The organism is Pseudomonas sp. QTF5, from assembly GCF_000512695.2.
Taxonomy (GTDB): domain Bacteria; phylum Pseudomonadota; class Gammaproteobacteria; order Pseudomonadales; family Pseudomonadaceae; genus Aquipseudomonas.
In genome coordinates, this window is the sequence record NZ_AZRW02000016.1 from 57,672 (window position 1) to 115,342 (window position 57,671).

48 protein-coding genes and 1 tRNA gene (2 of these 49 cut by a window edge) are annotated in these 57,671 nt (G+C 59.3%); 29 read left to right on the forward strand and 20 right to left on the reverse strand.

Annotated elements, in window-relative coordinates; all coding sequences use genetic code 11:
- From rpoD to IC37_RS14835, 3 genes are all read left to right on the forward strand, one after another.
- Positions 1–1,343: the 3' portion of an RNA polymerase sigma factor RpoD gene (rpoD, locus tag IC37_RS14825; protein WP_030129992.1), read on the forward strand. Its footprint begins 505 nt before the window's first position; 1,343 of the gene's 1,848 nt are visible here — the last part of the coding sequence; the start codon falls outside the window, past its left edge; its stop codon occupies positions 1,341–1,343.
- 122 nt (positions 1,344–1,465) lie between these two features.
- Positions 1,466–5,212: a bifunctional diguanylate cyclase/phosphodiesterase gene (locus tag IC37_RS14830; RefSeq protein WP_030129991.1), complete on the forward strand. Its 3,747-nt coding sequence runs from the start codon at positions 1,466–1,468 to the stop codon at positions 5,210–5,212.
- 15 nt (positions 5,213–5,227) lie between these two features.
- A tRNA-Ile gene (locus IC37_RS14835) sits at positions 5,228–5,304 on the forward strand.
- A gap of 75 nt (positions 5,305–5,379) precedes the next feature.
- Here the strand turns inward: IC37_RS14835 and IC37_RS14840 are convergent.
- Positions 5,380–6,024, reverse strand: coding sequence for a peptidase M41 (locus IC37_RS14840; protein ID WP_030129990.1), 645 nt, complete (start codon positions 6,022–6,024; stop codon positions 5,380–5,382).
- A 137-nt stretch (positions 6,025–6,161) separates the two neighbouring features.
- Here IC37_RS14840 and IC37_RS14845 point away from each other — a divergent pair, with 137 nt between their 5' ends.
- From IC37_RS14845 to IC37_RS14890, 10 genes are all read left to right on the forward strand, one after another.
- Complete coding sequence (locus IC37_RS14845) at positions 6,162–6,623, forward strand: Lrp/AsnC family transcriptional regulator (protein ID WP_007980298.1); 462 nt, start codon at positions 6,162–6,164, stop codon at positions 6,621–6,623.
- Between the two features lie 216 nt (positions 6,624–6,839).
- Positions 6,840–8,522, forward strand: coding sequence for an NAD(P)/FAD-dependent oxidoreductase (locus tag IC37_RS14850; RefSeq protein ID WP_030129989.1), 1,683 nt, complete (start codon positions 6,840–6,842; stop codon positions 8,520–8,522).
- 12 nt (positions 8,523–8,534) lie between these two features.
- Positions 8,535–9,329, forward strand: a complete 795-nt coding sequence (locus IC37_RS14855; RefSeq protein WP_030129988.1) for a carbon-nitrogen hydrolase family protein — start codon at positions 8,535–8,537, stop codon at positions 9,327–9,329.
- Between the two features lie 38 nt (positions 9,330–9,367).
- Positions 9,368–11,797, forward strand: a complete 2,430-nt coding sequence (gene pqqF / locus IC37_RS14860) for a pyrroloquinoline quinone biosynthesis protein PqqF (RefSeq protein ID WP_030129987.1) — start codon at positions 9,368–9,370, stop codon at positions 11,795–11,797.
- A gap of 156 nt (positions 11,798–11,953) precedes the next feature.
- Complete coding sequence (pqqA, locus tag IC37_RS14865) at positions 11,954–12,028, forward strand: pyrroloquinoline quinone precursor peptide PqqA (protein WP_009045898.1); 75 nt, start codon at positions 11,954–11,956, stop codon at positions 12,026–12,028.
- An 84-nt stretch (positions 12,029–12,112) separates the two neighbouring features.
- Positions 12,113–13,024, forward strand: coding sequence for a pyrroloquinoline quinone biosynthesis protein PqqB (gene pqqB / locus IC37_RS14870; RefSeq protein WP_030129986.1), 912 nt, complete (start codon positions 12,113–12,115; stop codon positions 13,022–13,024).
- A gap of 137 nt (positions 13,025–13,161) precedes the next feature.
- Entirely contained in the window at positions 13,162–13,914 is a 753-nt protein-coding gene (gene pqqC, locus IC37_RS14875; protein ID WP_030129985.1) for a pyrroloquinoline-quinone synthase PqqC, read from the forward strand.
- Positions 13,911–14,186 carry a pyrroloquinoline quinone biosynthesis peptide chaperone PqqD gene (gene pqqD / locus IC37_RS14880; protein WP_030129984.1) on the forward strand — a complete coding sequence of 92 codons (276 nt, stop codon included), beginning with the start codon at positions 13,911–13,913 and terminating at the stop codon, positions 14,184–14,186. The genes pqqC and pqqD overlap by 4 nt, the downstream gene beginning before the upstream one ends.
- Positions 14,187–14,190: 4 nt before the next feature.
- A complete protein-coding gene (gene pqqE, locus IC37_RS14885) occupies positions 14,191–15,333 on the forward strand; it encodes a pyrroloquinoline quinone biosynthesis protein PqqE (protein WP_177409400.1) in 1,143 nt (380 codons plus the stop codon).
- Entirely contained in the window at positions 15,299–17,131 is a 1,833-nt protein-coding gene (locus tag IC37_RS14890; protein ID WP_030129982.1) for a S9 family peptidase, read from the forward strand. The genes pqqE and IC37_RS14890 overlap by 35 nt, the downstream gene beginning before the upstream one ends.
- Before the next feature lie 106 nt (positions 17,132–17,237).
- Here the strand turns inward: IC37_RS14890 and IC37_RS14895 are convergent, their stop codons facing one another.
- Positions 17,238–17,396, reverse strand: coding sequence for a YqaE/Pmp3 family membrane protein (locus IC37_RS14895; protein WP_007904205.1), 159 nt, complete (start codon positions 17,394–17,396; stop codon positions 17,238–17,240).
- 209 nt (positions 17,397–17,605) lie between these two features.
- Positions 17,606–18,889 carry an aspartate aminotransferase family protein gene (locus IC37_RS14900; RefSeq protein ID WP_030129981.1) on the reverse strand — a complete coding sequence of 428 codons (1,284 nt, stop codon included), beginning with the start codon at positions 18,887–18,889 and terminating at the stop codon, positions 17,606–17,608.
- Between the two features lie 170 nt (positions 18,890–19,059).
- Between IC37_RS14900 and IC37_RS14905 the strand changes: the two genes are divergently transcribed.
- Positions 19,060–19,968: a LysR family transcriptional regulator gene (locus tag IC37_RS14905; RefSeq protein ID WP_030129980.1), complete on the forward strand. Its 909-nt coding sequence runs from the start codon at positions 19,060–19,062 to the stop codon at positions 19,966–19,968.
- Positions 19,969–20,211: 243 nt separating this feature from the next.
- Here the strand turns inward: IC37_RS14905 and IC37_RS14910 are convergent, their stop codons facing one another.
- The 10 genes from IC37_RS14910 to bioB form a co-directional block, all read right to left on the reverse strand.
- Positions 20,212–21,990 (reverse strand): acyl-CoA dehydrogenase C-terminal domain-containing protein, encoded by a 1,779-nt coding sequence (locus IC37_RS14910; protein WP_030129979.1) that lies wholly within the window; start codon positions 21,988–21,990, stop codon positions 20,212–20,214.
- Positions 21,991–22,257: 267 nt separating this feature from the next.
- Entirely contained in the window at positions 22,258–24,054 is a 1,797-nt protein-coding gene (locus IC37_RS14915; protein ID WP_030129978.1) for an acyl-CoA dehydrogenase C-terminal domain-containing protein, read from the reverse strand.
- Positions 24,055–24,144: 90 nt separating this feature from the next.
- A complete protein-coding gene (locus tag IC37_RS14920) occupies positions 24,145–25,434 on the reverse strand; it encodes a GGDEF domain-containing protein (protein WP_030129977.1) in 1,290 nt (429 codons plus the stop codon).
- 226 nt (positions 25,435–25,660) lie between these two features.
- Complete coding sequence (locus IC37_RS14925) at positions 25,661–27,466, reverse strand: phenylacyl-CoA dehydrogenase (RefSeq protein WP_030129976.1); 1,806 nt, start codon at positions 27,464–27,466, stop codon at positions 25,661–25,663.
- A gap of 277 nt (positions 27,467–27,743) precedes the next feature.
- A complete protein-coding gene (locus IC37_RS14930; RefSeq protein WP_030129975.1) occupies positions 27,744–28,040 on the reverse strand; it encodes a hypothetical protein in 297 nt (98 codons plus the stop codon).
- 120 nt (positions 28,041–28,160) lie between these two features.
- Positions 28,161–28,841, reverse strand: coding sequence for a dethiobiotin synthase (gene bioD / locus IC37_RS14935; RefSeq protein WP_030129974.1), 681 nt, complete (start codon positions 28,839–28,841; stop codon positions 28,161–28,163).
- Positions 28,838–29,650, reverse strand: coding sequence for a malonyl-ACP O-methyltransferase BioC (bioC, locus tag IC37_RS14940; protein WP_030129973.1), 813 nt, complete (start codon positions 29,648–29,650; stop codon positions 28,838–28,840). The genes bioD and bioC overlap by 4 nt, the downstream gene beginning before the upstream one ends.
- Positions 29,643–30,374 carry an alpha/beta fold hydrolase gene (locus IC37_RS14945; RefSeq protein WP_030129972.1) on the reverse strand — a complete coding sequence of 244 codons (732 nt, stop codon included), beginning with the start codon at positions 30,372–30,374 and terminating at the stop codon, positions 29,643–29,645. The genes bioC and IC37_RS14945 overlap by 8 nt, the downstream gene beginning before the upstream one ends.
- Entirely contained in the window at positions 30,367–31,545 is a 1,179-nt protein-coding gene (gene bioF, locus IC37_RS14950; protein ID WP_030129971.1) for an 8-amino-7-oxononanoate synthase, read from the reverse strand. The genes IC37_RS14945 and bioF overlap by 8 nt, the downstream gene beginning before the upstream one ends.
- 223 nt (positions 31,546–31,768) lie before the next feature.
- On the reverse strand, positions 31,769–32,824 hold the full coding sequence (gene bioB, locus IC37_RS14955; RefSeq protein WP_030129970.1) for a biotin synthase BioB: 1,056 nt from the start codon (positions 32,822–32,824) through the stop codon (positions 31,769–31,771).
- A gap of 90 nt (positions 32,825–32,914) precedes the next feature.
- On the opposite strand from bioB, the gene IC37_RS14960 reads away from it, so the two are divergent.
- From IC37_RS14960 to rarD, 5 genes are all read left to right on the forward strand, one after another.
- A complete protein-coding gene (locus IC37_RS14960) occupies positions 32,915–33,655 on the forward strand; it encodes a ComF family protein (protein ID WP_030129969.1) in 741 nt (246 codons plus the stop codon).
- 180 nt (positions 33,656–33,835) lie between these two features.
- Complete coding sequence (locus IC37_RS14965) at positions 33,836–34,600, forward strand: TOBE domain-containing protein (protein WP_030129968.1); 765 nt, start codon at positions 33,836–33,838, stop codon at positions 34,598–34,600.
- Between the two features lie 58 nt (positions 34,601–34,658).
- The gene (locus tag IC37_RS14970) at positions 34,659–36,560 is read left to right on the forward strand and encodes a PhoX family phosphatase (protein ID WP_030129967.1); all 1,902 of its coding nucleotides are present in this window, start codon (positions 34,659–34,661) and stop codon (positions 36,558–36,560) included.
- A 209-nt stretch (positions 36,561–36,769) separates the two neighbouring features.
- Complete coding sequence (locus IC37_RS14975; RefSeq protein WP_030129966.1) at positions 36,770–37,744, forward strand: serine/threonine protein kinase; 975 nt, start codon at positions 36,770–36,772, stop codon at positions 37,742–37,744.
- A gap of 190 nt (positions 37,745–37,934) precedes the next feature.
- Positions 37,935–38,822, forward strand: a complete 888-nt coding sequence (gene rarD / locus IC37_RS14980) for an EamA family transporter RarD (protein ID WP_030129965.1) — start codon at positions 37,935–37,937, stop codon at positions 38,820–38,822.
- Between the two features lie 215 nt (positions 38,823–39,037).
- Here the strand turns inward: rarD and IC37_RS14985 are convergent, their stop codons facing one another.
- Together IC37_RS14985 and IC37_RS29340 are read right to left on the reverse strand one after the other, a co-directional pair.
- Positions 39,038–39,556, reverse strand: a complete 519-nt coding sequence (locus tag IC37_RS14985; RefSeq protein ID WP_030129964.1) for a glycine cleavage system protein R — start codon at positions 39,554–39,556, stop codon at positions 39,038–39,040.
- Between the two features lie 297 nt (positions 39,557–39,853).
- Positions 39,854–40,120 carry a hypothetical protein gene (locus IC37_RS29340; RefSeq protein ID WP_131816009.1) on the reverse strand — a complete coding sequence of 89 codons (267 nt, stop codon included), beginning with the start codon at positions 40,118–40,120 and terminating at the stop codon, positions 39,854–39,856.
- Here IC37_RS29340 and IC37_RS14990 point away from each other — a divergent pair.
- Positions 40,103–42,280, forward strand: a complete 2,178-nt coding sequence (locus tag IC37_RS14990) for a malate synthase G (protein ID WP_030129963.1) — start codon at positions 40,103–40,105, stop codon at positions 42,278–42,280. The two genes, IC37_RS29340 and IC37_RS14990, sit on opposite strands and share 18 nt — an antisense overlap.
- Before the next feature lie 169 nt (positions 42,281–42,449).
- Here IC37_RS14990 and IC37_RS14995 read toward each other — a convergent pair whose 3' ends face one another.
- The gene (locus IC37_RS14995) at positions 42,450–42,902 is read right to left on the reverse strand and encodes a response regulator (protein ID WP_030129962.1); all 453 of its coding nucleotides are present in this window, start codon (positions 42,900–42,902) and stop codon (positions 42,450–42,452) included.
- A gap of 252 nt (positions 42,903–43,154) precedes the next feature.
- Between IC37_RS14995 and IC37_RS15000 the strand changes: the two genes are divergently transcribed.
- The 8 genes from IC37_RS15000 to IC37_RS15035 all read left to right on the forward strand — a co-directional run bounded on the left by IC37_RS15000 (position 43,155) and on the right by IC37_RS15035 (position 52,428).
- Complete coding sequence (locus IC37_RS15000) at positions 43,155–45,095, forward strand: putative nucleotidyltransferase substrate binding domain-containing protein (RefSeq protein WP_030129961.1); 1,941 nt, start codon at positions 43,155–43,157, stop codon at positions 45,093–45,095.
- On the forward strand, positions 45,092–45,799 hold the full coding sequence (locus tag IC37_RS15005; protein WP_030129960.1) for a PolC-type DNA polymerase III: 708 nt from the start codon (positions 45,092–45,094) through the stop codon (positions 45,797–45,799). Before IC37_RS15000 ends, IC37_RS15005 begins: the two co-directional genes overlap by 4 nt.
- A 275-nt stretch (positions 45,800–46,074) precedes the next feature.
- Complete coding sequence (locus IC37_RS15010) at positions 46,075–46,593, forward strand: RNA polymerase sigma factor (protein WP_030129959.1); 519 nt, start codon at positions 46,075–46,077, stop codon at positions 46,591–46,593.
- Positions 46,590–47,561: a FecR domain-containing protein gene (locus IC37_RS15015; RefSeq protein WP_030129958.1), complete on the forward strand. Its 972-nt coding sequence runs from the start codon at positions 46,590–46,592 to the stop codon at positions 47,559–47,561. The genes IC37_RS15010 and IC37_RS15015 overlap by 4 nt, the downstream gene beginning before the upstream one ends.
- A gap of 256 nt (positions 47,562–47,817) precedes the next feature.
- Positions 47,818–50,256, forward strand: coding sequence for a TonB-dependent siderophore receptor (locus IC37_RS15020; protein ID WP_030129957.1), 2,439 nt, complete (start codon positions 47,818–47,820; stop codon positions 50,254–50,256).
- A gap of 69 nt (positions 50,257–50,325) precedes the next feature.
- A complete protein-coding gene (locus tag IC37_RS15025; RefSeq protein WP_030129956.1) occupies positions 50,326–51,456 on the forward strand; it encodes a PepSY domain-containing protein in 1,131 nt (376 codons plus the stop codon).
- Positions 51,453–51,632, forward strand: coding sequence for a hypothetical protein (locus IC37_RS15030; protein WP_030129955.1), 180 nt, complete (start codon positions 51,453–51,455; stop codon positions 51,630–51,632). The genes IC37_RS15025 and IC37_RS15030 overlap by 4 nt, the downstream gene beginning before the upstream one ends.
- Positions 51,633–51,798: 166 nt before the next feature.
- The gene (locus tag IC37_RS15035; RefSeq protein ID WP_030129954.1) at positions 51,799–52,428 is read left to right on the forward strand and encodes a glutathione S-transferase; all 630 of its coding nucleotides are present in this window, start codon (positions 51,799–51,801) and stop codon (positions 52,426–52,428) included.
- A gap of 226 nt (positions 52,429–52,654) precedes the next feature.
- On the opposite strand, the gene creD is transcribed toward IC37_RS15035, so the two are convergent.
- The 3 genes from creD to creB all read right to left on the reverse strand — a co-directional run bounded on the left by creD (position 52,655) and on the right by creB (position 56,342).
- Positions 52,655–54,025: a cell envelope integrity protein CreD gene (creD, locus tag IC37_RS15045; protein ID WP_030129952.1), complete on the reverse strand. Its 1,371-nt coding sequence runs from the start codon at positions 54,023–54,025 to the stop codon at positions 52,655–52,657.
- A 218-nt stretch (positions 54,026–54,243) separates the two neighbouring features.
- On the reverse strand, positions 54,244–55,662 hold the full coding sequence (gene creC, locus IC37_RS15050; RefSeq protein WP_030129951.1) for a two-component system sensor histidine kinase CreC: 1,419 nt from the start codon (positions 55,660–55,662) through the stop codon (positions 54,244–54,246).
- On the reverse strand, positions 55,662–56,342 hold the full coding sequence (creB, locus tag IC37_RS15055; protein ID WP_030129950.1) for a two-component system response regulator CreB: 681 nt from the start codon (positions 56,340–56,342) through the stop codon (positions 55,662–55,664). The genes creC and creB overlap by 1 nt, the downstream gene beginning before the upstream one ends.
- A 178-nt stretch (positions 56,343–56,520) precedes the next feature.
- Here creB and IC37_RS30975 point away from each other — a divergent pair, with 178 nt between their 5' ends.
- The gene (locus IC37_RS30975; RefSeq protein ID WP_371916326.1) at positions 56,521–57,321 is read left to right on the forward strand and encodes an RHS repeat-associated core domain-containing protein; all 801 of its coding nucleotides are present in this window, start codon (positions 56,521–56,523) and stop codon (positions 57,319–57,321) included.
- Positions 57,322–57,378: 57 nt separating this feature from the next.
- Here IC37_RS30975 and IC37_RS15065 read toward each other — a convergent pair whose 3' ends face one another.
- Positions 57,379–57,671, reverse strand: partial view of an ATP-dependent zinc protease gene (locus tag IC37_RS15065; RefSeq protein WP_030129948.1) — the 3' portion only. Its footprint extends 214 nt past the window's final position; 293 of the gene's 507 nt are visible here — the last part of the coding sequence; its start codon lies beyond the right edge, outside the window — the gene reads right to left on this strand; the stop codon is at positions 57,379–57,381.

Consider the following 57,671-nt stretch of genomic DNA (forward strand, 5'->3'; position numbering starts at 1 on the left):
ACCCGGACGACGGCATTGCGCCGCCTGCAGCCGAAGTGCCACCGCCTGTCGACCCGAAAGCCGCTCCAGCTGCCGACGACACCGACGACGATGACGCCGAAGCAAGTGATGACGAAGAAGAAGCCGAAAGCGGTCCGGATCCGATTATCGCCGCGCAGCGTTTTGGCGCTGTCGCCGATCAGATGGAAATCACCCGCAAGGCCCTGAAAAAGCACGGTCGTGGCAACAAGCTGGCAATCGCCGAGCTGATCGCCCTGGCTGAGCTGTTCATGCCGATCAAACTGGTGCCGAAGCAATTCGAAGGCCTGGTCGAGCGTGTTCGCAGTGCCCTGGATCGTCTGCGTCAGCAAGAGCGCGCGATCATGCAATTGTGCGTTCGCGATGCCCGTATGCCGCGTGCCGACTTCCTGCGCCAGTTCCCGGGCAACGAAGTCGACGAAAGCTGGGCCGACGCACTGGCCAAAGGCAAAAGCAAATACGCTGAAGCCATTGGTCGCCTGCAACCGGACATCATTCGTTGCCAGCAGAAGCTGACCGCGCTGGAAACCGAAACCGGTTTGACGATCGCCGAGATCAAGGACATCAACCGTCGCATGTCGATCGGTGAGGCCAAGGCCCGCCGCGCGAAGAAAGAGATGGTCGAAGCGAACTTGCGTCTGGTGATCTCCATCGCCAAGAAGTACACCAACCGTGGTCTGCAGTTCCTCGATCTGATCCAGGAAGGCAACATCGGTCTGATGAAAGCGGTAGACAAGTTCGAATACCGCCGCGGCTACAAATTCTCGACTTATGCCACCTGGTGGATCCGTCAGGCGATCACTCGCTCGATCGCCGACCAGGCCCGCACCATCCGTATTCCGGTGCACATGATCGAGACGATCAACAAGCTCAACCGTATTTCCCGGCAGATGTTGCAGGAAATGGGTCGCGAACCGACACCGGAAGAGCTGGGCGAACGCATGGAAATGCCTGAGGACAAGATCCGCAAGGTATTGAAGATCGCTAAAGAGCCGATCTCCATGGAAACCCCGATCGGTGATGACGAAGACTCCCATCTGGGTGACTTCATCGAAGACTCGACCATGCAGTCGCCAATCGATGTCGCCACTGTTGAGAGCCTTAAAGAAGCGACTCGCGAAGTCCTGTCCGGCCTCACTGCCCGTGAAGCCAAGGTTCTGCGCATGCGCTTCGGTATCGACATGAATACCGACCACACCCTCGAGGAGGTTGGTAAGCAGTTCGACGTGACCCGTGAACGGATTCGTCAGATCGAAGCCAAGGCGCTGCGCAAGCTGCGCCACCCGACGAGAAGCGAGCATTTGCGCTCCTTCCTCGACGAGTGATCACAGAACCCCCGGCCCAGGCCGGGGGTTTTGCTTTATACAGATTAAATGCCCCGCACGTCCCCCGCTCCGAATAGCCCGTCTACACTCGAAACATTCCCCCAAGCCATAACGAGACCGTTATGCCCAGATGGCCGACCGTGCTTTTTTTGCTGTCGCTGATGACCTGGACCGCAACGGCTGGCGCGTTGACTCTTACCGACGAAGAACGTAGCTGGCTGACGGCTCACCCGGAATTGCGCCTGGGCGTGGACGCGTCCTGGCCGCCGTTTGAGTTTCGCGACGAACACGGGCGTTATCAGGGCCTGGCAGCGGACTACATCAACGTCATCCGTCAACGGCTGGCCATCAAACTCACGCCCATCGAACCGGTCAGCTGGACCGAAGTCTTGCAGCAGGCCAAAAAAGGCAAACTAGACATCTTGCCGGGCATCATGTCGACTCCCGAGCGCCAGACGTATCTGTCGTTCACCCGCCCCTATCTCGACTTTCCGATAGTCATTCTGGCTCACGTCGGAGGCCCCCAACCGCGCAAACTCGAAGACCTGTACGGGCTTAAGATCGCCGTGGTGGAAAACTACGCCCCCCATGAACTATTGCGCACCCACCATCCCGACCTGAATCTGGTGGCGATGCCCAATGTCAGCTCGGCGCTGCAGGCGCTGGCCACCGACGCCGTGGACGCCGTAGTGGGCGATCTCGCTTCCAGTGTCTGGAGCCTGCGCCAACTCAAGCTCGACGGGCTCTACGTCAGCGGTGAAACACCCTATCGCTACCAATTGGCGATGGCCGTGCCTCCGAACAATAAGCTGCTGGTCAGCATCCTGGACAAAGTCCTGGCAGACATGACCCCGAGTGAAATCAGTGCAATCCAGGAACATTGGATCGGTAACGTCCTGGACCATCGAACCTTCTGGCTCGACGTACTGATTTACGGCCTGCCAGGATTACTGTTTCTGATGATCGTGCTGGCCGTGGTTATCCGGATCAACCGCCGACTCAGCTCGGAAATTGCCCGTCGGGTCGCTCTGGAACAGGAGCTGCGCAGCAGCGAATACCATTACCGCGGCCTGGTGGAGAGTCTTTCGGCCATCGCCTGGGAAGCGCGGATCAGCGATTACACCTACAGCTACGTGTCACCCCATGCTCAGGATCTCCTTGGTTATCCCCTGCCCCATTGGCTGATTCCGGGTTTCTGGCGCAACATCATCCACCCCGCGGACCTGACCCGGGCCCAAACCTTCTGCGACCGTGAAGTGGCGGCCGGGCGCGATCACAGCGTCGATTACCGAGTCATCACCGCTGACGGCCGCTGCCTTTGGGTTCGCGATATCGTCAGCCTGATCGAGCACGCCCATGAACCGGTACTGCGCGGGCTGATGATCGACATCAGCGAAGCCAAGCGTACCGAAGAGGCGCTGCGCCTCTCGGAACAGAAGTTTGCTTCGGTGTTCCAGCAATGCCCGGATATTCTAGTGATCGCGCGGCTTTGCGACGGTTGTCTGCTGGAAGTCAACGAAGCGTTCGAGGAACAGATCGGCCTCAAGGCCGAAGACGTCATAGGCCAGACCGCCACCGATCTGAATATCTGGGGCGTACCCGGCGTGGGACCGGGTTTGTTGCAGCGCTTGCAGGCCGGCAGCATCCGCAATTTGGAGATGCCCTTTCGCCGCAGCAATGGCCAGGTGTTTACCGGCCTGATTTCCGCCGAGCCTTTCGATCTCGATACGACCCCGGCCCTGGTGGTCGTCGTGCGGGACATCAGTCAGCTCAAGGAAACCCAGCAACAACTGCAAACCTCCGAAGAGAAATTCGCCAAGGCCTTTCATGCTTCCCCCGACGGTTTGCTGCTGTCCCGGCAGAGCGACGGTTTGTTGTTGGAAGTCAACGAAGGTTTCAGCCGCATTACCGGTTTCAACAGCGCAATGTCCGTGGATCGGTCGGCCCTGGACCTGGGGATCTGGGTCAACCTCAACGAACGCAAGCAGATGCTCGAGCTATTGCACCGGGATGGCTTCGTCCGTGACTTCGGTTGCCACATCCGCCGCAAAGACGGGCAAATCCGGCTTTGTGAGGTTTCAAGCCGGCCGTTGCCCATCGGCGATGAGGACTGCATGCTGACCATCGCCCGGGACATTACCGAGCGGCACCTGATGCAGGAGAAATTGCAACAGGCCGCCACGGTGTTCGAGAGCACCGCCGAGGGTGTATTGATCACCGACACCCAACAGCACATCAGTGCAGTTAATCGTGCATTCACCGAAATCACTGGCTACAGCGAGACAGAAGCATTGGGCCACACCCCTCGCCTGCTCGCCTCGGGCCTGCACGACAGCGCATTTTATGCGGCGATGTGGCATCAGTTGACCGCCGACGGTCATTGGCAAGGCGAGATTTCCAACCGGCGCAAGAATGGCGAGCTCTACCCGAGCTGGCTGACCATCAGCGCGGTGCGCAACCGGGACAACTTCATCACCCACTTTGTTGCGGTGTTCGCAGACATTTCCAGCCTCAAACACGCTCAGGCCAAACTCGACTACCAGGCGCATCACGACCCGCTGACCGGTCTGCCAAACCGCACGCTGTTCGAGAGCCGGCTGCTGACCGCGCTGAACAGCCAGCAGGAAAACGGCGGCCAGGGCGCGGTGCTGTTCCTCGATCTGGACCGCTTCAAACACATTAACGACAGCCTCGGTCACCCGGTCGGCGATCTGCTGCTCAAAGGCATCGCCGTGCGCCTCAAGGAGCAACTGCGCGATATCGATACCGTGGCGCGCTTGGGTGGCGACGAATTCATCATCCTGCTCCCCGGCCTGCAACAGTCCAGCGATGCCGACAACATTGCCACCAAGCTCCTCAATTGCTTCTCCGCCCCTTTCCAGGCCGGTGAGCACGAGTTTTTCATCAGCGCCAGCATTGGCACCAGCCTGTACCCCAAAGACGGCTGCGACGTCGCCACGCTGGTCAAGAACGCCGACGCCGCGATGTATCGCTCCAAGGCCAAGGGCCGCAACCGGGTTGAAAGCTACACCCGCGACCTCACCGCCCAAGCCAGCGAGCGCGTGGCGCTGGAACATGAACTGCGGCGTGCCATCGAGCGCAATGAGCTGTTTTTGTACTACCAGCCCAAAATCAGTCTGGACGATCATCGAGTGGTCGGTGCCGAAGCGCTGATTCGCTGGCATCATCCCACCTTCGGCGATGTACCTCCCGAGCACTTCATTCCCCTGGCCGAAGAAAACGGCATGATCCTGCAAATCGGCGATTGGGTACTTGAGACCGCCTGCCGACAGATGTACGAGTGGAATCAGGTCTATAAGTGCCTGGGCCCACTCTCAGTCAACCTTGCGGGTGCGCAACTGCGCCAACCGAACCTGCTCGGCCGGATCGAGCAATTGCTCAAGGACAACCACCTCAAACCCGATCTCCTGCAGCTGGAGATCACCGAAAACTTCATCATGAGCCAAGCCGAAGAAGCGCTGACGGTGCTGCATCAACTCAAACGCCTGGGTGTGCAACTGGCGATCGACGATTTCGGCACCGGCTATTCGTCCCTGAGCTACCTCAAACGCCTGCCGCTGGACATCCTCAAGATCGATCAATCCTTCGTCCGCGGCCTGCCGGACGACCCACACGACGCGGCAATTGTTCGTGCAATCATTGCACTGGGCCGCAGCATGCAATTCACGGTCATCGCCGAGGGCGTCGAAACCCTGGCGCAGCAGCAATTCCTGACTTCGGAGGGCTGTGAACAGATCCAGGGGTACATCGTCAGCCTGCCCTTGCCACCGGACGAATTCGCCGCGACGTTTCTTCATACAGCCATATTGGATTTTTCGGATAGCACAGCCGAGAAACCATCGCTATAATCCGCGGCCTACTGAGGGCCTATAGCTCAGTTGGTTAGAGCAGGGGACTCATAATCCCTTGGTCGTAGGTTCGAGTCCTACTGGGCCCACCAAACAAGAAAGCCGCGCAAATGCGCGGCTTTTTCGTGTCTGTCGTTCAGGTTTTCCTAACGCTTTTTAGGCACTTTTCAGGCCCAAACACTCAACGATGGAATGGCCTGCACTGACCGCAGCCGTTCAAGCATTTCACCCGTCAACACGACCTCATAGGTATCCGCCGGCCTACCCCATTGCTCCACAATGACCATGCCGTCTACCAGCGCCGCGCCCAATCCGGTAATCGTATCGGCCAATGCCTCTACGATTTGTTGAGTCCGCAACCACACACGATCAGTAATCTCTTTAAGCTCGGCAGTTATGCGCTCGGACGACGCTGTATCCGTATCGGGGTAGGCGATATTGCGCAGCAAGTGCCGTAACTCTCTTATTTTTGCGTAGTCCTGTTCCGCTCCAAACTCGCCTTTCAGGATTACTCCCGCTGCCTGCTCATTGACGTGTTTCTTGGGAGAATGCTTTGAGAGCAATGTCTGCGCCATAGCTCCGGCGAAGAGAACCATCATCCGACGTTCCAAATGTTCCTTCATTGCTTCGATCGACGAAATTGACCGTGCCAAAGTAATGGAAGCCCCCCCATGGTGCGTCAAGCCCATGGTGACTTTCAGGGTCACATCACCCGTTTCAAAGCCCAGGGCTCGGGCGACTACGTAGTGCCCCATTTCGTGATTCGCGATCTGCAGTGCATAGTCTCGCAGAGCCGCAGGCATGCTCTTCATTTCGATCCCCTCGCTTCACAGCCCTTGGTGCGCATTCGACTACGAGTGACAATTTGTGTCCATCCAATTAACCCGTTGAGGGCATGGAGTGCCTGTAATATGCCTGCCCATTGCTCTGTACCGCTGGAGATGCCCCTTTGCCTGACACTCGCCCGCCTGTTCTCGACGAAATCGACCGCCAATTGATCGCGGCCCTGCAGATCAATGCCCGTGAAAGTGTAGCCATGCTCGCCCGCCAACTGGGTATCGCCCGCACCACCGTCACTTCACGCCTGGCGCGGCTGGAAAAGGCCAAAGTGATCACCGGTTACGGTGTGCGCCTGGGTCAGCGCGTGGTGGATGGAGGCTTGCAGGCCTATGTCGGGATCACCGTGCAACCGCGCTCCGGCAAGGAAGTGCTGCGTCGTCTTAGTGCCATGGCGCAGGTTCAGCAGTTGTGTGCGGTGAGTGGTGAATTTGATTATGTGGCGTGGTTGCGCACTGATTCGCCGGAGCAACTTGATCAGTTGCTGGATCAGATTGGCAGTGTGGATGGCGTGGAGAAGACGACGACTTCGATTATTTTGAGTAGCAAGATTGATCGGGGGCAACCGGTTTGAGTTTCAACCGTTATTCTTCATTGTCTGATCAGGCCTCATCGCGTGCAGGCTCGCACATTGAACATTGTGTAGCAATGTATCGTCATATTGATCAGATAATTAGCAAAACGACGACACATTGCGTCTTATTAACGTGTTCTACGCTCTCTAGAATGGCTGCCATCTTTTCCTATACTCAGACGCGTACTCTGCGTCAGGTCGCCAGCAAGGTCAGCCATGAACAAGAACAATCGCCATCCTGCAGACGGTAAAAAACCGGTCACCGTTTTCGGCCCGGACTTTCCTTTCGCCTTCGACGACTGGATCGAACACCCGGCCGGGCTGGGCAGCATTCCCGCGCAAAATCACGGCGCCGAGGTGGCGATTGTCGGGGCAGGCATTGCAGGTCTGGTGGCCGCCTACGAATTGATGAAGCTGGGCCTCAAACCCGTCGTCTATGAAGCCTCGAAAATGGGTGGTCGTCTGCGCTCCCAAGCGTTCAATGGCGCTGAAGGCATTATTGCCGAGCTAGGCGGAATGCGTTTCCCGGTGTCGTCTACCGCGTTTTATCACTACGTCGACAAGCTCGGCCTCCAGACCAAGCCCTTCCCGAACCCACTGACACCTGCGTCAGGCAGCACCGTGATCGATCTGGAAGGCAAAACTCATTACGCACAGAAATTGGCGGATCTTCCTGCACTGTTCCAGGAAGTCGCTGATGCCTGGGCGGATGCTCTGGAAGCGGGCTCGCAGTTCTCCGATATCCAGCAAGCGATCCGCGACCGTGACGTGCCGCGCCTCAAGGAACTGTGGAACACCTTGGTGCCGCTGTGGGACGACCGCACGTTCTACGATTTCGTTGCCACCTCCGAAGCCTTCGCCAAGCTCTCGTTCCATCACCGCGAAGTGTTCGGCCAAGTCGGTTTCGGCACCGGCGGCTGGGACTCGGACTTCCCCAACTCGATGCTGGAAATCTTCCGCGTGGTGATGACCAACTGCGACGATCATCAGCACCTGGTGGTCGGCGGCGTGGAACAAGTGCCGCTGGGCATCTGGCGCCATGTGCCGGAACGATGCGTGCACTGGCCTGAAGGCACCAGCCTCAGTTCGCTGCACAGCGGCGCGCCGCGCTCCGGCGTGAAAAAAATTGCCCATGCACCGAACGGGCGTTTTACCGTTACCGATAACTACGGCGACACACGTGAATACGCGGCCGTACTGACCACCTGCCAGAGCTGGCTGCTGACCACCCAGATCGAATGCGACGAAAGCCTGTTCTCGCAAAAGATGTGGATGGCCCTGGACCGCACCCGCTACATGCAATCGTCGAAGACGTTCGTGATGGTCGATCGCCCATTCTGGAAAGACAAGGACCCTGAAACCGGTCGCGACCTGATGAGCATGACCCTCACCGATCGCCTGACCCGTGGCACCTATCTCTTCGACAACGGCGACGACAAGCCCGGTGTCATCTGCCTGTCGTACTCGTGGATGAGCGATGCGCTGAAAATGCTCCCGCACCCGGTGGAAAAACGCGTGAAGCTGGCACTGGACGCGCTGAAGAAGATCTATCCGAAAGTCGACATCGCCGCGCGGATCATCGGCGATCCGATCACCGTGTCGTGGGAAGCCGACCCGCATTTCCTCGGGGCCTTCAAAGGCGCCCTGCCCGGTCACTACCGCTACAACCAGCGCATGTACGCGCACTTCATGCAGGACGACATGCCGCCCGAGCAGCGCGGGATTTTCATCGCCGGCGACGACGTTTCGTGGACGCCGGCCTGGGTCGAAGGCGCGGTGCAGACCTCGCTCAACGCGGTGTGGGGGATCATGAAACACTTCGGCGGTGAAACTCACGCCGAAAACCCGGGTCCAGGAGATGTGTTCAACGAAATCGGGCCGATCGCCCTGCCCGAGTAAGAGGAATCCGAAATGCGCGTAGCCCTTTACCAATGTCCACCGCTGCCCCTGGATGTCGCAGGTAATCTGCAACGCCTGCATCAACTGGCGCTGGAGGCCAAGGGCGCAGACTTGCTGGTGCTGCCAGAGATGTTCCTGACCGGCTACAACATCGGCATCGATGCGGTCAGCGTGCTGGCGGAGGTGCACAACGGTGAGTCGGCGCAGCAAATCGCGCGCATCGCCAAAGCGACGGGGATCGCCATTTTGTATGGCTACCCGGAGCGTACCGAAGACGGGCAGATCTATAACGCCGTGCAGTTGATCGACGCCAATGGCGAGCGGTTGTGCAACTACCGCAAGACTCACTTGTTCGGCGACCTCGATCACTCGATGTTCAGCGCCGGGCCGGATGAGTTTCCGCTGGTTGAACTCAACGGCTGGAAGCTTGGCTTTTTGATCTGCTACGACCTGGAGTTCCCGGAAAACGCCCGGCGTCTGGCCTTGGCCGGTGCCGAGCTGATTCTGGTGCCGACGGCGAACATGATTCCCTACGACTTCATCGCCGACGTCACCGTCCGCGCACGCGCCTTCGAAAACCAGTGTTATGTGGCTTACGCCAACTACTGCGGGAACGAAGGCGAGATCCAGTATTGCGGCCAAAGCAGCATCGCCGCGCCGGATGGTAGCCGCATCGCCCAGGCCGGACTTGATGAAGCGCTGATTGTCGGTGAACTGGATCGTCAGCTGATGATCGATTCTCGCGCCGCCAATCGTTACTTCCTCGATCGCCGTCCCGAGCTATACGGCGAGCTGAACAAGCCCTAATCCGCTAGCATTAGCGCTTCTCTGTTCTGGAAGTGCTCATGCCTGCGCTGAATCACCCTCGCCTCCACACTGAAACCCTCGCCAACGGCCTGCGGGTGACGCTGCGTCATGCTCCCGATTTGAAGCGCTGCGCCGCCGCATTGCGGGTCGCTGCCGGCAGTCACGACGTGCCACTGGCCTGGCCGGGGCTGGCGCACTTTCTTGAGCATTTGCTGTTCCTGGGTACAGAGCGCTTTCCCGCAGAGCAAGGGCTGATGGCCTACGTACAAGGTCATGGCGGGCAGGTGAATGCGCGAACCAGCGAACGTACGACGGACTTCTTTTTCGAGCTGCCGCCTCAGGCGTTTAAGGGCGGACTTGAGCGTCTGTCAGACATGCTCGCTCATCCGCGTATGAATCCGGACGATCAGCGGCGGGAACGGGAAGTGCTGCACGCCGAATTTGTCGCCTGGTCGCGGGATGCGACAGCCCAGCAGCAGTTCGCGCTGTTTGATGGACTCTCGGCGGCTCATCCGTTACGGGCGTTTCATGCGGGAAACCGTTACAGCCTGCCGGTTCCGCAGCCCGAATTTCAGCAAGCGTTGAAGGACTTCTATCAGCAGTTTTACCAGACTGGGCAGATGATGCTGAGCCTGGCCGGGCCACAGAGTCTCGATGAGTTGAAGGTGATGGCGCAGGCGTTTTCCGCTGCCATTACCCCCGGTGAAAAAGTCCCTCAGACAAAGCCCACCCTGTTGATGGATTCTTCAGACAATAGTTATCAACAGGCTGGAGAACGTCGGCTGGATCTGCTGTTCGCCTTCGAAGTACTGCCCGACTCATCGCCCGAAGCACTGGCGTTCCTGTGCCATTGGTTGAACGCCGCAAAACCCGGCGGCCTGTTGGCGCAGCTGCGAGAGCATGGGATGGCGGACAACCTGAAAGCCGCGCCGCTCTATCACTACGCCGGCCAAGCCTTGCTGCACATCGAATTCACACGACCCGCCCAACCGGCCAACGTAATCCGCGAACGGCTTCTGGATTGGCTGGGCTTCTTTGCCTCCCAGCAGAATTGGGCCGAATTGCGCGAAGAATATGCAGCCCTGCTGCAGCGCCAACAGCAAGTCAGCAGCGCCTTGCAACTGGCCCAGCGAGACAGCGAACAACTTGAACTCGGACTATCCGAACAGGGCGTTGTCGCCCTCAAGGCAATCCTCAAACAAATCGGCGCTGTGGATAACTGCACCGGCCAGTGGCAAATGCCGACCCCCAACCCGTTTTTGCGCGCCGAGACGCCAGCCTCGAATGCCGGACTGATTCGCGGCCAGACCAGCGCCCATCGCGGCCTGCGGACTTTTGCCCAGGATCGCTCACGCAGTCGCCGCGAACGATCGCCGATGCAGTTCAGTCAGACATTGCCGGATAACACCGATGAGGGTGCGGTTTATCTGCGCTGGCGCCTGGAATTCGCCCCTCACAGCCGCCTTCAGTCGAATCTGGAAAACAGCCTGCGGATGCTGCGCGAAGATGCGCGTCAGGCCGGTGTCGACTTTTCCTTCAGCGCATCGGGCAATGAATGGCTGCTGAAGATGACGGGCTTGCAGGAACCGATGCCGACAGTCCTCGAACATGCGCTGAAAGAACTGACAAAACCTGATGCCGATTTCTCACAGGAAGAGCCGGCGTCCATTGCATTGATGCCGATTCGACAATTGCTCAAGGCACTGCCCGATCTATGCCTTGAGCACACCGTGGCCTCAGATAACCTACAACAACTCTGGTCGAGCGCGCGTTGGGATGGCCTGGCGACAGGCCTGTCTGCCCAGACCCAAGCGGCGATGGGGTTTGCCTTGAGTCGTATTCCCGGCACTGCGGACAGTCAACTGACGCCGCCTCCGTCGATTCGCTCGCAGCATCTGTGGAACTCCGTCGATACCGGCTCCAGCGAACACGCGCTGTTACTCTTTTGTCCGACGGCAACCCATGACATCACCGATGAAGCCGCCTGGCGGTTGCTCGGGCACGTATGCCAGACGCCGTTCTACCAGCGCCTACGGGTGGAGTTGCAACTCGGTTACGCCGTGTTCAGCGGACTACGCCAGATAAACGGTCAGACCGGGCTGCTTTTCGGTGTGCAATCACCGAGCGTCGCGCCTCTGGATTTGCTGGAGCACATCGAACAGTTCCTCAGCGAATTGGAAGGGATGATCGAAAGCATTGATGAAGCGACCTTCATCGCTCAGCGCCAAACGCTGGCCGATCAATTCGACAACACCGCCCTGCCCAACGCCCAGGCCGCCGAGCTGCTCTGGCAAGGCAAACTGGCCGGCCATTCGTCTGATTACCTGAAGCGTCTGCCTCAGGCAGTTCTGATGATCGACCGTGAAGCCTTGCTGGCGGCGGCACAACGACTGAATCGGGCCGACGGCGGATGGCGCTGTCTGGCCAGCGGGCCTTGTTCCGGGGCGCCTTGGCAAGTGGCAAAATGATCATTACCGGTGCTGCAATTAGCTTTCTCAAAGATTCGTGGCCAATCGCTCTGTAATTTTGAGTAACATAGCCGCCTAACTATCTGAACATCTCCGGCTGGAGGTGGACTATATGTATAGGTCTCAACTGTCCCATCCACCTGAAGGAGCGCTTCTATGTCCTGGTCCAAACCTGCTTACACCGACCTGCGTATCGGCTTCGAAGTCACCATGTACTTCGCAAGCCGCTAAGCTCTGCCGTCTGGTAGAGAATGCAGTGCTACGCCTCGGCTCGCCGGGGCGTTTTTATTTTCAGCTTTCAATGATGGAGCGGCCATGTTTGTCCAGATTCTAGGTTCCGCCGCCGGCGGCGGTTTCCCCCAGTGGAACTGCAACTGCGTGAACTGCGCAGGTTTTCGCGACGGCAGCCTGCGGGCCGAGGCGCGCACCCAATCGTCCATCGCAATTTCCGATGACGGCGTGAATTGGGTGCTGTGCAATGCATCGCCGGACATCCGCGCCCAGCTCCAGAACTTCGCTCCGATGCAGCCGGGTCGCGCCCTGCGTGATACCGGTATCAGTGCAATCATCCTGATGGACAGCCAGATCGACCACACCACCGGCCTGCTCAGCCTGCGCGAAGGTTGCCCGCATCAGGTCTGGTGCACCGACATGGTCCACGAAGACCTGAGCACCGGTTTTCCGCTGTTCACCATGCTGACTCACTGGAATGGCGGGTTGAACTGGAACCGTATCGAACTCGATCAGCGCTTCACCGTCCCGGCCTGCCCGAACCTGCGCTTCACCCCGCTGCCCTTGCGCAGCGCCGCCCCACCGTATTCGCCGCATCGCTTCGACCCGCATCCGGGCGACAACATCGGCCTGATCGTCGAAGACCTGGGCACCGGCGGCAAACTGTTCTATGCACCGGGCCTGGGCAAGGTCGACGCATCGCTGATGAAGATCATGGCCAGCAGCGATTGCCTGCTGGTGGATGGCACGATGTGGGACGACGATGAAATGCAGCGCCGTGGTGTCGGCACGCGTACCGGCCGGGAGATGGGTCATCTGGCGCAGAACGGCCCTGGCGGCATGCTCGAAGTGCTGGAACAGTTGCCCAAGCAGCGCAAAGTACTTATCCACATCAACAATACCAACCCGATTCTCGATGAGGATTCGCCAGAGCGTGCGGAGTTGGTTCGGCGCGAGGTTGAAGTGGCGTATGACGGCATGAGTATTGTGTTGTAGCGGATGGCCTCTTCGCGAGCAAGCCCGCTCCCACATTGGATTTGTTGTGTACACGAGATCCCTGTGGGAGCGGGCTTGCTCGCGAAGACGTCAGACCAGACACCAAAGAATCCACCGGTTGTACCCGGAGAACCGCAATGACTGACACCGCAATGTCCCCCGCCGAATTCGAAGCGGCCCTGCGCGCCAAGGGCGCCTACTACCATATCTATCACCCGTATCACGTGGCGATGTATGAAGGCCGGGCGACCCGCGAGCAGATCCAGGGCTGGGTCGCCAACCGCTTTTACTATCAGGTGAACATCCCGCTCAAGGACGCCGCTATCCTGGCCAACTGCCCGGACCGCGAGATTCGTCGCGAGTGGATTCAGCGCCTGCTGGACCACGACGGCGCTCCCGGCGAAGAGGGCGGCATCGAAGCTTGGCTACGCCTCGGCCAAGCGGTCGGCCTCCACCCGGATCAACTGCGCTCTCAGGAATTGGTGCTGCCCGGCGTGCGTTTCGCCGTCGACGCCTACGTCAACTTTGCCCGCCGGGCCCGTTGGCAGGAAGCCGCCAGCAGTTCGCTGACCGAGCTGTTCGCGCCGCAAATCCACCAATCGCGCCTCGACAGTTGGCCGCAGCATTACCCGTGGATCGACCCGACCGGTTACGAATATTTCCGCACGCGTTTGGGCCAGGCGCGCCGGGATGTAGAGCATGGTCTGGCGATCACTTTGCAGCATTACACTACGCGGGAAGGTCAGGAGCGCATGCTGGAAATTCTCCAGTTCAAACTGGACATTCTTTGGAGCATGCTCGATGCCATGAGCATGGCCTACGAACTGAACCGCCCGCCGTACCACAGCGTGACCGAACAGCGGGTCTGGCATAAAGGAATCACCTTATGAGTTTCGATCGCAGCAAAACCCCGACATGGCGCACCGGCTACCGTTTCCAGTACGAACCGGCGCAAAAAGGCCATGTGCTGCTCTACCCGGAAGGCATGATCAAACTCAACGACAGCGCTGCGCTGATTGGCGGCTTGATTGATGGCCAGCGGGATGTCGCGGCGATCATCGCCGAATTGAACACGCAGTTCCCCGGCGTACCCGAGCTTGGTGAAGACATCGAGCAATTCATGGAGGTCGCCCGTGCTCAGCACTGGATCGAACTTGCCTGATTCCGTGTCAGACAAGTTACCGCCCAAGCCTGAAATCGGCCTGCCACTGTGGTTGCTGGCCGAACTGACGTATCGCTGCCCGCTGCAATGCCCGTACTGCTCCAATCCGCTGGATTTCGCCGAGCAAGGCAAAGAGTTGACCACCGAGCAGTGGATCAAGGTATTTCGCGAAGCCCGGGAGATGGGCGCGGCGCAGCTGGGTTTTTCCGGCGGTGAGCCGCTGGTGCGCCAAGACCTCGCCGAGCTGATCGCCGAGGCGCGCAAGCTGGGTTTCTACACCAACCTGATCACCTCCGGTATTGGTCTCACCGAGCAGAAAATCAGCGACTTCAAGAAGGCCGGTCTAGACCACATCCAAATCAGTTTTCAAGCCAGCGACGAGCAAGTGAACAACCTGCTGGCCGGCTCAAAAAAAGCCTTCGCGCAAAAGCTCGAAATGGCTCGCGCGGTGAAGGCTCACGGCTACCCGATGGTGCTGAACTTCGTCACCCATCGGCACAACATCGACAAGATCGACCGGATCATCGAGCTGTGCATCGCCCTTGAGGCGGACTTCGTCGAACTCGCGACGTGCCAGTTCTACGGCTGGGCCCAGCTCAATCGGGTTGGCCTGTTGCCGACCGAAGAGCAATTGGTTCGCGCCGAACGCATCACCAACGAATACCGCGCAAAACTTGCAGCCGAAGGGCATCCGTGCAAGCTGATTTTCGTTACGCCGGACTATTACGAAGAACGTCCGAAAGCCTGCATGAACGGTTGGGGCAGTATTTTTCTGACCGTCACACCCGACGGAACCGCCCTGCCCTGTCATGGTGCCCGACAGATGCCGGTGCAATTTCCCAACGTGCGCGACCACAGCATGCAGCACATCTGGTACGACTCGTTCGGCTTCAACCGCTTTCGCGGTTACGACTGGATGCCCGAGCCGTGCCGCTCCTGCGACGAGAAAGAAAAGGACTTCGGCGGCTGCCGCTGTCAGGCGTTCATGCTCACGGGTGACGCGAGCAACGCCGACCCGGTGTGCAGCAAGTCGGAACATCACGGCGTGATTCTCAAGGCCCGCGAAGAAGCCGAACACGCGACCCAGACCATTGAACAACTGGCCTTTCGCAATGAACGAAACTCACGCCTCATCGCCAAAAACTGAACCCTTGAGCGCCGCCAGGGCTGTGGCGGCCGGCATCGACTTCGCCGAGCTGCAAGTCGGCAAGCATGGCCTGTTCTGGAACGAGTACCGCCCCGAGGACGCCGCCTGTCGAATCTGGCAGTGGCGCGATGGTCAGGCTCGTTGCCTGACGCCGCCCACGTTCAGTGTGCGCAGCCGGGTGTACGAATATGGCGGCGGTGCGTTTTGTCTGACCGATGACGGGCTTGTTTTCGTCAACGAGTCAGACCAGCAACTGTACCGGCAATCGCTTACGGGTGAGGCGCCTGAGGTGCTGACTTCAAGTGAATGCCGCTACGGCGATTTGCACTTCGCCAACGGACAAGTACTGGCGGTGGAAGAGAACCGTGATCGACATCGCCTGGTGGCTATCGATCTGGCTGACGGCCAACGTCATCTGCTGGCCGAAAGTGCCGATTTCTACGCGGCTCCGACCCTCAGTCCTGACGGTCGACGTCTGGCCTGGATCGAGTGGAATCGCCCGGATCAACCCTGGACCGCCACTCGCCTGATGGCTGCCGAACGCCGGAGCGATCACACCTTTTCGCAGCCGCGCTGTGTGGCGGGTGACGGTACCCAGGAGTCACTGCAACAACCTCGATTCGATGACAGCGGTCGTTTATTTTGTCTGACGGATCGCGGCGGCTTCTGGCAGCCATGGATGGAATCGGCCAACGGTCTGAGTCCGCTCCCAAGCGCTGCAGCTGATCATGGACCGGCGCCTTGGCAATTGGGTGGTTGCACCTGGTTGCCGTTGGGCGAAGACAGTTATCTGGCGAGTTGGACCGAGGGCGGTTTTGGTCGACTGGGGCTTTGCCATGGCGATGGCTCCTGTGACGATTTCACTGGCGACTACAGCCGCTTCCGCCATCTCGCACAGGATGAACAGTTCATCTACTGCATCGCCGCTTCGCCGGTCAGTTCGTCGGCGGTGATTGCCATTGACCGCCAGAACCGGCAGGTGAAGACGCTCGCCGGCGGGGTTGCACCCTTACCCGACGAACAGATCAGCCGCCCGCAAACCCTGCGCTATCCAAGCGGTTCGGGCGAGGCTCACGGTTTCTTCTACCCGGCGATGACCGGCGACACGAAACCGCCATTGGTGGTGTTCGTTCACGGCGGCCCGACTTCGGCCTGCTACCCGATGTTCGACCCGCGGATCCAGTATTGGGCACAACGCGGCTTCGCCGTGGCCGACCTCAATTACCGAGGTAGCAGCGGCTATGGCCGCGCTTATCGCCAGGCATTGCATTTGAGCTGGGGCGATGTGGATGTGGAAGATGCCTGTGCGGTGGTCGCCTACCTCGCCGAACGTGGACTGATCGACGGCGACAAGGCGTTTATCCGTGGAGGCAGCGCCGGTGGCTACACCACGTTGTGCGCACTGGCCTTTCACAAGGTCTTTCGTGCAGGTGCCAGCCTGTATGGCGTCAGCGATCCCGTTGCGCTAGGCCGCGCCACCCACAAGTTCGAAGGTGATTATCTGGACTGGTTGATCGGCGACCCCGTGCAGGACGCCGAACGCTACGCCGCGCGTACGCCATTGCTGCATGCGAACAACATCAGCGTTCCGGTGATTTTCTTTCAGGGTGAACTGGACGCCGTGGTGGTGCCGCAACAGACCCGCGACATGGTCAAGGCATTGCAGGACAACGGTATTCTGGTCGAAGCGCATTACTACGCGGATGAACGCCATGGCTTTCGCAAGGCCGGCAATCAGGCCCATGCGCTGGAGCAGGAGGGGTTGTTTTATCAAAGGGTGATGGCGCTCGCGGACTGAAACCGCGTCGCGCCCTTCGCGGGCAAGCCGCGCTCCTACGGGTATTTTGTTATCCCTGTAGGCGCGAGGCTTGCCCGCGAATGCTATTTACCTGACGCCGCAAATGTCAGCGCTTGGCGATGATGTACACCGCATGCACGATCCCCGGAATATAACCGCACAACGTCAGCAGAATGTTCAGCCAGAACGCCCCAGCGAAACCGACTTGCAGAAACACACCCAGGGGCGGCAACAGAATGGCGATGATGATTCGAATAAAGTCCATGGGGCAGCTCCTGATTGAAGTACGCTCTTGTGAATCCTACTGCTAATCGACCTGCGGCGTTCTTCAGGGTTCAGTTGTGGATTCGAACCACAGCCCCCTCCAAATACCTCGATGAAGACAAAAAAAAACGCCCCACGCCAATAGAATCAGGCATGGGGCGCTGCGTTATACCGCGGGACGGTTCGGGAATTCGTGTAGGACGGGTGTGATCAGACCGCAATACCTTTGCGGCACTGCAGTTGTGCGGTACGTACGCGGGAGAAAGCGCGGGCCAGGCGCAGGAGCATTTCGTCAATATTGGCTTTGCTGACGGTGAGGGCCGGGGTAAAGCGCAAGCAATCGGGTTGCGGGGCGTTGAGCAGCAATCCTTCGTACAGCGCAGCCTTGACTACGGCCTCAGCCGAATCGTCGGACAGATCAAGCCCCCAGAGCAGTCCTTGCCCGCGCAACTCACCGTGACCGTAGCGATGGGCCAAACGAATCAAGCCTTCACGCAGATGCTGACCAAGTTCCCGCACATGATCCAGAAGGCCCTCGCCCTGCACGTTGTCGAGGACGACAAGACCGGCCGCACTCATCAGGGCATTGCCATGATGGGTGCCGGTCAGTTCGCCGATTTCGAAACAACAGGCCTTTCCTCGCGCCAGTAATGCCGCCAAGGGCACGCCGCCGCCGAGCCCTTTGCCGAGCACGACGATATCTGCCCGCACGCTGTAGGACTGTTCGGCGAGCAAGGTGCCGCAACGACCGATGCCGGTTTGCACTTCGTCGAGTATCAGCAAGATGCCAAGTTCACGACACAGACGCTCGACCCCTTTGAGATAGTGCTCGGTGGCGGGAATCACTCCGGCCTCGCTCTGGATCGGCTCAAGCATGATCGCGACAGTCTGGGCGTCTACGGCCGCATGCAATGCTGGCAGGTCATTGAACGGGACATGACTGAAGCCCGGTAACTGTGGCTCAAATCGGTTGATCAGATTCGAACTGTCCGACGCTGAAATCGTCCCGAGACTACGGCCATGGCAACCTTTACTGGCAACGATGATCCGCGAAGCGCCGCCACGATATCGCTGGCCCCATTTGCGCGCCAACTTGATCGCCGCTTCACAGGCTTCGCTGCCACTGTTGAGCAGGTACGCCTGGTCACTGCCGGTGCTGCTACAGAGCCGTTCGGTGAGGTTGAGCATGCCACGGTTGTGTAAACCGAAGCCTGGGTTGATCAGCGACTGAGCCTGTTCCGAAATGGCTTTGACCAGTGCTGAAGGGCTATGTCCGAGGCTATTGGCGCCGCCACCCTGTGAGAAATCCAGATAAGCGCGGTCATCGCTGTCCCACAACCAGGATCCTTGGCCCCGCACGAAAATCTGCTTCGGTCGTTCGACACTGGGCATCAGGCACTCGCTGGAACAGTTGTCGCTTCCGGCCGGCAGGGATGCGCTCATCGCCAAGTCGTCAAGGCTCGGTGGTTTGCGTCGCAGGTTGAACAGATTCATCGGATAGAACCTCGTCGGAGGTTTTTTGCCTTGCTTATGTAAACACCATCGTCGTAAACGGTATTCATCGTGCGCTCCGGCCCCTGTAGGCCTTGTGAATGCGGTTAGACTAGGCTTAGGCAAGGCACTGAGCCATTTCGATTTCCCAGCATTTTCGATAAGTATTACTTATGGAATTCAAGCAACTGCGTTATTTCGTCGCGGTCTACGAAGAAGGCCACGTCGGTCGGGCCGCCGAGCGACTTTCAATCTCCCAACCAGCGTTGTCCCAGCAGATTCGCCAACTCGAAAAAAACCTCGATGTGAGCCTGTTCGAACGCAGCAGCAAACGTCTGTTGCCCACTCTGGCCGCCCATACGCTGTACAACCATGCCCTGCCCTTGCTCGATGGCCTGCAACGTACGCGCGAAGCGTTGGGCAACTTCAAGGGGAAGGCGCTGCGAACCTTGGCCATCGGCGTGCTGCAGACCGTCCATTCCAGCCTGGTGCCGCAAATGCTCGAACGCGTGCGCAAGGCACAGCCACATTTGGTGGTGCAGATCTATGAATTGACAGGCCTTGAAATTGAACGGCGACTGCTCAATGGTTCGCTGGACATCGGCATCGGTTACCTGCCACTTCGCCAGCCGGGTTTACATGGCGTGATGCTGTACGAAGATGAACTGACCCTTGTCATCCCGGCGGATCATCCACTGCGGGAATTCAAGAAAGTCTCCATGAGCCAGGCCGCTGAATTGCCGATGTTGCTGCTGGGTGAAGAGTTCCAGATACGACAGATCTGGCAGGCACAATTGGCCAACCTGGGACGTCGCCCGCAGGTGCAGGCTGAACTGAACAACATGGCGGGGATTCTCGACAGCCTGCCTCACACGCGATTGGCGACCGTTTTGCCTGGGCGCTCGCAAAATACCCATGACAACCCGAGACTATTGTGGAAACCATTGAGCGAGCCACGGGTGCCACTGAAAGTCGGATTAGTGTGTCGGGATGTGCAGCGTCAGCAAGCATCATTGGCTTTGTTGCAAACGTTGCTGGAAGAAGTGATGAGCCGCCCTGATGGGAACTTGATCAGCACTTGACCCACCAACTGAGCTGAGACTTTTCTGCGTACAAAAGAAAACCCCGCCGAAGCGGGGCTTTGCAGACTGTTTCCCTGACATCCATTTCACTCCGCCGTCCTGGCAGAATCCTACGTGTCCGTGTTGTTGCTTTGCGCTTCCTGCGCGACGTCCATGTGAAGTAGATTAGCTCTGGATCCAATCTTCGCCTATGGGAAAACAGCAGCACGTTATGTAAGAGAATGCTTACATAACGTTAAAGGGTCAGAATTGTCCTGCGTCCAGCAGGAACAGCGATTCGCTACCCGCCTTTACCGACGCGCTCAACGAGTGAATACGCGGCAGTAGACGTGCGAAATAGAACCGCGCCGTACCGAGTTTGCTCGCGTAGAAATCGTCCTGCGCTTCTTTACCGAAGGCTGCCTTGGCCATCAGTGCCCACATGTAGGCGTAGGCCATGTAACCGAATGCTTGCAGATACTCGACCGACGCCGCGCCGATCTCGTTCGGGTTGTTTTTCGCCCGGTCCAGCAACCACGCGGTCAGGTCGTCGAGGGTGTCCACCGCATCATTCAGCGGCTGGGTGAACTCCGCCAGGTCAGCATTGGCGGTTGCGGTGAAGTGACGAATCTCGTCAGCGAACAGTTTGTAGAACGCCCCGCCGCTGCCGACGATCTTGCGTCCTACAAGGTCCAGCGCCTGAATGCCATTGGTGCCTTCGTAGATCTGAGTGATCCGTACATCACGAACCAGTTGCTCCTGGCCCCACTCACGGATGTAGCCGTGACCGCCAAAAACCTGCTGGCCATGAACCGTGGTTTCCAGACCCAGATCGGTCAGGAAGGCCTTGGCCACTGGCGTCAGCAGTGCAACCAGATCTTCTGCGCGCTTGCGGGCGGTGGCGTCTTCGCTGAACTTGGCGGTGTCCAGTTGCATCGCCACGTAAGTGGAGAAGGCACGGCCGCCTTCGTTCGAGGCTTTCATGGTCAGCAGCATTCGACGCACGTCCGGGTGGACGATGATCGGGTCAGCCACCTTGTCCTTGTTCTGCGCACCGGTCGGCGAGCGGCTTTGCAGGCGGTCGCGAGCGTATTCGACGGCGTTCTGGTACGAGCGCTCGCCAGTGGCCAAGCCCTGAATACCGACGCCCAGACGCTCGTAGTTCATCATGGTGAACATCGCCGCAAGGCCTTTGTTCGGCTCGCCGACCAGATAACCCACGGCTTCGTCGAAGTTCATAACGCAGGTCGCGGACGCCTGGATGCCCATCTTGTGTTCGATCGAACCACAATTTGCCGGGTTACGCGCGCCCAGGCTGCCATCGGCATTGACCATGAACTTCGGCACCAGGAACAACGAAATGCCTTTCGGCCCCGCCGGTGCGTCCGGCAGTTTGGCCAGTACCAGGTGAATGATGTTCTCGGTCAGGTCGTGTTCGCCGCCGGTGATGAAGATTTTGGTGCCGCTGACTTTGTAGGAACCATCGGCCTGAGGCTCGGCCTTGGTGCGGATGATCCCGAGGTCAGTACCGGCGTGCGGCTCGGTCAGGCACATGGAACCGGCCCAGACACCGGCGTACATGTTCGGCAGGTACGCGGCTTTCAGCTCTTCGCTGGCGTGGGCGTTGATCGACAGGCAAGCGCCGGCGGTCAGCATCGGGTACAGACCGAACGACAGGCTTGCGGAGTTGACCATTTCTTCGACCTGCGCCGAAACAGCCTTGGGCATGCCCATGCCGCCGTAGGTCGGATCGCCGCCGACACCGACCCAACCGCCTTCAGCGTAAGTCTGATAAGCCTGTGGGAAACCGGCCGGGGTGGTGACGGCACCGTCCGCCCAATGGCAACCTTCTTCGTCAGCTGCGCGGCTCAGGGGCGCGATGCTTTTGCTGGTGACCTTGCCGGCTTCTTCGAGAATGGCTTCAACCGTTTCCGCATCGACAGTCTCGGCCAGCGCAGGCAGTTCGGCCCAGAGTTTGGCGACCTCAAAAACTTCATTGAGGACGAAGCGCATATCGCGCAGGGGCGCTTTGTAGTCAGCCATGGCAAACCTCGCAAGATCTAAACAGGTGGTTCGTAGGAAGAGTGATTTCGTTATGTCCGAGTGTACCTCAACAACTTTTACGACACATAGGGTCAACTCATGACTGTTTTGTTATTTTTAGTCACTGAAGATCAGACGGATGTCTTAGGTCCGCCAAAACGCATTCGCGGGCAAGCCTCGCTCCTACGGTTCTATCGTTCACGTGAAATGCGTACGACACGACCTGTAGGAGCGAGGCTTGCCCGCGAAGCTTTTCAAGCCTAACCGTCAGAGCCCAAACAACTCCGCCGGCAGCTTCATCAGACAATCGCTGCCCGCCTCGATGGCCGCCCGATGAGCGGTGGTACGTGGCAGCAAACGCTTGAAGTAAAACTCGCTGGTCGCCAGTTTGCCCTGGCAGTAGTCGGCATCGCCGCCGCCCGCCTCCAACTGCGCCTGAGCCACCAACGCCATGCGTAGCCACAGGTAGCCGAGGATGATGTAGCCGCTGTACATCAGGTAATCCACCGAGGCAGCGCCGACTTCATCCGGATTTTTCATTGCGGCCATGCCGACCTTGGTGGTCAACTCGCCCCACTGCTGATTCAGACCATTGAGTTGCGCCGCATAGCTGCCGAGTTGCGGATGCTCAGCGTTTGTCACACAGAACTTATGAACGATTTTGGTGAAGCCGCGCAGCAGCTTTCCCTGACTGCCAAGGACTTTGCGCCCAAGCAAGTCGAGCGCCTGAATACCGTTGGTGCCTTCGTAGATCGGCGCGATCCGGCAGTCGCGAACCAGCTGTTCCATGCCCCACTCACGAATGAAACCGTGACCGCCAAACACCTGCATGCCGAGGTTGGTCACCTCCAACCCGGTGTCGGTCATGAAGGCTTTACAGATCGGTGTCAGGAACGCCAGCAAATCCTCGGCGTCCTGACGCGCCGTTTCATCCGGGCTCAGATGGGCAATATCCAGCAACTGCGCAGTGAAATAAGTCAGCGCCCGGTTGCCTTCGTTGAAGGCCTTCATGGTCAGCAACATCCTGCGCACATCGGGATGAACGATGATCGGGTCGGCGACTTTTTCCGGTGCTTTCGGGCCGGTCAGCGAGCGCATTTGCAGACGGTCGTTGGCGTATTTGATCGCCCCCTGGAAGCTTGCCTCACCCAGACACAGACCTTGCATGCCGGTGCCGAGCCGCGCGTGGTTCATCATGGTGAACATGCAGTTCAGGCCTTTGTTCGGCTCACCGATCAAGAAACCTTGGGCGTCGTCGAAATTCAGCACACAGGTGGCCGAGGCCTTGATGCCCATTTTGTGTTCGATCGAGCCGCAGGAAGCGCCATTGCGCTCGCCCGCCTCGCCCTCGGCATTGGGTAGGAATTTGGGAACGATAAACAGCGAAATGCCCTTGGTACCGGCAGGAGCGTCCGGCAGTTTGGCCAACACCAGGTGAATAATGTTGTCACTCATGTCGTGCTCGCCGGCGGAGATGAAAATCTTGCTGCCGGAGATCGCGTAACTGCCGTCAGCCTGAGGCACGGCGCGGGTCTTGATGATGCCCAGATCGGTGCCGCAATGGGCTTCGGTCAGGCACATGGTGCCGGTCCATTGGCCAGCGGTGAGCTTGCTCAGGTAGGTTTGTTTCTGTTCCTCGGTGCCATGGGCGTGAATCGCCGACATCGCACCGTGAGTCAGTCCGGGATACATGCCCCAGGAGGTGTTGCTGGAACCGACCATTTCGCTGATGACCAGCCCCAGAGAACTTGGCAAACCCTGGCCGCCGTAAGCCGGATCCGCCGCCAGACCATGCCAGCCGCCTTCAACGTATTGTGCGAAAGCCTGCTTGAAGCCTGTAGGCGTTGTGACCACGCCGCTGTCGAAATGGCAGCCTTCTTCGTCGCCGCTGCGGTTGAGCGGCGCGAGAACGTTCTCACAGAATTTCGCGCCTTCCTCAAGGATCGCATTGATCATGTCCGGGCTGGCATCGGTGGCGCCCAGGGCGGCGTAGTTGCTGTGAAAATCGAAGACGTGGTCGATCAGAAAGCGCATATCGCGCAGGGGAGCTTTGTACTCGGGCATGGTCATTTCTCCGGCAGCAGATTGCTCAAACCTACTGCCGCCAACCACGCCTCACAATCACAGTCCAGACGCTGAATGCGCCATCATCACTCAACCCGCAGCGGCGCCCATGCGCACCGCGCCACGGCGGTTCTGACCGAAGGCCATCACACAGTTTCGCCCCGCGCCTTTGGCGTTGTAGAGCGCCTGGTCAGCGGATTTGAGCACCTCTTCAGGCGTGCGCTGTTCCAGCCGTTCAGCGACACCGATGCTAAGCGTAACCGATACACTCGAGGCGCCTGAACCCGTGCGGCGCTGGCGCCCCTGTTGGTCATCCTGAGGGCGGTCGTCCTGATTGCGCAGCCGGATGTTGTAGGTGGCGATGGATTCGCGGATGACTTCCAGGTGCGGCATACACTCTTCGAGGGTCTTGCCTGCAAACACCAGAGCAAATTCTTCACCGCCATAGCGATATGCCCTACCGCCACCGCTGATTTTTGACAGCTTGCTGGCGACCAGTCGCAGCACTTGGTCGCCGACATCGTGACCATGGGTGTCGTTGAATTTCTTGAAGTGATCGACGTCGCCCATGGCCAGCACGTAATTGCGCCCCAGCCGTTGCATGCGTTCATTCAGGGCACGACGGCCCGGCAGACCGGTGAGTTCATCGCGGAAGGCCATCTGATAGGCCTCATGGGCAACCGCCGCAGCAATCATCAACATCACCTGGCTGCACATGATGTTTAGGGTGAATGGCAGGATGAAGGTTTTCGGCAACATCCAGAACAACCCCAACAGCCCCACCAATTGCGCAGCATGCAAGGGTCTTGGGTTGCGCCAGTATTGCCAGGCCAGTAACAGGAACGAGGCAATGAATACCGGATAAGACAACTGGATCAAGCTCATCCAGGCGCCATGCAGGGCTGGCCAGCGGATCTCCGACAGCCACATCAACAGCGCCTGCGGGTAACTTTGTTCCAGCCCCAACGCCACGCTACCGAACGCCAGCAACACGGCGAAGCGCGCCACCATGTCCTGGAACAGGTGAGTACGCTCTTGCCAGGCGGCAAACAAGCCAAACAGTAACGGCAACAGCAGACAGCACAGATGGAAGACCACGGCGGCGTCTTCACGAACTTTGCCGTTATCGCGGTAGTAGTCGGTCTGGGTGTCGAGCAGGAAGTAGGCGATGTACACCGTGACCATCAGAAACAGTTCACGCTGACGTCGGTAAACCGCGCAATACGCCCCGCCGAGCAACAGCACCAGGGTAGGCAGCACGTTGAACAGCGAAGTGAAGAAGACGTTGAGATCCTTGACGTAGGCAGCCGCAAGCCCCGCGAGCAGCAACAGCAGCGATGGCAAAAAATGACTGAAACGTACAGCGGAAGAACGCAGCAAGGGTAAAGCTCCGACCCGGCAATCAAAGATGGCATTGTGCCTGCATTTAAAGCAGCTAAGCACGTGCAATGTGACGGGTGTCACATCGCCATCCTCTTTAACGGCAGCAATGGAGTTCTTCTTAGCGTTTTAGTCAGGATTATTTACAGGCAACGCGGTTTTTATCAGACACAAAAAAACCGCTGCTCCCGAGGAAACAGCGGCTTTGTGAAGGACTGCGTAGGGCTTAGTAACCCAGTGCGAAGTCTTCTTCTTTCATGTCCATCAGGTTGTTGGCGCCCGACAGCATGGTGACAACGTGAGTGCGGGTACGCGGCAGGATGCGCTGGAAGTAGAAGCGCGCAGTCTGCAGCTTGGCGGTGTAGAACGCCTCTTCGGTGGTGCCGGCAGCCAGTTTCTCGGCAGCCAGACGCGCCATGTCAGCCCAGAAGTAGGCCAGGCAGGCGTAACCGGAGTACATCAGGTAGTCCACGGACGCGGCGCCAACTTCTTCGCGGTCTTTCATGGCCGCCATACCGACCTTCATGGTCAGTTCGCCCCACTCTTTGTTCAGCGCAGCCAATGGCTCGACGAACTCTTTGACCGCGTCATTGCCTTCGTTGGTCTGGCAGAACTTGTGGACGATCTTGGTGAAGCCTTTGAGCGCTTCGCCTTGAGTCATCAGCACTTTACGGCCCAGCAGGTCGAGTGCCTGGATACCGGTGGTGCCTTCGTACAGCATCGAAATGCGGCTGTCGCGAACGTTCTGCTCCATGCCCCACTCGGCGATGAAGCCGTGGCCGCCGTAGATTTGTACGCCGTGGTTAGCGGATTCGAAACCGACTTCAGTCATGAAGGCTTTTGCGATCGGCGTCATGAATGCCAGCAGCGCGTCGGCTTTCTTCTTCTCTTCTTCATCTACGCCGTACTTGACGATGTCGACTTGCTTGGCGGTGAAGTAAACCATCGCCCGGTTGCCTTCGGCGAAAGCCTTCATGGTCAACAGCATGCGACGTACGTCAGGGTGAACGATGATCGGGTCAGCGGCTTTGTCCGGTGCTTTCGGGCCAGTCAGGGAGCGCATTTGCAGACGATCGCGAGCGTATTTCAAGCCGCCCTGGAAGCCGATCTCGGCGTGTGCCAGACCTTGCAGAGCCGTACCCAGACGTGCGGTGTTCATAAAGGTGAACATGCAGTTCAGGCCTTTGTTCGCCGGGCCGATCAGGTAACCGGTGGCCGCGTCGAAGTTCATCACGCAAGTGGCGTTACCGTGGATGCCCATCTTGTGTTCCAGGGAACCGCAGGTCACAGCGTTGCGTTCGCCAATCGAGCCGTCTGCGTTTGGCAGGAATTTCGGAACGATGAACAGGGAAATGCCTTTGGTACCGGCCGGTGCATCCGGCAGACGTGCCAGAACGATGTGGACGATGTTGTCGGCCATGTCGTGTTCGCCGGCCGAGATGAAGATCTTGGTACCGGAAACTTTGTAGGAACCGTCGGCCTGAGGCTCGGCCTTGGTGCGCAGCATGCCCAGGTCAGTGCCGCAGTGCGGTTCGGTCAGGCACATGGTGCCGGTCCATTCGCCGGAAACCAGTTTGGTCAGGTAAGCGTCTTGCTGCTCAGGCGTACCGTGTTCGGAAATGGTGTTCATCGCGCCATGGGACAGGCCTGGGTACATGCCCCACGACCAGTTGGCTTCGCCAACCATTTCGCTGACAGCCAGCCCCAGAGACTCTGGCAGGCCTTGGCCGCCGTGCTCTACGTCGTGAGCCAGGCTCGGCCAGCCACCTTCAACGAATTGCTTGTAGGCTTCTTTGAAACCGGTCGGGGTTTTAACGCCGGACTCGCTCCAGGTGCAGCCTTCGGTGTCACCCACGCGGTTCAGCGGAGCCAGCACCTGCTCACAAAACTTGGCGCCTTCTTCGAGAATGGCGTCAACCATGTCCGGAGTTGCGTCTGCACAAGCCGGAAGGCTCTGATAGTGCGCTTCGTAGCCGAGCAGTTCGTCACGAACGAAGCGAATATCACGCAAGGGGGCCTTGTAGTCAGGCATAGCGATAAACCTCTGCTGATGTAACCGGGAATGAACGACCGCGTTGATTTGTTGTGGCGGTCAAACAGTTGTTTGAAACATACGTTTACGCCCAAATCTTGTCAAGCGCCGATCTTTTGCCGTTCGTCATCGCACCATGAAAACCTCGGCCACGCAGTTGCGCAAAGCCGTTGACTGAGCAACACGCCATGTAGGAGAGATTAGTTGAGGTAGAAGGACTTACGCAGAAAAACGCCGCGAACAGGCGCGGCGTTGGAGTAACGAATTCAGCGAGGGATCAGGCGAATGTATCGATCAGCGTACCGAGCATTTCATCGGATGCCTTGGCCACTTTGACGCCCAGTTCCACCTGGAACTTGCCTTGGGACATCTCAACCATATTGCTGGCCAGATCCGATTGCTGACTGCGGTCTACCGAACGCAGACGATCGACCTGAATCTCGGAGGATTGACTGGTGACCGAACGCTCGATGGTGTTGTTGGCGATCTGACCCGAAGCCTGATCGACACGGTTCTGCCCTGTCTGAATAGTGCTCAGACCGGCATAGAAAGCAGTGTTTCCTGAGATTTCCATGGGGGAACTCGTCCGACAAAGGATCAACAGCAGCCATTGAACCAGACACGCCGACAAAAGGCCCGACAAAAACACTAATGGCACAATGCCTTGCCATAGGTAAAACCCAGGCCAACCCTCTCAGTCCAGCAGATCCAGTTGCAGATGTTCGGCCACCGCGTCGGCTGTCACCGACTTGAGTTTCGGCACTCGCCCCAGACACGGCGCGGGAATGCGCTCGGCCAGCGTCGCGAGGTTCTCTTCCAGACGCGAGGTCTTCGGATCGATGATGTTGGCCACCCACCCTGCCAGCTGCAAACCATCCCGAGCAATCGCCTCGGCTGTCAGCAGTGCATGATTGATGCAACCCAACCGTACGCCGACCACCAGGATCACCGGCAGCCCCAGCGCCATGGCCAGGTCCGACAGATTGTCCTGATCCGCCAACGGCACTCGCCAGCCGCCAGCCCCTTCGATCAAGGTGAAGTCCGCCTGCATATCGAGAATCTGCCGCATCGGTGTCAACAGTGATTGCACAGTCAACGCCACGCCAGCCTCCCGCGCCGCCAGATGCGGTGCAATCGCCGGTTCGAACGCGACAGGATTGACCTGATCGTAAGTCAACGGTATCGAACACTCGGCCAACAGGGCCAGCGCATCGGCGTTGCGCAATCCCTTGGGCGTCAGCTCGCAACCGGAGGCCACCGGTTTGCCCGCTGCCGTGCTCAAGCCCGCCAATCGCGCGGCATGCAGCAAACCGGCGGCGACGGTGGTCTTGCCGACATCAGTGTCAGTACCGGTGATGAAATAGGCTGCGCTCATAAGGGTTTCTCCAACACGGCGTAAACCACTTGATAAGTCGCCGGCAATCCCTGTGCCTGACGAAACTGCTCGTAAGCCTCGATCAGGCCGAGAATCCGCGCCCTGCCGGTCAAACCACCCGGCCGACCGGGGTTCAGGTTGTGCGCCCCAAGCGCCTTGAGCTCATGGGTCAGGCTGCGGACATCGGGGTAATGCAACACATGCGGACGCGTTTCGAGGCTGACGACCTTCAAGCCGCTGCCCGCGCAAAGCTGTTGGTAAACACCGAACTCGCGGAAGCGGTTGACGTGCACCATGCCATCCACCTGACGCCAGCTGTCGCGCAATTCGTATAGAGTGCCTACACACAGACTAGCAAACGCGAAAATGCCGCCCGGTTTCAGCACGCGATGCGCTTCATTGAGCACCGAGGCGAAATCTGCGCACCATTGCACCGCCAGGCTGGAGAAGACCAGGTCGCAGGTCGAATCCCGTAACGGCAAGCGCTCGGCATCACCGGCAATAAAATGGGTGGCGCCGCCCAAGGGACGGGCGTGATTGAGCATGCCTTCTGCGATGTCCAACGCCACTCCGGCGCTCACAGGAAACTTCTCCGCCAAGGCTCGGCTGAAATACCCGGTGCCGCAGCCCATATCCAGCCAACGAGCAGGGACAAAATCTTCCGGTAACCGATGTAACAACTCGCTGCCCACGTCGCGCTGCAATTCGGCCACGCTGTCGTAGCTCGCCGCCGCACGGGAAAAGGATGCCGCCACCTGACGTTTGTCGGGCAAGCCGCCGGGCAGGTTGGGAAGGGATAAATCAGTCATCACCAAACTCATGCAAAAAGGCCTGAATCGCCCCCGCCACACCGTGGGGGTCTTCCAGAAGAAACGCGTGACTGGCCTGTTCAATCAGACCGATTTCGACATCCGGCAGCAGTGCCAGCAAGTCCCCCGCTGCTTCAGCCGGAACCAGCCCGTCGAGGCCGCCAAACAAATGCAATTGCGGGCCGCGAAACGCCTGCAGCGCTTGTCGGGTATCCAGCTGGGCGAGCAATTCCAGGCCGCTCATCAGCACCGGCGAAGATGTATGCGGTGCGCCAGCGAGCAACAGTCGCGACATCCCGCGCGGGTCTTCGGCACCTTGAGCGCACAGCAGCGAAAAACGTTTCAACGTCATGCGCGAGTCAGCTTTGTAGCCAGCCAGAAACGCATCGAAGGTTTCGCCGAGCATCGCGCTCGGCCACTGCTCATGGGCGACAAAAGAAGGGTTACTCGCCAAGGTCACCAAGCCGCAGCAGCGGTCACCCCGTCGCGCCGCCAACTCGGACGCCAGCATGCCGCCCAATGACCAGCCACCGAGCCAGGCATCCTGGGGCAGTGTCGCGTCCAACTCATCGAGCCATTCTTCAAGGTCGCTCGATTCCAGTTCCGGCAACGGCTCGATCTCGACGCGCAGGTGCTCATCCAAACCCTGCAGGGCAGCTACCAAAGGTTCCAGCGGCGAAATCCCGAGACCCCAACCCGGCAGCAGAATCAGACGATCACGCATGACTTGGCTCCGGTCCCAGTTGTTGAAAACATTCGGCCAGTCCATTTAACAATAGCTGTACCTGTGCCTCGCTGTGAGCGGCGGTCAGGGTTACGCGCAAGCGTGCGCTGCCCGCGGGCACGGTCGGTGGACGAATCGCAGTCACCATCAACCCGCGTTCGCGCAGCATCTGCGACAGTCGAACCGCACGCCCGGCATCGCCAATCATGATCGGCTGGATCGGCGTGAAGCTGTCCATCAACTCCAGGCCAATCTGTTCGGCGCCTTGGCGGAACTGGCGAATCAGCGTCTGCAGATGCTCACGTCGCCAGTGTTCACTGCGCAACAGTTCCAGGCTTTTCAGCGTCGCGCAGGCCAGCGCCGGCGGTTGGCTGGTGGTGTAGATGTAAGGGCGAGCGAACTGGATCAGGCTTTCGATCAACTCTTCAGTGCCGGCCACAAAAGCACCGGCCGTACCAAAAGCCTTGCCGAGGGTGCCGACCAACACCGGTACGTCTTCCTGACTCAGACCGAAATGCTCGACGATCCCGCCGCCATTGGCACCCAGCGGACCAAAACCGTGAGCGTCATCGACCATCAGCCAGGCGCCTTTGGCCTTGGCTTCCCGCGCCAGTGCCGGCAGGTCGGCGATGTCACCGTCCATGCTGAACACGCCATCGGTGACCACCAGGGTATTGCCGGTGGCCTTCTCAAGGCGCTTGGCCAGACTGGCCGCGTCGCTATGCAGATAGCGATTGAAACGCGCACCGGACAACAGCCCCGCATCCAGCAACGATGCGTGATTGAGACGGTCTTCCAGCACCGTATCGCCCTGTCCGACCAGTGAGGTGACTGCGCCGAGGTTGGCCATGTACCCGGTGGTGAATAGCAACGCTCGCGGGCGGCCGGTGAACTCGGCGAGGGCTTCTTCCAGTGCGTGATGGGGGCCGCTGTGGCCGATCACCAAATGCGAAGCGCCACCGCCCACGCCCCAACGCGACGCCCCGGCGCGCCAGGCTTCGATCACTTGCGGGTGATTGGCCAGGCCCAGGTAATCGTTGTTACAGAACGCCAGCAACGGCTGACCATCGACCACCACTTCCGGGCCCTGAGGGCTCTCGAGAAGCGGGCGCTGACGGTAAAGGTTTTCGGCACGACGGGCAGCAAGGCGTGCGGCGAGATCGAAAGACATGCAGGCCTCGAAGGTCAGATGTGGGGAGCTGTACTGACTTGTCTGGAGACCGGTCACGGCCATCGCGGGCAAGCCACGCTCCCACAGGTTGAGCGCGGTTAATGTGGGAGCGGGCTTGCTCGCGAAAGCAGTGTGACATTTAACATTGATGTCGGCTGTACTGACGCCTTCGCGAGCAAGTCGAATCGTCGCACCGCCGCTCCCACATTCGATTTGTGCTGGATCAGACGGCAGCGTTATAGAACTGCTCGCTGCTCTTCTGCTCCACCAGCGCTTGTTCGATCGCGGCCTGATGCACTTCGTCGGCGTGCTCTTCGCGCGCTTCTGGCAGGATGCCCAGACGCGAGAACAGTTGCATGTCCTTGTCCGCCTGCGGGTTGGCGGTGGTCAGCAGTTTTTCGCCGTAGAAAATCGAGTTGGCACCGGCAAAGAACGCCAGGGCCTGCATCTGTTCGTTCATCGCTTCACGGCCGGCGGACAGGCGCACGTGGGACTTCGGCATCAGGATGCGTGCGACCGCGAGCATGCGAATGAAATCGAACGGGTCGACATCATCGGCATTTTCCAGCGGTGTACCGGCGACTTTCACCAGCATGTTGATCGGCACCGACTCCGGATGCTCCGGCAGGTTGGCCAGCTGGATCAGCAGGTTGGCGCGGTCGTCGAGGGACTCGCCCATGCCGAGAATGCCGCCGGAGCAGATCTTCATTCCCGAATCCCGCACGTAGGCCAGGGTTTGCAGACGCTCGCTGTACGTACGGGTGGTGATGATGCTGCCGTAGAACTCAGGCGAAGTGTCGAGGTTGTGGTTGTAGTAGTCGAGGCCGGCCTTGGCCAGTGCTTCGGTCTGATCCTGATCCAGGCGACCGAGGGTCATGCAGGTTTCCAGACCCAGCGCTTTCACGCCTTCGACCATCTTCAGCACGTAAGGCATGTCTTTGGCCGACGGGTGTTTCCACGCCGCGCCCATGCAGAAACGGGTCGAACCGATGGCCTTGGCGCGAGCGGCCTCTTCGAGGACCTTCTGCACTTCCATCAGTTTTTCTTTTTCCAGGCCAGTGTTGTAGTGGCCGGACTGCGGACAATATTTGCAATCTTCCGGGCAAGCACCGGTTTTGATCGAGAGCAGCGTCGAGACCTGGACGCGGTTGGCGTCGAAATGCGCGCGGTGCACCGTCTGCGCCTGGAACAACAGGTCGTTGAATGGCTGAACGAAGAGTGCTTTGACTTCGGCCAAAGACCAGTCATGACGCAGGGTTGCAGTGGTGCTGGCGCTCATGGGCGTTTCCTTGTTTATGCTTGGCAAGCGGCTGGGGAATGGAATACCCACAGACGCGACACGGATGTTCGGCATATTTAAGGAAGACTCATGCACTGTCAACCACGATACGAAGGACCGGTTTACATCTGGTTAAAAAACAAACAGATCTGTTTGCTCTGCGCAGAAGCCGCGGACGACATCACACCCATCTGCATGGCCTGCGAAACCGAGTTGCCCTGGCTGGGCGATCAATGCCAAACCTGCGCCCTGCCCTTGCCCGCCACGGGCCTGACGTGCAGCCAATGCTTGAAACATCCGCCAGCGTTTGAGCGAGTCGCCGTACCCTGGACTTACAGCTTTCCCGTCGACAGTTTGATCACCCGCTTCAAGCACAACGCGAAGTGGCCATTTGGCCGCCTGCTCGCCGAACTTCTCACTCAGTTCCTGCAACATCGCTTCGATGAAGATCTGGACCGACCCGATGCGCTGATACCGGTACCGCTGGCCTCCAAACGTCTGCGTCAGCGGGGTTTCAACCAGGCGGCGATGCTCGCCCGCTGGCTCAGCGTCAGCCTCGACATTCCTTGTGATGAAACGCTGTTGCTGAGGATTCAGGACACCAGCGCGCAACAAGAGCTGAATGCCGACGCCCGTAAAAAGAACCTGCACCACGCCTTTGCCCTGGCGCCCGCGGCCTCGATCAAAGATCGTCACTTCGCCTTGGTGGATGATGTGCTGACCACCGGCGCCACCGCTCAGGCCCTGGCTCGCTTGTTGATGGATGCGGGGGCCGCGCGGGTCGACGTCTACTGCCTGGCCCGCACTCCCAAACCTGGCGATGGGGCCTGACTCAACGGTATTCAGTGTGTGCGAGCCTGCTCGCGATAGCGGTCTGACAGTCAGCTGCAACGTTGAATGTTAAGCCGTCATCGCGAGCAGGCTCGCTCCCACAAGGATAGGGTCTGACTTGACTCCCAGGCTTCCAGCCGCCAACGTCCTCCCCACTGCCACAGCCCAAAGCGTCTTGCCATGTCCTTGCCTACGTTGTTGTCCCAGCACATTGTCCGTCGTCCGCAGCGCATCGCGTTGCTGCAACACATCGCCGAACAAGGCTCGATCACCCGCGCGGCGAAAAGCGCGGGCCTGAGTTACAAAGCGGCGTGGGATGCCATCGACGAACTGAACAACCTCGCGCAGAAACCGCTCGTGGAGCGTAGCGTCGGCGGCAAGGGCGGCGGTGGCGCCAAGCTGTCCAGCGAAGGCGAGCGCGTGTTGCGTCTGTATCAAAAGTTGCAAGCCTTGCAGACCCAGGTGCTGGAAGCCGCCGAAGAGGCCAGTGACCTGGACTTGCTCGGTCGACTGATGCTCAGAACCAGCGCGCGCAATCAACTGCACGGCAAGGTCGTGGCGATCGATACACAGGGGCGCAACGACCGGATCCGTCTTGAACTGGCCGAAGGCTTGCGTATCGATGCGCAGATCACTCACGACAGCACCCTGCGCCTGGAACTGCAAACCGGCACCGAAGTGGTGGCACTGATCAAGGCCGGTTGGCTGGAGTTGCTGGGCATCGATCAAGCTGCAGCGCCCGACAACAACTGCCTGAAGGGCACGATTGAAGAAATCCTCGACGCCGACGACGGCCCCAGTGAAGTGCGCATCGGTTTGCCCAATGGCCAGACACTCTGCGCCCTGGCCGAACCGCTGCACTTGCAATCCCTCGGGCTTGCTAGCGGGAAAGCGGTGCTGGTGCAGTTTGCCCCATCCAACATTTTGCTCGGGACACCGCTCTGAAACAAAAGCGTCACTAACGCTCTTTATGGTGACTGCAAAAACCCGCAGGGAGCCTGATGTGAGCCTATTAGAAGACAACCAACCCACCGACCTCGAAAAGATGGTCGGCCTCAGCCGTCGTGGCTTCATCAGCGCTGGCGCCCTCTGCGGCGCGGCAATGTTTCTGGGTGGCAACCTGCTGAGTCGCAGCGTGCTGGCGGCCAGTGTCAACGCTGGCTCCAGCAAACTGTTGGGCTTCGACAGCATCGCCGCCGCGACGACTGACGCCATCACCTTGCCACCGGGCTATAAATCCTCGGTACTGATTAGCTGGGGCCAGCCTCTGCAAAAAAATGGCCCGGCGTTCGACCCGAGTGGCAACGGCACGGCCCAGGCGCAGGAAGTCCAGTTCGGCGACAATAACGATGGCATGAGTCTGTTCGAATTCCCCGGTGAAAAAGACCGGGCACTGATAGCGATCAACAACGAATACACCAACTACCGCTACCTCTACCCCCACGGCGGCATGCCGCAATCGGCGGAAGACGTACGCAAGGCCCTGGCCTGCGAAGGCGTGTCGGTGATCGAAGTGCAGCGCAAGAACGGCCAGTGGCAGTTCGTCCAGGGCTCACGCTACAACCGCCGTATTCACGGTAACGCGCCGATCAACCTGAGCGGCCCGGCGGCCGGTCACGAGCTGATGAAAACCAGCGCCGACAAGCACGGCAAGAAAGTTCTCGGCACCTTCCAGAACTGCGCCAACGGCAAGACGCCATGGGGCACTTATCTGACCTGCGAAGAGAACTTCACCGACTGCTTCGGCAGCAGCCATGCCGAGCAGAAGTTCGACGCCGCGCAGAAACGCTACGGTGCGGTGGTGGCCAGTAAAGACATCAACTGGCATCAACACGATCCGCGCTTCGACCTGGCGAAAAACCCCAACGAACTCAATCGTCATGGCTGGGTGGTGGAAATCGACCCGTTCGATCCGCAGTCGACCCCGGTCAAACGCACCGCGCTGGGCCGCTTCAAACATGAAAACGCGGCCCTGGCCGAAACCAATGACGGTCGCGCCGTGGTGTACATGGGCGACGACGAACGTGGCGAGTTCATCTACAAATTCGTCAGCCGCGACAAGATCAACCACAAAAACCCCAAAGCCAACCGCGACCTGCTGGATCACGGCACCTTGTACGTGGCACGTTTCGACGCGGGCGATGGCAATGCCGATCACCCGAAAGGCCAAGGCCAGTGGATCGAACTGACCCACGGCAAGAATGGCATCGATGCCAGCAGCGGTTTTGCCGATCAAGCCGAAGTGCTGATTCATGCACGCCTCGCCGCCAGCGTGGTGAACGCCACGCGCATGGACCGTCCGGAATGGATCGTCGTCAGCCCCAAGGATGGCCAGGTTTATTGCACCCTGACCAACAACGCCAAACGCGGCGAAGAAGGCCAACCGGTAGGCGGCCCGAACCCGCGCGAGAAAAACGTCTACGGGCAGATCCTGCGCTGGCGCACCGACCGCGACGATCACGGCTCGAAAAGCTTTGCCTGGGACCTGTTTGTGGTTGCCGGCAACCCGGGCGTCCATGCCGGTACGCCAAAGGGCGGTTCGTCGAACATCACCCCGCAGAACATGTTCAATAGCCCGGACGGCTTGGGCTTCGACAATGCCGGGCGCTTGTGGATTCTCACCGATGGCGATTCGAGCAACGCAGGTGACTTCGCGGGCATGGGCAATAACCAGATGCTCTGTGCCGACCCGGTGACCGGCGAGATCCGTCGTTTCATGGTCGGCCCGGTGGGCTGCGAGGTGACGGGGATCAGCTTCTCGCCGGATCAGAAAACCTTGTTTGTCGGGATTCAGCATCCGGGGGAGAACGGTGGGTCGACATTCCCTGAGCACCTGCCCAACGGCAAGCCGCGGTCTTCGGTGATGGCGATTTCCCGCGAGGATGGCGGGATCGTCGGCGCCTGATAAGGCCTCTTCGCGAGCAAGCCCGCTCCCACAGGGGATCTTCAGTGTGAATGCAATTTGCGGCACACCTTAGATCTAATGTGGGAGCGGGCTTGCTCGCGAAGGCGTCACCCCAGACAACACTCATATCAACCCCACCCCCTAAAGAAGCCCCGTCTGCGCTACCATGCTTGGCCGGACGCGGCAGCCTGCTGCGCGCAGGAGTCAGCATGGCCCACCCGTTTGCAACGCTCACCCCAGACCTCGTGCTCGATGCCGTCGAAAGCATCGGCTTTCTCAGCGACGCACGCATTCTGGCGCTCAACAGCTACGAGAACCGTGTCTATCAGGTCGGCATCGAAGACTCCGAGCCGCTGATCGCCAAGTTCTACCGTCCGCAGCGCTGGACCAACGAAGCGATTCTCGAAGAGCACCAATTCACCTTCGAACTCGCCGAGTGCGACGTACCGGTGGTCGCGCCGATGATTCACAACGGTGCCAGCCTGCACGAACACAACGGCTTCCGTTTCACCCTGTTTCCCCGCCGTGGCGGGCGGGCACCGGAGCCGGGCAATCTCGATCAGCTGTATCGTCTGGGGCAACTGCTGGGTCGCCTGCATGCGGTCGGTGCTACAAAACCGTTCGAACACCGTGAAGCGCTGGGAGTAAAGAACTTTGGTCAGGACTCGCTGACGACATTGCTCGAAGGCAATTTCGTACCCAAAAGTTTGCTACCGGCCTACGAGTCCGTTGCCCGCGATTTGCTCAAGCGCGTCGAAGAGGTCTACCAGACCACGCCGCACCAAAACATCCGCATGCACGGCGATTGCCACCCCGGCAACATGATGTGCCGCGATGAGATGTTCCACATCGTCGACCTCGACGACTGCCGCATGGGGCCGGCCGTGCAGGATATCTGGATGATGCTGGCGGGTGATCGTCAGGAATGTCTCGGTCAGTTGTCGGAATTGATGGACGGCTACAACGAATTCCACGACTTCGACCCGCGGGAACTGGCGCTGATCGAACCGCTGCGCGCCTTGCGCCTGATGCACTACAGCGCCTGGCTCGCCCGTCGCTGGGACGACCCGGCGTTCCCTCGCAGCTTTCCGTGGTTCGGCACCGAGCGCTATTGGGGCGATCAGGTGCTGGCGCTGCGTGAACAATTGGCTGCGCTCAATGAAGAGCCACTGAAGTTATTCTGACGAACACAAATCCAATGTGGGAGCGGCGGTGCGACGATTCGACTTGCTCGCGAATACGGTTTCACATTCAACAGAGATGCTGACTGAATTACCGCTTTCGCGAGCAAGCCCGCTCCCACAAGGTCCGCGACATATCTCGACAAATCTCCTTACAATCCCCTCTTTGTTAGCTGCCTAAGCAAGGATTCTCATGCAAGCCGCCAACCCGCGTCGCGGGTACATCCTGGGCCTGAGTGCCTACATCATCTGGGGACTGTTCCCGCTCTACTTCAAAGCCATCGCCAACGTGCCCGCCGTGGAGATCATCATCCACCGAGTGCTGTGGTCCGCGCTGTTCGGCGCCTTGCTACTGCTGGTCTGGAAGCATCCCGGCTGGTGGCGCGAGCTGCGTGAAAACCCCCGGCGCCTGGCAATCCTGGCCCTGAGCGGCACGTTGATCGCAGCCAACTGGCTGACCTACGTCTGGTCTGTGAACAACGGGCGGATGCTCGAAGCCAGCCTCGGTTACTACATCAACCCGCTGGTAAACGTGTTGTTGGGGATGCTGATCCTCGGCGAACGGCTGCGGCGCATGCAATGGCTGGCGGTTGGCTTGGCGGCGGTCGGTGTTGCGCAGCAAGTGTGGCAAGTCGGTAGTCTGCCGTGGGTGTCGCTGGTACTGGCATTGACCTTCGGCTTCTACGGACTGATCCGCAAGCAGGCACCGGTCAAGGCCCTGCCGGGGCTGGTAGTGGAAACCTGGATGCTGGTGCCGATTGCTGTCGCCTGGTTGCTGTTCAATCCAACGGCGAGCAGCGCGCAAGCTGAATTCTGGACCACCTCCGAAGCCTGGTGGTTGGTAGCTGCCGGTCCGGTCACGCTGGTGCCGCTGGTGTGTTTCAACGCCGCCGCCCGGCACTTGCCCTACACCACCCTCGGATTTCTCCAGTACCTGGCACCGACGCTGGTGTTGTTGCAAGCCGTGCTGCTGTTTGGCGAGCACTTGTCGTCCAGCACGTTGGTGGCATTCATCTTTATCTGGGCCGGTCTAGCGGTTTACAGCGTCGACGCGTGGATAAGTCTGCGCCGCCGCAGCTGATCAGAAAACGCACAAACCTCTACAGGCCACGTCTCCCGTGGCCTGCATCCATCCTTCCCAAGGTTATCCACAGTGTGATCCCCGGCGTTTGTGCGCAAGTCACTGAAACTGCTGGTTTTTTGATCAGATCCTGAAGAACCCCGGTCGACGTGGCCTGGGAAGGAGTCTCTACAGGTTATCCACAGGCAGGTGCACGTATAACTTGGATAACCTTTTCAAGGTTCGCTGCGCAGTACCAATTCGACCATCAGATCGTCCGCCAGGGTTTCCAGGCGCGATTGCAGCACCTCCAGCGACAAGGTCAGTGGCACCGCAAGAATCGCCTCGGCATGGAATAGCGGCTCGCTGCTCATCGGCGCCGGTCGAACTTCGGTCACCAACTGCTCCAGGTTCACGCCCTGCTCACTCAGCAGACGCGTAATGTCTCGCACAATGCCCGGACGATCATTGCCCACCAATTCCATGGCAATCGGCTTCCAGGTGCAGGATTGTTCGATGCCACTTTCGGCGATCATCACACGGATGCCCTGCGCCCCCAATCCGTGTAGGGCGTCTACCAGTTCGTCGTAGGCCTCAGCCGGTACGCCCACCCGAAGAATCCCGGCGAACTGTCCGGCCATGCGCGACATGCGGCTCTCCAGCCAGTTGCCGCCGTGCTCGGCAATGCATTGAGCAATGCGCTCGACCTGCCCGGGCTTGTCTGGAGCAATTACAGTGAGTACGAGATGGTCCATGGCGCAGCCCTCTGGTCACGACTTTTGTTATAGAAAAACAAGTATAGGCAAGGGCTGAGTCTGCGGTGACGGGTCTGACGCCTTCGCGAGCAAGCCCGCTCCCACAGGATTGCGCATGACCTTGTGGGAGCGGGCTTGCTCGCGAATGAAGGCACCGCCGATTCAGTTGAAGAAACAAATCGTGTACAAGTTTTTATATTTAACTGGAACAATCCAATAGTTTTTTGAGAACATCCCGTGCCCCGATGTGACTGCAATGCGTCACGGGGTCGCAGAACGACGTAATTAGTCTAATTTTCACAACCGCAATTCATCATGTAGTATGCCGCAGCGCGCACTACATAACGCTGGATCGATGTCTGCCGCAGGTGCCGTCGCAACCCCTGAAAGCCCTGTCAGCAAGGCCGCAAAGCCGTTGATCGGATCGAACCCAGCCGCCAGCAATGGCATGTACTGGTAGATGGGTTTGTGGTTTAAATGGCCAGAGGCTTCATTGTTAAATTGAAGAGCTGAAAAGCGAAATAGCTGAGCAGAGTGAGGCAAGCAATGACTGAACACGTTCAAGTCGGTGGCCTGCAGGTCGCCAAAGTCCTGTTCGACTTCGTGAACAACGAAGCCATTCCCGGTACCGGCCTCACCGCCGACAAGTTCTGGGCCGGTGCCGACAAGGTCATCCATGACCTGGCGCCGAAGAACAAAGCCCTACTCGCCAAACGCGATGATTTCCAGGCACGTATCGATGCCTGGCACCAGGCTCGTGCAGGTGTTGCGCACGATGCGGTGGCCTACAAAGCCTTCCTGCAAGACATCGGTTATCTGCTGCCAGAAGCGGCCGATTTCCAGGCAACGACACAAAACGTCGATGACGAAATCGCCCGCATGGCCGGTCCACAACTGGTGGTGCCGGTGATGAACGCGCGCTTCGCGCTCAACGCCTCGAACGCCCGCTGGGGTTCGCTGTATGACGCGCTCTACGGCACCGACGCCATCAGCGAAGCGGACGGCGCGGAAAAAGGCAAAGGCTACAACAAGGTTCGCGGCGACAAGGTCATCGCCTTCGCCCGCGCCTTCCTCGACGAAGCCGCGCCACTGGCTGCCGGCACTCACGTCGATTCCACCGGTTACAAGATCGTTGATGGCAAACTGGTGGTTGCCCTCAAAGGCGGCAGCAACACCGGCCTGCGCGACGATGCCCAACTGATCGGTTTCCACGGCGATGCAGCCGCACCGACCGCGATCCTGCTAAAGAATAATGGCCTGCACTTCGAAATCCAGATCGACGCCAGCACCCCGGTCGGCCAGACCGACGCTGCCGGTATCAAAGACATTCTGATGGAAGCCGCGCTGACCACCATCATGGACTGCGAAGACTCGGTCGCCGCCGTCGATGCCGATGACAAAGTGGTGATCTACCGCAACTGGCTCGGCCTGATGAAGGGTGATCTGTCGGAAGAAGTCGCCAAGGGCGGTCAGACCTTTACCCGCACCATGAACGCCGATCGCACTTACACTGCCCTCGATGGCAGCGAACTGAGCCTGCACGGTCGCTCGCTGTTGTTCGTGCGCAACGTTGGTCACCTGATGACTATCGACGCGATCCTCGATAAAGACGGCAACGAAGTGCCGGAAGGTATTCTCGATGGTCTGGTGACTTGCCTCGCGGCGATCCACAGCCTCAACGGCAACAGCTCGCGCAAGAACAGCCGTACCGGCTCGGTCTATATCGTGAAGCCGAAGATGCACGGCCCGGAAGAAGCCGCGTTCACCAACGAGCTGTTCGGCCGCATCGAAGACGTCCTCGACTTGCCGCGCAACACCCTCAAAGTCGGGATCATGGACGAGGAGCGCCGTACCACGGTCAACCTCAAGGCCTGCATCAAGGCCGCCAGCGAGCGCGTGGTGTTCATCAACACCGGTTTCCTCGACCGCACGGGCGATGAAATCCACACCTCCATGGAAGCCGGCCCGATGGTGCGTAAGGCCGACATGAAGGCTGAAAAATGGATCGGCGCCTATGAGAACTGGAACGTCGACATCGGCCTGAGCACTGGCCTGCAAGGTCGTGCCCAGATCGGTAAAGGCATGTGGGCCATGCCGGACCTGATGGCAGCGATGCTCGAACAAAAAATCGCTCACCCGATGGCCGGTGCCAACACCGCCTGGGTTCCATCGCCGACTGCCGCCGCGTTGCACGCGTTGCACTATCACAAGGTCGATGTATTCGCCCGTCAGGCCGAACTGGCCAAACGTGCGCGCGCTTCGGTGGACGACATCCTGACCATCCCGTTGGCCGTCAATCCAGACTGGACCGCAGAGCAGATCAAGAACGAACTGGACAACAATGCCCAGGGCATTCTCGGTTATGTAGTGCGCTGGATCGACCAGGGCGTGGGTTGCTCGAAAGTGCCGGACATCAATGACGTCGGCCTGATGGAAGACCGTGCGACGCTGCGTATTTCCAGCCAGCACATCGCCAACTGGCTGCGCCACGGCATCGTCACTGAAGATCAGGTGATGGAAAGCCTCAAGCGCATGGCACCGGTGGTTGACCGTCAGAACGCCAACGACCCGCTGTACCGCCCGCTGGCACCGAACTTCGACAGCAACATCGCCTTCCAGGCGGCGGTCGAACTGGTGGTAGAAGGCACCAAACAGCCGAACGGCTATACCGAGCCGGTTCTGCACCGTCGTCGTCGCGAGTTCAAGGCTGCCAATGGCCTTTGAGTAAACGCTGACGCCGGAAATGAAAAAGCCCTGATCGAAAGATCAGGGCTTTTTTGCTTCAGATTGATCGTTCCCATGCTCCGCGTGGGAATGCAGCCCGGGACGCTCCGCGTCCCAAAACGGACGCAGAGCGTCCATGGAGGCATTCCCACGCGGAGCATGGGAACGGTCACGGCAAAGACTCCATCCCCAGCTCATGCTTGACCAATTCAAGCAGTTTGCCGCTATCGATGGGTTTGAGCAGAAAGTCCACTACGTGCAGGTGCATGGCTTCGATCGCATCCTTCACGTCGGCGTCGCCGGAAACGATGATGATCGGCAGCGCCGCACGGGCCGATTCCCGCACCTGGCGGATCAGTTCCAGGCCATCGACGTGCCCCATCCGCAGATCGGTAATCACCAGCCCGATCGATGACTTCGTCTCCAGCAATTTGAGCGCCGTTTCGCCGCTGGCCGCCGTCATGCAGTGAATGCCATCCAGCCCCAGAATTTCCGACAGCAGTTCCCTGGAGTCCTTATCGTCATCGACGATCAGCACCCGCTGCGGCGGCAAGTCTGGTTCCAACATGACAGCACTGAGCGCTTCGCGCTCGGCATCACTCAAAATATCGTGGTCGGACATGGTTTTCTCAACGTTTTCGATTCGATCCCTGACACAGTGGTCAGACATCGCTCAGCAGAGCTTCAATGTGCACTTCGTCGGAAACATTTCCAATAGACAATGTAGGAGGTTTTTCCCGCAATTGTGTCAGACATTTCCCATATTACGGCCGCGGCATTGCCTACCTAGACTTACGTCCAATGGGAACCCTGCTCTTACGGGCCGACCATGGCTGGAACAATCCGACACAACAATTCGAAAAAGACTGCGGTAATGGTTATGAGTAAAGCGGACGCCTTCACCCAGGCAGGGAAAACCGCGGTGTTGCAGAACATCCAGGGCACTTTGCAATTCCTCCAGCGCTTCCCGCCGTTCAATCAGATGGAAAACGCCCACCTGGCCTATCTGGTCGAGCAATGTCAGCTGCGTTTTTATGCCCCCGGCGAAAGCATCATCAAACCCGCCGATGGCCCGGTTGAGCATTTTTACATCGTCAAACAGGGCCGGGTGGTGGGCGAACGTCCGCACACGGCCAAGGGCGGGACCGAAACCACCTTCGAAATCACCACCGGCGAGTGTTTCCCCCTCGCCGCGCTACTGGGAGAACGGGCGACTCGCACCGAACATCTGGCGGCCGAAGATACCTTTTGCCTACAGCTGAATAAGCTGGCGTTCATCAAACTGTTCGCACTTTCCAGCCCGTTTCGCGACTTTTCCCTACGCGGTGTCAGCAGTTTGCTGGATCAGGTCAACCAGCAAGTCCAGCAAAAAGCCGTGGAAACCCTCGGCACCCAGTACTCGCTCAATACCCGGCTGGGCGAACTGGCCATGCGTCACCCGGTAACCTGCAGTCCGATCACCCCTCTGCGTGAAGCCGTGACGCTGATGCACGATCAGCAAGTCGGCAGCATTGTGGTGGTTGATGAGCAAAAAGCGCCGCTGGGCATTTTCACCCTGCGCGACTTGCGACATGTGGTGGCCAACGGCACCAACGACTTCAATGAAGCCATCGAAGGGCACATGACCCGGGCGCCGTTTTACCTGACACCGGACCACAGCGCCTTCGACGCCGCGATTGCCATGACCGAGCGCCACATCGCCCACGTCTGCCTGGTCAAGGATCAGCGTCTGTGCGGTGTGGTCTCGGAACGCGACCTGTTTTCCCTGCAACGGGTCGATCTGGTGCATCTGGCGCGGACTATTCGCAGTGCCCAGAAGCTGGAAAACCTGGTGGCGATGCGCGGCGAAATCGGCCAATTGGTGGAGCGGATGCTGGCCCACGGCGCGTCCTCGACCCAGATCACCCACATCATCACCCTGCTCAACGACCACACCGTGTGCCGGGTGATCGAACTGGTGCTCGCCGAGAAAGGTGACCCTGGCGTGCCGTTCAGTTGGCTGTGTTTCGGCAGCGAAGGCCGTCGCGAACAGACGCTGCACACCGATCAGGACAACGGCATTCTGTTCGAAGCCCGCGATGCGGCTCACGCCGCCGAGATTCGCGGCAAGTTGCTGCCCATCGCCCAGCAGATCAATCAGAATCTGGCCCTGTGCGGCTTCACCCTGTGCAAAGGCAACATCATGGCCGGCAACCCCGAGCTGTGTTTGTCCCGGGCCGAATGGGCGCGACGCTTTGCGGCGTTTATCCGCGAGGCGACACCGGAAAATCTGTTGAGCTCCAGCATCTACTTCGACCTGCGCGTGGTCTGGGGCGATGAGCAAGGCTGCGAGCAATTGCGCCGGGGGATTCTCGATCAGGTCGGCGACAACCGCTTGTTCCAGCGGATGATGGCCGAGAACGCCCTGCGCAACCGACCGCCCGTGGGACGTTTCCGCGAATTCGTGCTGGCTCGCAAGAATGGCGAGAAAGCCACCCTCGACCTGAAACTCCAAGGCCTGACCCCTTTCGTCGATGGCGCTCGGGTGCTGGCCCTGGCCCACGGCATCGACGCCAACAATACCCTGGAGCGATTTCGCCAATTAGTGGCCAAAGAGGTCATCGAACGGTTGGACGGCGCAGCCTATGAAGAGGCGTATCACTTCATCCAGCAAACCCGCATGCAGCAACATCAGCTACAGACCCGTGAGAATTTGCCCTACTCCAACCGCGTCGATCCCGACAGCCTCAATCATCTGGACCGACGCATCCTGCGCGAATCCCTGCGCCAGGCACAACGCCTGCAAAGCAGCCTGACCCTGCGATATCAGCTATGAGCCTGTTTTCATGGCTGCGCCCGACAAGTCCCGTTTTGCCCGGCGAACTGCAACAACGTCTGGAGCACTTGCCTGCCGTGGCCGAGTTGGGCGACTGCAGCCTGCGCGAGCAACGCTGGGTGGTACTCGACCTGGAAACCACCGGGCTGAACCTGAACAAAGACCAGCTATTGTCCATCGGCGCGGTGGTGATCGAGGACGGGGCGATCGATTTCAGCCAACAATTCGAACGCACGCTGCAATGCACCGAACTCAAACTCGGCCCCAGCGTGTTGATTCACGGTCTGGGCCCCAGCGCGATTGCCGCCGGCAGCGACCCCGCGCAGGCCTTGGTCGAATTCATGGAGTTCGTCGGCGACAGTCCGGTGTTGGCGTTTCATGCGCCGTTCGATCAACACATGTTGGGGCGCGCACTGAAAGAGCATCTGGGTTACAAGTTGCAGCATCCGTTTCTGGACGTGGCAGACATTGCGCCGCTGCTGTGCCCGCAGGCGCACTTTCGCGAGGCCGGACTGGACGAGTGGATCGACTGGTTCAAGCTGGAGGTCTTCGAACGGCATAACGCCAGTGCCGATGCGTTGGCGACGGCAGAGCTGGTGCTGATTTTGTTCAGCCGGGCGCGGCAGCAGCAGATTCATAGCCCGTTGAATTTGCAGCAGCGGCTGAGTCAGTGGAAACGGCGGCGGCAGGCTCCGTCTTTCTAGGCTGCACAAATCTCTGTGGCGAGGGAGCTTGCTCCCGCTGGGGCGCGCAGCGCCCCTAAAACCATTCACCACATTTCCCCAGACACACTGTGTTCGCTGATTTTGCGACTGCTTCGCAGCCGAGCGGGAGCAAGCTCCCTCGCCACAGGTTAGTGTTCGCCTTCGGACTTTGTGTTCGAAACCACCCGACCAGCGCCAATTGCTTACCTCCCCCGCCTCTGCCACAATCGCGAACAATTCTCGTTACTTAACACTTCCCATTCGGTAATTGCTGCGTGTCGTCAGTCCAAAGCCCCCAAAGTGAGCTCGTTGGTGCGTTGTATCGCGACCATCGCAGTTGGCTATTGGCCTGGCTGCGGCGCAACGTGGCCTGCCCGCAACGGGCCGAAGACCTGAGCCAGGACACCTTCGTGCGCTTGCTGGGCCGTGACGAACTGAAGGCGCCTCGCGAACCCCGGGCGTTTCTGGTGGCGATCGCCAAGGGCCTGCTGTTCGACTACTTCCGCCGCGCCGCGCTGGAACAGGCCTACCTCACCGAATTGATGCTGATCCCCGAAGGCGAACAACCGTCGGTGGAAGAACAGCAACTGATCCTCGAAGACCTCAAAGCCATCGACCACTTGTTAGGCAAACTCTCGAGCAAGGCCCGGGCGGCGTTTCTCTATAACCGTCTCGACGGCCTCGGCCATGCAGAAATCGCCGAGCGTCTGGGGGTGTCGGTGCCGCGTGTTCGCCAATACCTGGCGCAGGGCATTCGTCAGTGCTACATCGCGTTGTACGGTGAGCCGGTATGAGCCCGGTCAACTCCAAACCCGTGTCGGCGCAGGTGCTGGATGCCGCGATTGCCTGGCAACTGTCGCTGGATTCCGGCAACTCGGTCGAGCGCGAAGAGTTCGCCAAATGGCACGCCGCCCACGAAGAACATGCTCGGGCCTGGCGTCAGTTGGGCATGCTCGACCAGCGTTTCAGCGTCGCCAGCGGCCCGGCCCGCACCGCCTTGCTGCAATCGCGCGAAAGCATTCGGCGTCGGGTGCGCAAACTGGGTAGCGGCCTGGCCAGCATCGTCGCGGTGATCGGCCTGGCGCTGTTCGTCGGTGATCGCTATCTGCCCATCAACTATTGGCTGGCCGACCAGCGCACCGCCACCGGCGAGCAGCGCACCCTGCGCCTGACCGACGGCACGCTGATCAACCTCAACACCCACAGCGCGGTGGATGTGCGCTTCGATGAGAAGCAGCGACTGATCGTCCTTCAGGAAGGGGAAATTCTCGTCGAAACCGGCCATGGCGATGCCCGGCCGTTTATCGTCGAGACCCGCGAAGGCAGCATGCGCGCATTGGGAACGAAGTTCCTGGTCAAGCGTGAAGAAGAAGGCACGCGCTTGAGCGTATTGAAATCAGCGGTCGCCGCCCATCCCGAATCGAGCCCCGAGGAACAGATCCTGCTCGAAGGCCAGCAAGTGCTGATGCGCAGCAATGGCCTGGGCCCGATCATCGCCCTCAACCTCGGCGCCGATGCCTGGACACGGGGCATGCTGGTGGTGGACAACGCGCGGCTGGAGGACTTGGTCCACGAGCTCGGCCGTTATCGTCGCGGGCATCTTGGCGTCACACCGGAGGTTGCCGACCTGCGCATCACCGGCAGCTTCCCGCTGAACGATACCGACAAGGCGCTGAGTGCACTTTTACCGACCCTGCCGGTGCAGATCGAACAGCACACGCCATGGTGGGTAACGGTGGTGAAGGCTGAGGCCAAGCCCTGAATTCAGCGCAGATCCTGTGGGAGCGGGCTTGCTCGCGAAAGCGGTGTCCCTGGCAACATTAATGTCGACTGACACGCCCTCTTCGCGAGCAAGCCCGCTCCCACATGGATTGCGCATAATTGGCTGGCATTAGGGCAAGCCCTCACTCCACATTAGAAATGGCTGAATCGAAATTATTTTCATCTTGCCCTATCACTTTTTGATTCTCGTCCGGCACCTAGGCAATTGAGAAATATTTCCATTCAGGAGCCGCTGTATGTCCCGTTCGCTAGACACCGTGTTGCGCCCCCGTTTTCTGGCGGTCGCCATTGCCCTTTGTGCCCCTTTGGCCAGCGGTCCACTGATTGCCGCCGAACAGGCGTCCAGCGTTCGCGCCTACAACCTGCCGGCTGCGCCATTGGCCAGCTCGCTGAACCAGATCGCCAGCCAGGCCGGTCTGGCGCTGTCGCTGAATCCGTCGCTGGCGGCGGGCAAGACTTCGGCCCCGGTGAAGGGCCAGTTCGACGCCACCGGCGCCCTGCGTGAAGCCTTGCGCGGCACCGGTCTGCAACTGGAACAGAGCAGCACCGGCACCTACAGCCTGGTGGCCGTGCCCGAAGGCGTGATGGCCCTGCCGGAAACCGCGATCATCGGCGCAGGAAATACCGAAAGCGCCTGGGGCCCGACTGAAGGCTACCTGGTCACTCGCACTGCCGCTGGCACCAAGACCGACACCGCGATTGCCGAACTCCCTCGCTCAGTCTCGGTGGTCACCCGCGAGCAGATGGATGATCGCTCCGTGCTCAGCCTCAACGATGCCCTGCGCTACACCGCCGGTGTACAGAGCAGCGGTTATGGCTCGGACTCGCGCAATGATTGGCTGCTGGTGCGCGGTTTTATACCGACTCAGTTCCTCGATGGTTTGCCGCTGCCAAAAGGCAACTACGCCACGCCGAAAATCGAACCGTGGAACCTTGAACGCATCGCCGTCCTGCGTGGCCCGGCGTCCTCGGTCTACGGCCAGACACCGCCCGGCGGTCTGCTGGACATGGTCAGCCGCCGCCCCGAGGCACAAAGCAGCCACGAAGTGGAACTGCAGGCCGGCAGTAACGAGCATAAGCAGATCAACTTCGACAGCACCGGCAAGATCGACGACGAAGGCCAGTTTCTCTATCGCGTCAGCGGTGTAGTTCGCGACAGCAATGCACCGGTCGATCACATCCCCGACAAACGCTATAACCTGGCACCCAGCCTGACGTGGAACATCAACGATGACACCCGACTGACGTTGCTGTCGCAGTACACCCGCGACGACACCGGCATCACCGGGCAGTTTCTGCCGCTGCAAGGCACAAAACTGAGTACGCCCGCCGGCAAGATTTCCCATCACAAGAACCTTGGCGATCCGGACTGGGAATTCTACGATCGTACCTATTACGCGCTGGGTTATGCCTTCGAACACCGCTTCAACGACACCTGGCAGTTCCGCCAGAACCTGCGCTACACCAAGAATGACCTGGAACTCCAAGGCATCACCGCCGGCGGGCAGATCTGGCCGGCGGGCCCGGATGAAGCGGTCAGCGATGACGGAACCGTTCAGCGCACCGCCGGCAAGGTCGATGAAGACATCAGCCAATTCGCCGTGGATAACAATTTCCAGGCCGACTTCCAGACTGGGGCTCTGAGCCACACCTTGCTGCTGGGCCTGGACCATCAGCGTTCCAACAGCAATTCCCGCTGGTTGTGGGGTTCGGCGGGCGTGCCGTCCAGCAACATCAACCGGCCGGTGTACGGGCAGGACTTTTCCAACGTCACCTATTTCACGATGTACGACTACAACCAGAAAACCCAACAAACAGGTCTCTATGCTCAGGACCAGATCGCCCTGGACAACTGGCGCCTGACCCTTGGCGGTCGTGAAGACTGGGTCCACACCGGCACGGTATTCCACAATCAGAACGATGCGACCAACACTCAGCGCGACAAGAAATTCAGCGGCAACGCAGCGCTCAGCTATGTCTTCGACAATGGCGTGACGCCCTACCTGTCGTATGCGGAATCTTTCCAGCCCGCGACCGGCACCGTGGTCAACAGCACCGATTCGTTCAAGCCTACCGAAGGCAAACAGTACGAAGCCGGGATCAAATACCAGCCACCCGGTACCAAAACACTGCTGACCGCTGCCGTGTTTGACCTGACTCAGGAAAACCTGTCGGTCACCGAAGGCGGCATAACCCGCCAGGTCGGTGAAGTTCGGGTGCGCGGCCTGGAACTGGAGGCCAGCGGCGACATCACCGACAACCTCAAGCTGATCGGCTCGTACACCTACAACGACAGCGAAATCACCAAAGGCGCCAGCGCCGAAAACGGCAAGCGCATGGCCCAGGTGCCGCGCAACCAGGCCACCGCGTGGGCTGACTACACCTGGCACAATGGCCTGCTCGAAGGTTTCGGCGTGGGCGCCGGCGTGCGTTATGTCGGCGACACCTACGGCAATACCACCAACACCGATTGGGGCCACGTCGGCTCCTACACCGTGTATGACGCCTCGGCGCATTACGATCTCGGCCGTTTGAACCGCTCGCTCAAGGGTGTGTCGGTGGCGGTAGACGCCAAAAACTTGTTCAACAAGGACTACCTGTCCACCTGTGACGGTTTCTACTGTTACTACGGCGACGAACGCAACGTGGTCGCCAGCGTGAATTACAAGTGGTAACCGATTGACCCCATCGCGACACAACAAGGGTCACGGCATAGCCGTGGCCCTTTTGCATTTGGATGAATCATGAAAAGCAAAACCATCCGCCGCTGGTCATTCGTTCACACCTGGACCAGCCTGATCTGCACGGTCTTCCTGCTGATGCTGGCCCTCACCGGCCTGCCGTTGATCTTCCATCACGAAATCGACCACCTGCTGGGCGATGCCGCCGAGTTGAAATCGATGCCGGCCGATACCCCACAGCTGAATTTGCAGCAGTTGGTGGACGCGGCGGAGAAACATCGTCCCGGCGAAGTCATGCAGTATTTCGGCTATGACGAAGAAGACCCTAACGGCGTGATCGCAATCATGGCGCCCACCGCTGGCACCGAGCCGAACTCGTCGCACACCTTCATGCTCGACGCTCGCACCGGCGAAGCATTGGAAATGCCATCGGCCAATGGCGGGCTGATGATGGTCATGCTGCGCCTGCACGTCGATATGTTCGCCGGTCTGCCGGGCAAGTTGCTGCTGGCATTCATGGGAATTGTGTTTGTGCTGGCGATCGTCTCCGGAACGGTGCTGTACCTGCCCTTCATGCGGCGTTTGAAGTTCGCCACCGTGCGCCACGACAAATCCACCCGCCTGCGTTGGCTCGACTTGCATAACCTGATCGGCGTAGTGACCCTGACCTGGGCGTTGGTGGTCGGTGTAACCGGCGTGATCAGTGCCTGCGCCGACTTGCTGATCGCCGCATGGCGCAACGACAGCCTGAGCGCGATGATTGCGCCTTATCGCGAAGCGCCGCCGCTGACTCAATTGGCGCCCGCGACCCGCCTGCTCGACATCGCCAAAGAAGTCGCGCCGGGCATGCAGCCCGACTTCATCGCCTTCCCCGGCACGCGGTTTTCCAGCGAACACCATTACGCCGTGTTCATGAAAGGCAGCACTCACCTGACCTCGCACCTGCTGACGCCGGTGTTGATCGACGCCAGCACTCTGCAAGTCACGGCAGTGGCCGAGCGACCGTGGTACATGGACGCCATGGGCATGTCGCAGCCGCTGCACTTCGGTGACTATGGCGGCATGCCGATGAAAATCCTCTGGGCGACCCTCGATGTGCTGACCATTATCGTGCTCGTCAGCGGGGTTTATTTGTGGGGGGTGCGGCGCAAAGTCGCGAAACCTGTACTCGAAAACGCGGAGTGCCCGGCATGAGACCGAGACAGTCGAATTTCTGGAAGGTTTTCGCCACGCCCACCGTCATCGCCCTGCTCAGCGCCGCGGGACTGTTCGCTGCGTTATTGGGCGATGGCGCGTGGGATGCATTGAGTTGGCTCGGCCTGGGCATCCCCGCGGTCCTCGCCTTGCGCGGGCTGCTGCAACGCCATTGAACAGCACAAAACCTGTAGAAAATGTGGGAGCGGGCTTGCTCGCGAAAGCGGGGTGTCAGGCGACATAAATGCCTACTGATACACCGCTTTCGCGAGCAAGCCCGCTCCCACAGTCAAGCACTAAAGCGATATGCTGCCGACACTGCCCACGATCGAGATCGTTGCCATGTCCGTCCCCAGCATGACCTTGTTCCACAACCCCGCGTCGCCCTTCGTTCGCAAAGTCATGGTGCTGCTGCACGAAACCGGTCAAACCAACCGTGTCGCGCTACAAGCCAGCCAGCTCACGCCGGTCAGCCCGGATCTGGCCCTCAACGAAGACAACCCGCTGGGCAAGATTCCAGCCCTGCGCCTGGCCGATGGCAATGTGTTGTACGACAGCCGGGTGATCCTCGACTATCTCGATCATCAGCACGTCGGCAATCCGCTGATTCCTCGCGACGGTTCGGCACGCTGGCGGCGCTTGACCCTGGCTTCTCTGGCCGACGGGATCATGGATGCCGCGGTGATGGTTCGCTATGAAGTGGCCCTGCGCACACCGGAAAAACACTGGGACGAGTGGCTCGACAGTCAGCTCGACAAGATTCGTCGCGCCTTGGCGCTGCTGGAGGCCGACGCGATTGCCGAGCTGACCAGCCATTTCGATGTCGCGGCGATCAGTGTTGCCTGTGCCTTGGGTTACCTGGATCTGCGCCATCCGGATCTGGAATGGCGCAAAGAGAATCCGAAGCTGGCAGAGTGGTATTTTGAGGTGAGTCAGCGGCCTTCGATGATTGCGACGATGCCGAAGGTTTAGATATTCGCCGGCTGTACCGGCCTCTTCGCGAGCAAGCCCGCTCCCACAGGGGGTTTGTGTTGTTCACTCCATATTTGTAACAACACAGAGCCAATGTGGGAGCGGCGGTGCGGCGATCCGACTTGCTCGCGAATGCACCACACCGGATCTAACGGAAACAACCCGGCAATCCGCGTCGCCAACACCTCCCCCACCCGCTGATCCTCGCGCAACCCCAACGACCGGCTCATTCCACCGCTCCAATGTCAAAGGCCAAAGGCTTCGCGGTTTTCTGCCCGAGCCCGTACCAGTCCAGCTTGCGGGTCAGCACCATGAACACGCCCAGCAGCCCGAACAACAGCAGCGAGCCCATCAACAGCCCGTAATCCTCGGCGCTCAGCAAGCCGTAGAGCAAGCCATACAACGCCGCCAATCCTGCCGAAAAACTCAAACCGTGATGCACGCTGCGCAGCACATGGCAGACATAGAAACCGATCAACAATACACAGCCACTCGCCGACAGCAGATATGCCAGGGCAAAGCCGATGTGTTCGGACAGCGACAGCAACAACAGGTAGAAAAACGCTAGCGCCACACCCACCAGCGCATATTGCACCGGGTGTACCGCCAGGCTTTTCAACACTTCGAAGAGGAAGAAACCGGCGAAGGTCAGGACGATGAACAACAACGCGTATTTGATTGCCCGGTCGCTTTTCAGGTACTGGTCCACCGGGTCGATGAAGCTCACGCCGAAACTGCGACCGCTGAACGCGTCGCAATGACCGCCAGACACGCAACTGTTCAACGCTTCTTGCAGGTTGGTGGAGAAAAATGAGGTCTGCCAATTGGCCGTGAAGCCCTGATCGGTAATTTCACGCTGGGCCGGCAGGTAGTTACCGATGAAGCTGGGGTGAGGCCAATTGGCGGCCAGTGAAACCTTGCTGGTCTTGCCCACCGGAAGAATCTGCAACTGGCCGGTGCCTTGCAGGCGCAAGTCGAAACCGAACGCCAGCTCCGTGGCCTGTCTGGTATCCAGCACTGGCAGCGTCACATGCACACCCTCGCCCAACCAGCCCACTTGGCTACCCGGTACAAAGTCCAGGCTCTGGCCATTGAGTTCGAGTTTCAGGGCATTTTCGATGCCGCGAATGTCGCTGATGCCGACGGCCAGGAACGGTTGGTCAAAGCGGTAATCGGCGAAGTCCTCCTTGATGCCCAGTTGCGCCGGGACCGAGAAATGCCCGCTGATGCGGTTATCGACGTGGAACAGCCGGGCTTCGTAGATACCCCGGGCACGCAGTTCGGTCTGGACCTGGCCGTCCAGTTCGAAGCGCTCCGGCAAGAAATACAAACGCCCGCGCTCCTCGCCGACGTCCTGGTAACGCTGATTGGTTTTTTCGTTGGTTTTCCAGATGCGCACTGTTTTGCGATAGGGCACCACCATCAGCGGGCCGCTCAGTTGCTGGCTGTAACTGGAGCTGCGGGCGATGTCTTCGAGCACACCGTCGCGCAGTTGCTGCCGCTCCTGGATCACGCCATTGATCATCAGCAACGGGATCAGCAGCAACAGAATCAAAAGGGCAATCGCCCCGAGTTTTAGGGTCAGGCTACGGTTCATGGGACTCTCCCTGTTTGGATGGGGAAAGTCTGGGGTCGGTGTGTGGGGGATTTATGGGGGGAATGTGGAGATTTTGTGGAGACTGGGCCGGCCCCTTCGCGAGCAAGCCCGCTCCCACAGTTAATCGGCGATGTGCACCTTTTTTGTGTTCACAGGAGATCCAGTGTGGGAGCGGCGGTGCGGCGATCCGACTTGCTCGCGAATGCCACGACTCGATCCTAAGGCAGGCGCAACGTGACCTCTACACCGCCGTCAACATTACCGATACTCATCACCCCGCCATGCAACTTGACCACCTCTTCAACGAAGTTAAGCCCCAGCCCGGTACTTTTACGCCCACTGTCCGGACGCGGCAGTGAGTAGAAGCGCTCGCTCAAGCGCGGCAATGCATAGTCGGGAATCGCCTCGGCCTGGTTGAATAGCCTGAATTCAATGTACTCATCGATTCGTTCGGCGCTGAGTCGCAGCAAGCCCTGAGCCGGGGTGAAATCCAAGGCATTCTCCAGCAGATTACCCAGCGCCTGGCGCAACAGAAACGGCTCGCCGAGCAGGTTCAGATCCGCTGCAATCCGCTGTTCTACACGCAACTGCTTGCCTTCGATTCGAGCAGCCTGCGCGCTCAACAGTCCCTCTACCAAACCCGCCAACGGCACCGCCACCCGCTCTTCCAGCCCTTGACGCTGTTCGACCTGCGCCAGGTTCAACAGTCGTTCAATCAACTGCTGCAGGCGCGCACTTTCGCTGTCGATGTTGCTGACGAAACGCTGCTGCTGAGCCAGCGGCATCTCACCTTGCAGTAACTCCGCCGCCCCACGAATCGCCGCCAGCGGGCTTTTCAATTCATGGGTCAGGGTGTGCACATAACGCTCGACGTAGGCTTTGCCCTCAAGCTGAGTGCGCATCTGCTCCACCGCCGTGGCCAGTTGTTCCAACTCGCCGCCCCGATAATGCGGCACCTCGACCCGCCGGCCTTCGCTGACTGCCTGGGCATACGTCGTCAACCGCCGCAGCGCCGCGCTCAGCCACCACGACAACAACGCGCCGAACAGCAGACCAAGGCCAATCAGCCCGGCGCCATACGCCAGCAATCGCCGTTCGGTGCGATCAACGTAAGGTTGCAGCGAGCTGTTGGGTTTGGCCACCGTCACCACGCCGATGATCTGGCCGTTGTCGCGAATCGGCGCTCCGACGTGCATCACCGACGAATTCGAATCATCCGGGTTGCTGCGCGTCGAACGTGCGCCGTATTCGCCGCGCAAGGTCAGGTAGACATCATTCCAGCGCGAGTAGTCCTGGCCCACCGCAATACCGCTGGAGTCCAGCACCACAATGCCCTTGGCATCGGTGACGTAAATGCGGTGGTTGACCTGATTCTTCGGCAGGCCCCAGATATTCGCCTTCGGTTGCCGTTCGCCATAAGCCTTGAGCAGCTCGGGCCAGCGATTCTGGCTGAGGGTGCCGGTCTTGAAGTCGTCAAGCAGGATCTCAGCCATCAGGTTGGCGGTGTCCACCAGGGTTTCTTCGGTGGACTGACGCACGCCGGGGCGGATTTCTTCCATTACGGTGTTAAGCACGAAATAGCCGGTCAGGCCGATGAACAGCACGTAGACCAGAAATATCCGGATCCCCAGTGACATCAGCTGTGCCCCGGGCTGTAGCTGTAACCGAGGCCGCGGTGGGTCTGGATTGGCTCGGCGTCGGCCTTCACCAGACGCAACTTTGCGCGCACGCTCTTGATGTGGCTGTCGATGCTGCGCTCATAGCCGGCATCGGCGGCCACGCCCAGCGCATCGAGCAATTGCTCGCGGCTGAAGACTCGCTCGGGTTGCTCAAGCAGGCATTGCAGCAAACGAAACTCATGGCGAGTCAGGCTCAACGGCTGACTGCGATAGCTGATCTGCACCCGTTCGCTGTCGATGCGAAACAGCGCGGACGCCGCCTCCGCCACCGGTCGTGGCGCCATGCGTTTGAGAATTGCCCTGACCCGCGCCGCCACTTCCCGGGGGCTGAACGGTTTGACCACGTAATCGTCGGCACCGATCTCCAGACCGACCACGCGGTCGATTTCGCCATCGCGTGCGCTGAGGAACATCACAGGCACTTCACTGAAACGGCGCAGCTGCTTGCAGGTTTCGAAACCGCTGATGTCCGGCAGGCCGATATCGAGGATGATCAAATCGGCCGGCGTCTTGCGCTGATGTTCAAGCGCGGCGGCGCCGAGGCTCAGCCACGTGGTGGTGAACCCTTCGCCTTGCAAGGCGAAAATCAGGGTATCGGCGATCGCGGCTTCGTCTTCGACAATCAGGATATGAGGCATGGCGTCCGAGCCCGGCAGTTGAATGGGCGAACGGTGAACCAAGGGGGATTCGGCGTCAATCGGCAAGGGTAAATCAGCGGTCCGGTCTGTAGTACCTAGCAGTTTTGATAGTAGGCAATGGCTGAAAAAGCGTTGATGCTGATCCTTCTTTTCCGGGGTCTGGCGCAGGAAAAAGCCAATGCCTACGCATTCCAGTAAAACGATCCTACTTGCAACCGACCAGCAAAACTCTGTGTTGAACGCCCTTGAGGCGAGCCGTCCTCATCCCATCGCCTACACACCCTATGGCCATCGCCCCCACCAGAGTGGCTTGCTCAGTCTGCTGGGTTTCAACGGCGAACTGCCGGATCCGGTGACCGGGCATTATCATTTGGGGAATGGGTATCGGCAGTTCAATCCGGTGTTGATGCGGTTTAACAGTCCGGATAGTTGGAGTCCGTTTGGGGAGGGTGGGTTGAATGCTTATGCGTATTGCGCGGGTGACCCGGCAAACAGGTCAGACCCCAGTGGACATGTTGGCTGGTTGAAAAAGTTTCTAATCGCACGTGGATGGATGAAACGTCCCACTTTGAAACCAACCACAGCGAATAGGAACGCGCCACTTACGCAACCCGCTCAGATAAATACCCGAGAAAATCTCAATTCACTCATTCCAGAGGATGGAAGGCCCAATAAAATTCTTGAGATACAAAATCACCTGGAGCAGGCTCGCCAGGATCATGCTTTCAACCTTGAGCACTATCCCAACACCACTACTTACAGAAGCCAGTCACACATTAAAATCGAAAACAATTACCTCCCATCCAGAAAAGCATACTCCAGGCTCGCCATAGAACATCACAATAAAATTGACGCGCCCCTCCCTTCCGAACGCATCTCAAAAATAGCCTTCGCAGACTCCCCGGTGATACATGAATTCGAGCCTCTGGTAGAGATGCCTGACGGGGGATGGAAAAAAGTCGCGGACATAAGGAAGTAACAGCAGTTAACTCACTTGGGAACACTGCTGCTTCAATCTCTGGGAGGCTGTATCTAATTAACAATCCGGCTTATCCGCCGTAAACCTTCTCGCCGGGTTCACCGCCGCCCCAAACTCACGCAACGCCTTCGCGCCGATCAGCAGTGGATAATTAAAGCTACTGCGATCTGTGAGGTTCACCTCAACCGTGCGCTTGACGTTGCCCAAACACAGTTCCAGATCAACCACCGGACGCTTGGAGGGTGCGGCCGTTTCGCTGTCATCCTCATCTTCTTCAGAGCGGGTCTTGATCTTGCTGATCCGCGCGACCTTGTGTTCGTAGACCTTGTTACTTGCATCTTTGGTGGCGA

What these genes read in the sequence shown, in the direction of transcription:
- IC37_RS14830 (WP_030129991.1), top strand. Translation starts at nt 1,466, where the DNA reads ATGCCCAGATGGCCGACCGTGCTTTTTTTGCTGTCGCTGATGACCTGG.
- IC37_RS14840 (WP_030129990.1), bottom strand. Translation starts at nt 6,024, where the DNA reads ATGAAGAGCATGCCTGCGGCTCTGCGAGACTATGCACTGCAGATCGCG.
- IC37_RS14850 (WP_030129989.1), top strand. Translation starts at nt 6,840, where the DNA reads ATGAACAAGAACAATCGCCATCCTGCAGACGGTAAAAAACCGGTCACC.
- IC37_RS14855 (WP_030129988.1), top strand. Translation starts at nt 8,535, where the DNA reads ATGCGCGTAGCCCTTTACCAATGTCCACCGCTGCCCCTGGATGTCGCA.
- pqqF (WP_030129987.1), top strand. Translation starts at nt 9,368, where the DNA reads ATGCCTGCGCTGAATCACCCTCGCCTCCACACTGAAACCCTCGCCAAC.
- pqqB (WP_030129986.1), top strand. Translation starts at nt 12,113, where the DNA reads ATGTTTGTCCAGATTCTAGGTTCCGCCGCCGGCGGCGGTTTCCCCCAG.
- pqqC (WP_030129985.1), top strand. Translation starts at nt 13,162, where the DNA reads ATGACTGACACCGCAATGTCCCCCGCCGAATTCGAAGCGGCCCTGCGC.
- pqqD (WP_030129984.1), top strand. Translation starts at nt 13,911, where the DNA reads ATGAGTTTCGATCGCAGCAAAACCCCGACATGGCGCACCGGCTACCGT.
- IC37_RS14890 (WP_030129982.1), top strand. Translation starts at nt 15,299, where the DNA reads ATGAACGAAACTCACGCCTCATCGCCAAAAACTGAACCCTTGAGCGCC.
- IC37_RS14895 (WP_007904205.1), bottom strand. Translation starts at nt 17,396, where the DNA reads ATGGACTTTATTCGAATCATCATCGCCATTCTGTTGCCGCCCCTGGGT.
- IC37_RS14900 (WP_030129981.1), bottom strand. Translation starts at nt 18,889, where the DNA reads ATGAATCTGTTCAACCTGCGACGCAAACCACCGAGCCTTGACGACTTG.
- IC37_RS14905 (WP_030129980.1), top strand. Translation starts at nt 19,060, where the DNA reads ATGGAATTCAAGCAACTGCGTTATTTCGTCGCGGTCTACGAAGAAGGC.
- IC37_RS14910 (WP_030129979.1), bottom strand. Translation starts at nt 21,990, where the DNA reads ATGGCTGACTACAAAGCGCCCCTGCGCGATATGCGCTTCGTCCTCAAT.
- IC37_RS14915 (WP_030129978.1), bottom strand. Translation starts at nt 24,054, where the DNA reads ATGCCCGAGTACAAAGCTCCCCTGCGCGATATGCGCTTTCTGATCGAC.
- IC37_RS14925 (WP_030129976.1), bottom strand. Translation starts at nt 27,466, where the DNA reads ATGCCTGACTACAAGGCCCCCTTGCGTGATATTCGCTTCGTTCGTGAC.
- IC37_RS14930 (WP_030129975.1), bottom strand. Translation starts at nt 28,040, where the DNA reads ATGGAAATCTCAGGAAACACTGCTTTCTATGCCGGTCTGAGCACTATT.
- bioD (WP_030129974.1), bottom strand. Translation starts at nt 28,841, where the DNA reads ATGAGCGCAGCCTATTTCATCACCGGTACTGACACTGATGTCGGCAAG.
- bioC (WP_030129973.1), bottom strand. Translation starts at nt 29,650, where the DNA reads ATGACTGATTTATCCCTTCCCAACCTGCCCGGCGGCTTGCCCGACAAA.
- IC37_RS14945 (WP_030129972.1), bottom strand. Translation starts at nt 30,374, where the DNA reads ATGCGTGATCGTCTGATTCTGCTGCCGGGTTGGGGTCTCGGGATTTCG.
- bioF (WP_030129971.1), bottom strand. Translation starts at nt 31,545, where the DNA reads ATGTCTTTCGATCTCGCCGCACGCCTTGCTGCCCGTCGTGCCGAAAAC.
- bioB (WP_030129970.1), bottom strand. Translation starts at nt 32,824, where the DNA reads ATGAGCGCCAGCACCACTGCAACCCTGCGTCATGACTGGTCTTTGGCC.
- IC37_RS14960 (WP_030129969.1), top strand. Translation starts at nt 32,915, where the DNA reads ATGCACTGTCAACCACGATACGAAGGACCGGTTTACATCTGGTTAAAA.
- IC37_RS14965 (WP_030129968.1), top strand. Translation starts at nt 33,836, where the DNA reads ATGTCCTTGCCTACGTTGTTGTCCCAGCACATTGTCCGTCGTCCGCAG.
- IC37_RS14975 (WP_030129966.1), top strand. Translation starts at nt 36,770, where the DNA reads ATGGCCCACCCGTTTGCAACGCTCACCCCAGACCTCGTGCTCGATGCC.
- rarD (WP_030129965.1), top strand. Translation starts at nt 37,935, where the DNA reads ATGCAAGCCGCCAACCCGCGTCGCGGGTACATCCTGGGCCTGAGTGCC.
- IC37_RS14985 (WP_030129964.1), bottom strand. Translation starts at nt 39,556, where the DNA reads ATGGACCATCTCGTACTCACTGTAATTGCTCCAGACAAGCCCGGGCAG.
- IC37_RS14990 (WP_030129963.1), top strand. Translation starts at nt 40,103, where the DNA reads ATGACTGAACACGTTCAAGTCGGTGGCCTGCAGGTCGCCAAAGTCCTG.
- IC37_RS14995 (WP_030129962.1), bottom strand. Translation starts at nt 42,902, where the DNA reads ATGTCCGACCACGATATTTTGAGTGATGCCGAGCGCGAAGCGCTCAGT.
- IC37_RS15000 (WP_030129961.1), top strand. Translation starts at nt 43,155, where the DNA reads ATGGTTATGAGTAAAGCGGACGCCTTCACCCAGGCAGGGAAAACCGCG.
- IC37_RS15005 (WP_030129960.1), top strand. Translation starts at nt 45,092, where the DNA reads ATGAGCCTGTTTTCATGGCTGCGCCCGACAAGTCCCGTTTTGCCCGGC.
- IC37_RS15015 (WP_030129958.1), top strand. Translation starts at nt 46,590, where the DNA reads ATGAGCCCGGTCAACTCCAAACCCGTGTCGGCGCAGGTGCTGGATGCC.
- IC37_RS15020 (WP_030129957.1), top strand. Translation starts at nt 47,818, where the DNA reads ATGTCCCGTTCGCTAGACACCGTGTTGCGCCCCCGTTTTCTGGCGGTC.
- IC37_RS15025 (WP_030129956.1), top strand. Translation starts at nt 50,326, where the DNA reads ATGAAAAGCAAAACCATCCGCCGCTGGTCATTCGTTCACACCTGGACC.
- IC37_RS15030 (WP_030129955.1), top strand. Translation starts at nt 51,453, where the DNA reads ATGAGACCGAGACAGTCGAATTTCTGGAAGGTTTTCGCCACGCCCACC.
- IC37_RS15035 (WP_030129954.1), top strand. Translation starts at nt 51,799, where the DNA reads ATGTCCGTCCCCAGCATGACCTTGTTCCACAACCCCGCGTCGCCCTTC.
- creD (WP_030129952.1), bottom strand. Translation starts at nt 54,025, where the DNA reads ATGAACCGTAGCCTGACCCTAAAACTCGGGGCGATTGCCCTTTTGATT.
- creC (WP_030129951.1), bottom strand. Translation starts at nt 55,662, where the DNA reads ATGTCACTGGGGATCCGGATATTTCTGGTCTACGTGCTGTTCATCGGC.
- creB (WP_030129950.1), bottom strand. Translation starts at nt 56,342, where the DNA reads ATGCCTCATATCCTGATTGTCGAAGACGAAGCCGCGATCGCCGATACC.
- IC37_RS30975 (WP_371916326.1), top strand. Translation starts at nt 56,521, where the DNA reads ATGCCTACGCATTCCAGTAAAACGATCCTACTTGCAACCGACCAGCAA.